Raw genomic sequence first — 57,047 nt, forward strand, 5'->3', positions numbered from 1 at the left:
GCCACGCCGCCGTATTCGGTGAACAGCACGCCCGCGAAAAACTTGCCGAACTTCAGGGTCCATTCGAGACGTGTCTTGAGATCGGGTGCGTGGGTGACTTCGAGCGTGCGTTGCTGCTTGAGGAAATTCTCGGGCGTGATGATTAGCGTTGCCTTGCCGAGCAACGGCGCACCGGCTTGCGCCGACTCGCGAACCTCCGCGTAGAGCGTGTTGGTCTGCTCCCACAGATTGATCGGCGAAGTGCGCGTGATGATCTTCTTGCCGCTCAGGAAGTACGTCTTGCCTTCAGTGGCATTGAGCGTCATGCGGTAGTTCATGTTGCGCTCGTCGACGTCCGACTCGTTGACCACGAACAGATTGAAGGTGCCGTCGGAGATCGTCATGGGCTGCGCGGAGAGCGCGGGGCAGGTCAGCGTGCCGGCCGTTTGCGCCAGATGCTGCGGATTGCTGAGCATGTCGGCGAGATCTTCCGATTCGACGGTCAGCGTGAACTCCATCGGGCTTGTGGCCGCTTCGCCTGCCACGTTCGGCGTGTAGGTGCCGACCATCGTTTCGGTGAAGTGCAGGCCGATCTTCTGCGGCGAGGACGGCGTCAGGGACGACGACGCGGCCTGCGGCGTCGGCGCGGGCGGCAAGCTCGGCGTGGCGGGCGCGCCCTCGGCCGGCGCGGCGTTCAGCGGATGCGTGGCCAGCAGCAGTTCGCAATTGCGTTCGGCCAGCGCGGAAATCGTCAGGAGCGGATTGACGCCGAGCGACATCGGCATGACGGCGCCGTCCATCACATACAGGCCGTCGTGCACCGCGTTGCCCGTGGCGCCACTGAACACGCGGCCCATGTGGTCGACCACGCCGTGCCCGGCGTCCTCGCCCATGCCGCAGCCGCCGAGTGGATGCACGGTGACGGTGCGGTTGCCGAGAATATCGGTGGAAATGGGATTGCGCATGTATTTGCCGCCGAGCGGCACGGTCGCCTGCTTGAGCACCTCTTCGACCGCCTGGAAAATCGGCTGCTTGCCGGCGTTCTCCCACACGATGCGCGGCTGGCCTTTGTCGTCCACGTCGATCTCGCCGTTTTCGTCGTCATGCGCCATCACGAGGTAGCTTTGCGTGTGATGGAGCGCGCCGTGATAGGGGCCGCGCAGAAAACTGGTGGCCACGCGCGCGTCGTAAGCGAGCTGTTCCGCGACGGAGCGCGGCGCGACATCCACGCCTTCGAGCGGCGCGGCGGCGCCGAGCAGGCCGACCAGCGCCGCGCCCACCGGGCCGGCGAGCGAGCCTTCTTCGATCACATAGCCGTCTCTGACGTTGGGGGTGCCGCGATGGTCGATGAGGCCGGTAATGGTCGGCCCGACCGGAGGAATCTCGCCCTTCTCGTGCGCGCCCCAGCCGACGCCGTTGATCACCGGCTCGGTGTTGTAGGCGAAGGCGAGCACGTCGCCATTGCCGGTGAAGTGCTTGCCGAGCATGCCGGAGACGCTCAGCCCCTGCTTGCGCGAGCGCAACAGCAACGCGGTCGAGCCGATCGTGCCGGCCGACACGATGACGATATCGGCGCTCACGAACAGATCGGGCGCGCCAAAGCTTTCGCGCCCGAGGCTCACCAACTGGTAACCCACGATCCATTTCCCGGTGGCCGCGTCGCGCAGCACCGAATGGACGGCGGTACCCGTGAAAATCTGCGCGCCGTGCGCGACGGCGTCGGGCAGATAGTTCATGTGCGTCGAATTCTTCGCGTCGTAATTGCAGCCGGAATTGCAGTCGCCGCAGCCGACGCAAGCCTTCTGCTCGACGCCTGCGGCATTCGTGCGGTCCTTGAAGGTGACGGTGATGTCCGGGCGCGAGAACTCGGCTTTCATACCGAGCGCCTGCGCCGACAGTTCGAGCGCTTGCAGTTTCGGCAGTGTCGGATAGCTGTCGGGCACCGGCGACGGTTGCAGCATCTCACGGGCGAGCGCATAGCCTTTGTCGCGGCCCGCCTTGTCGGCGCGCAACGCGGCCGGCCAGCGTGGGTCGTCCCACAGGCGCGGGTCGGCTTCGAGCGCGACGTTTGCGTTGATCAGCGAGGTGCCGCCGAGACCGCAGCCGACCACCGCGTTCACATCGTCGTTCACATGCACTTCGAGCAACGCCAGCGGTGAGCCGATATGCGCCAGCGCAGTGTTGTATTGCACCTCCTCGGTGCCCTGAAACGGCGTGCGGGGAAATTCCCCGGCCATGAATTCGCGCCCGCGTTCGAGCACGCACACCCGGCGCCCGGCGCGCGCCATGCGGGACGCTGCAATCGCGCCGCCGTAGCCGGAACCCACCACAACCACGTCGTAATGCGATTGGATTGCAGTTACGACACTCGATAAGCGGTTCATCACGACCACCTCGTCTGGAATGGAATGCGGGGAGAGACAACCGGGACTTCGGAAGCAAGACGGCGTGCGGCGACGGCTTTTTTATCCTAGGCGGTGCGCGCGCACAAAAAAAGGCGCATCGTATGTGGCGCGCGGGCCTGCTGTGCCGCGTGCGCGGCGTCGCGAGGCGGCGCGAGCGGCGGGCGCTGGCCCGGCCACGTGCTATTACGCGGCCGCTTCATTCATTTCGCTGTCGCTCGATTCGGCGGCGAGCAGGTTCAGCGCGAGCAGAATGGCCGGGCGATTGTCGACGTCGATCTCGATGCCGAGCACGTCCGTGAGCCAGCGGCCGATCTTGGTATTGGAAAAATCTTCGGCGCCGGCCGTCTTCTTCATGGTGACGCCGAGCTTGACGGCGCGATAGTGATACGAGGGCACACGATGCTGCGCTGCGACTGCCGACAGACCGCCTTTACCTTCCGAGCACCAGCCGAGGCTGCCGGCCAGCACGATCCGCTCCGGTTCGTCGAGGCTTTCGATAAAGGCGCGCGCCGAGTACCGTACGCGCTGTTCGTCGAGGCCGTATTGCAGCAGCACGCTTTCCACCGGATCTTCCAGCGCTTGCGCGTGCAGATCGATTTCCTGCGCCATGCCGTCGTTTTCCATCGATACGTTGCGCTGATGGCCGGCGCTGCGCAGGCAGTCGATCAGGTAGCGGCGGAAATACGCGCACAATGCGTAGCCGTTGGACGGCGCGCTGTCGGCGCAGGCATGGGTTTCCGTATGGCCGGGCGCGAGGCGCAGCACTTTCGCGTAGATGAACTGGGCGACCAGTTCTTCCTTGTCCTCGCCGAGCGCCTGCAGCTCGAGCGGGTGATAGGTCCGCAAGGCCCGCTTGACCAGTTCGACCATCGACACCATTTCGTCGCCGGACAACCGGGTACGCCGGCGCCACAAATCCGGCAGGATCGCATCGTCGAGATTGCGGACGAACTCGTGGCTCGGAACTGCGCCCATGAAAACCTCCATAAGGGGAAAGGCCAGGGAGCGCGGTGAGCCTGAACTGCAGGCGGGATGTGGATGTTGAAGCGGTGAGGCCGCGCTGGAATGTGAAGCCAGTATGGTTTCCAACGGCGGCTTCGCCTATATGGATTAAGTGGTAGCTGATGGGTAAACTGCCGGGTAAACCATCCGACAAAGTGCATCTTATTCGTCTGAAGAGAAACGGATGCATTGGACCATTGCATCGCACTGCGGCTACGCAGTTGCATCGCAGACGTAGAGCCACGCCGTATCCGAAGTGTCCGATGCGGTTCACGCCGCTTGCGTCGCCGCGCTTCCGATCCACATAACCGAATTTGCCGTGCAATGCGCGGTGCATGGGACCGGAGTAAGTGCTCTGCATGTGATCGGAGTAACGCGCTAACGCGCGAACCCGATCGACAGCTCAGGCGCTAACTCCGATCGACAAAAGGAGACCGCGCGATGCGGGCCGACCCGATCCAGCGTGCCATCGACGAAGACCTGGTGCGCGTGTTGTACGCGCAGGATCCGATTGCGTTCTTTTCGCACTGGTTTTCGATCGCGGTGCTGGTGGCGATTTACTGGCCGAAAATCCCGTCGCCGCCGCTGTTCATCGCGTGCTTCGGTTTCTATGCCGCGGCCAACTGCGCCGGCCTCGCGCTGTGGGTCTGCAATCGCCGTTACCCGAAACTCGTCTCGCCGCGCGGCTGGATCATTCTGCACGCGGTGCGCGGCATGCTGCTTTACAGCGGGCCGGGCATCGCCGTGTGGTTCGCGTTCCAGAGCCCGCAGTCCGACTTGCCGCTGCTGCACACGGTCATGCTCGTCACGCTGGCCGCCGGCGTGTTCATGTCGAATGGCTTCGACCTGCTGAATTTCTCGACCTCGATTCCGTTTCTGCTGTTTCCGTCGATCGTCATGCATTTCGGCACGCATACGTTCGACCGCACGATTCTCGCCATCGTCCTCGCGTTTTTCTTTTGCGCGATCAACGTCTACGCGTTGAGTTATCGCAAGCTGTTCCAGCAGGTCGTGCAGGCGCGCGTCGATCAGCAGTATCTGGCGGAGTCGCTGGCCGCGCAAAAACGCGTGGCCGAAGAGGCGAGCCTCGCCAAGACGCGCTTTTTCGCGGCCGCCAGTCACGACTTGCGCCAGCCGCTCCATGCGATCGGCCTGCTCGCGGCCTCGCTCAACGACACGGCGGCGACGCCCGTGCAGCACGCGAAGACCGCCGAGCACATCGTCTACAACGTCGAGGCGTTGAACCAGTTGTTCAACCAGGTGCTCGATCTGGCGCGGCTCGAAAGCGGCGTGACCCAGGTGATCCGGCTGCATTTCCGGCTGTCCGAACTGTTCGAGCGGGTCGGCAGCCAGTATCGTCCGCAGGCGGCCGCCAAAGGGCTGGCGCTGCGCATCGCGCCGACCACGATGGTCGTGCACGACGATCCGGTGCTGCTCGAACGCGTGCTGAGCAATCTGCTGTCGAACGCCGTGCGTTATACCGAAGACGGCGCGATCTGGCTGGGCCTGCGCCGCGCCGGGCGGCAGACGGGCGGCTTTATCGAAGTGCGCGACTCGGGCATCGGCATTCCCGTGGAGGAGCACGCGCGCATCTTCGAGGAGTTCTATCAGGTCGCCAATCCGCAACGCGACGCGCGCCAGGGTCACGGCCTCGGCTTGCCGACGGTGAAGCGGCTGGTCAGCATGCTCGGCGGCGAGTTGCAACTGCGCTCGGCGCCGGGCCGCGGGTCGGTGTTCCGCTTTCCGGTGCAGGCGGGCGATCCCGGCGGCATCGTCGCGAGCCTGAACGAAGCGGTGGCCGGCGGTCCGTCGGCGCAAGGGCGGCGCGTGCTGTGCATCGACGACGACCCGTCGATTCTCGAAGGCCTCGTCAGTCTGCTGGGCCGTTGGGGTTGCAGCGTGCTCGGCGCGCGCGACGAAGTCGATGCGCTCGCCGCGCTCGAAGGCGGCTTCGTGCCCGATGCCGTGCTATGCGACTACCAGTTGGCGAATCACCGCACCGGCGCGCAGGCGCTCACCGCCGTGCGCAATGTGCTCGCGCGCGCGGGGCACGACAACGTGGTGACGCTGCTGATCACGGGCGACATGGCGTCGGCGGAACTGGCGGCGCTCGCCTTGCAGGGGATTCCGGTGCTCCATAAACCGGTCACGCCGGCGCGCTTGCGGCGCACGCTGGAGATGCTGTGGCAGCAGGCCGAACAGGACAAGGGGCGGGCGGCCGCCGCGCTGGAATTGCGCGTGGACCAAACGGGACATGAAGTGGATGGCCGGCCGGCCAGTGGGGTGACGCGGGTTGCTGAGATCGTGCCGCAAGGCGAAGCGAGAGTCGGAGTGCAGAGCCAGACCCAAAGCACCCAGTCGCAGAGCGCACCGCAAAAGTAGAGGCGAACGGGCGGCGTGAACGCCGCCTGTCATCGATCGCGTGCTACAGGGTTTTCCCGGCTTCCAGCCAGCCGTTGATCACGGCGATCGCCGTCGACCGGTTATGCACACCGAGCGCCCGGAAGATCACCGACAGATGCACCTTCACCGTGCCTTCCGCGACACCCAGGTCGCGCGCGATCATCTTGTTGGTCCAGCCGCGATGCACGAGCCGCATGATGTCCTGCTGACGCGGCGACAGATTCTCCAGCAGATGCTGCTGGTGCGGCTGCAATGCCTGGATCTGCGTGAGCGGTTCCGTGAGCGTGGCGCCGCCCTGGCTTGGCGCGTGCGCGCCGACCGGAGCCGCATGTTGCTGCGACGGATCAGCGAGCGCTTCGGCACGAGCGGGCACGGGCGCGGCCTGCGCATCGCGCGAACCCAGCAGACTGAGCGCTTCCATTGGCACATAAGCGCCGCCGGAAAGCACCAGTTCGATCGCTTTGAGCATGACGCTGGCGGGCTGGCGCTTCGGCACGAAGCCGAGCGCGCCGGCGGCCAGCACCGCGCGCATTTCGTCGGGCGATTCTTCGGCGGAGAGGACGACAAGCGGCAGCGCGGGGTTCGCCTTCAACAGCACTTCGAGCGACGAAGCGCCGCTCATGCCCGGCATATGCAGATCGACGATGGCAAGATCGTGATCGGCGTCGGGACGCGCGAGCAGGGCAAGCGTCTCCCAGTTGTCGGCTTCGTCGAACTGGGCGTCGGGATCGAGGCCGCGCAGCATGCCTTTGACGCCTTGACGAATCAGTTCATGGTCGTCGGCTACAAGAAACTTCATGATGTCTCCGCGAGTCGGGCCTGCCCGATGTGGGCTACCGCCGTTATAGGGTCTCGTTTTACTTCTAGCCTCGTGAATCGCATCATTGCCGCCCACCCCGCGATCATATGCCTGATCGGTGGCGCGGCGCACCTTCCGGCGAACCGCTTGTGTGACCGTTTATTTGTTAAATCGCCGTCTGCTCCGATGCACCGCATGATGTCCAAGGCAGGTCTCTCGCGCATAGTTTACGGCTTGCTTGGTAGACGAGCCGAACGGTCCTTTTTTAAAGGCGTCCCCGCAGGATTCCGAAGGTTATGCGCGCCGGATCGAAGCGCGCTGAAGCAGTCTCTATTTGACTGCAAATAACGTCGCATTCATCAGAAGCTTGAATGCGAATCCGAGCGACATCGCCGAGCCCACGCCGAAGCACCACAGCGCGATGAACCAGAGCCAGCCCGGCACTTTGCGCGCCGGCGCGCTCGATGCGCCGTGCGTTGCGTCCGGGCTCGTCTGCTTAGTGATAGTGATGTTGGTCGCCATGACGCACCTTGCCGCGAAATACCCAATAACCCATCGTCGTGTAGGCGATGATGATCGGCAGAATCACCGCTGCGCCGGCCAGCGTGAACATCTGGCTCGAGCGCGGCGCGGCCGCTTCCCAGAGCGTCATGCTCGACGGAATCGCATACGGCCACAGGCTCACCAGCAAGCCCGCGTAGCCGAGCAGCACCAGCAGCAGCGCGAGCGCGAACGGCGTGTTGTGATGCCGCTCACGCACCGCGCGATGCATGAAGAACGCCGCGACCGCCACGAGGAAGGGCACCGGCAGCAGACGATAGAAGAGGCCGTCGTGGAACCAGCGTTGCGCGATATTCGGATCCTGCAGCGGCGTCCACAGGCTGACCATCGCGACGAAGCCGAGCAGCACGATCGTCAGCGGCCAGACCACGCGATGCAGGCGGCGTTGCAGATCGCCTTCGGTCTTCGCCACCAGCCAGCAGCAGCCGAGCAGCGCATAAGTGACCACGAGTCCGAGGCCCGTGAGCAGGCTGAACGGCGTGAGCCAGCCGAAGGCGTCGCCGGCATACGCGCCGTCGATCACGGGGATGCCTTGCAGGAATGCACCCAGCGCGATGCCCTGAAAGAACGCCGCGCCCGCTGAACCGCCGATGAACGCGAGGTCCCACAGATGCTTCGTGCGATTGGCCTTGGCGCGAATCTCGAACGACACGCCGCGAAAGATCAGACACACGAGCATGAAGATCAGCGGCAGATACAGCGCGGACAGCACGGTCGAGTAGACCGCGGGGAACACTGCGAACAGTCCCGCGCCGCCGAGCACCAGCCAGGTTTCGTTGCCGTCCCACACCGGCGCGACGGTGTTCATCATCAGGTCGCGTTCTTTCTCATCGGGGAAGAACGGGAAAACGATGCCGATGCCTAGGTCGAAGCCGTCCAGCACCACATACATGAAAAGGCCCAGCGCGATGATCGCGGCCCACACTACGGTTACGTCCATGTTCTTTCTCTATCGCAAGTAGCTGGTGAAGAAGGGCAGGTTCAGGCCGCGTCGATCATGTGATCGGCGGCGGAAAGCGGGCGGCGCGCGGTGTGGTTCGGCAGGCGCTCCGGCGCTTCGTGCGGCGTGTGTCCCGGCAGCGCCGGACCCGCGCGCATCAGCTTGAGCATGTAGTAGACGCCGGTGCCGAACACGAGGAAGTACACGACCACGAAGGTCATCAGCGAGATGCCGACCTGCTGCGTGCTGAGCGGCGACACGGCCTGCGAAGTGCGCATCACGCCGTACACGACCCACGGCTGACGACCCGCTTCAGTGGTGACCCAGCCGGCCAGCAGCGTGATGAAACCCGTCGGCCCCATCGCCACGGCGACGCGCTGGAACCACTTCGATTCGAACAGGCGTCCACGGCGGCGCAGCACCCACGCAGCCACCGACATCAGGATCATCAGCACGCCGAGGCCGGCCATGATGCGAAAGCTCCAGAACACCACCGTCGAGTTCGGCCGGTCTTGCGGCGGAAATTCCTTGAGACCGCGAATTTCGCCGTCCCAGCTATGCGTGAGGATCAGGCTGCCCAGGTGCGGAATCGACACGGCGTAGCGCGTGGTTTCCGCCTGCATGTCGGGAATGCCGAACAGGTTCAGCGCGGTGCCGCCTTTTTCGGTGTCCCACAGACCCTCGATCGCCGCGATCTTGGCGGGCTGATATTCGCGCGTGTTCAAACCATGCTGATCGCCGACGAACGCCTGGACCGGCGTGAGGATCAAGAGGAGCCAGAGCGCCATCGAGAACATCTTCTTGACGGCCGGATCGCGCCGTCCGCGCAGCAGATGCCACGCGCCCACTGCCGACACCACCAGCGCCGCGACGATGAACGCCGCGAGCGCCATATGCGCGAGCCGGTATGGGAACGACGGATTGAACACGATCTTGAACCAGTCGAGCGGCACGACGCGGCCGTTCACGACTTCGAAGCCTTGCGGCGTTTGCATCCAGCTATTGGAGGCGAGAATCCAGAAGGTCGAAATCAGCGTGCCGATCGCCACCATCAGCGTGGCGCCGAAGTGCGCGCGCGGACTCACGCGCTGCCAGCCGAACAGCATGATGCCGAGGAAGCCCGCTTCGAGGAAGAACGCGGTCATCACTTCGTACATCAACAGGGGGCCGGTGACGGGGCCGGCGAAACTGGAGAAGCCCGACCAGTTGGTGCCGAACTGATAGCTCATCACCACGCCGGAAACCACGCCCATGCCGAAGGCCACTGCGAAGATCTTCGACCAGAACAGGCAAAGGTCTTTGTAGTACGCCTTGCGGGTTTTCAGCCAGCGCCATTCGAGCACGGCGATGAAGCTGGCGAGGCCGATGCTGAGCGCCGGAAAAACGATGTGGAACGAGACGGTGAACGCAAACTGGATGCGGGCGAGATCGAAGGCCGAGAGAGCGGAGTTCATGAGCGTGAAGTGCGTGATGGCCGCGAGGGCGGACTACGCGCGTCGACCGTTGTCGGTGCGCACTGCGCTGGGCAGATGGCGCAAGAGTAGGGGATGAGGAAATTTTTTGCTGCGACGCGACGTGCGTCAAAAAACCACGTTGTTTTGCGGCGATTTTTTATTTTGAGACGGCAAGTCGTTGATGGATATCAAGTTTTCCTGATCGCCTTGCTGGGCGCGCCGGGCACGGTTTCGGTGCGCCGACGGCGCGACTGCGGCAATCGACCGCGCTGCAGCATTGTCGCGCGGGTGGATTCGAACGCCTTTGAGCCGGGCTCGGCATCGGTCTGGAGCACATTAAGGCCGCCGCCCGCAGATTCGATCCGCAAGGCGATGTTCGGCAATTGGGATCGGCTTGTCATCAACCGACAATCACTCCGTCAGAACGGACTTTCCATGCGCCCGGCGGCTAGCCAACGGGCTCGATTGCCCATACCATGCAGGCAGCCAAACGGCAGCATTTTTCAAATGAGCGCATGCTACTCACGCATGCACGCCGTATAGCCAGTCCAGTATTTTTTCCCGTTATTCGCTTCGAATAGTCATCGCCGACGCACCGGCCGAATCGCCTGGGCGCGTCGCGAATCCGTCATCAACGTGTGGTGCGAGGCATGCCGTGCCTCGAATGGGCGTCGTGTCGCGTGCCGCGCGAATGGTTCAGGAGAACACGCTTCATCCACCTGCCGGCGACGGCAGACTTCAACTAACAGGAGTCAGCAGATGAGCACGATCAAGACGAAAGACGGTACGACCATTTTCTATAAGGACTGGGGCAAGGGTCGCCCGGTCGTCTTCTCGCACGGTTGGCCGTTGAGCGCGGACGCCTGGGACGCGCAGATGATGTTCCTCGGCAACAAAGGCTTTCGCGTGATCGCCCATGACCGGCGCGGGCATGGCCGGTCGGAGCAGACGTGGGACGGCAATGACATGGACACCTACGCCGACGATCTCGCCGCGCTGATCGAACAACTCGATCTGAAGGACGCCACGCTCGTCGGCCATTCGACGGGCGGCGGGGAAGTCGCGCATTACATCGGCCGGCATGGCACGCAACGCGTCGCGAAGGCCGTGCTGATCGGCGCGGTGCCGCCGTTGATGCTGAAGACGGAGAGCAATCCGAACGGCACGCCGATCGACGTGTTCGACGGCATCCGCAAAGGCGTGGAAGACGACCGCTCGCAGTTCTTCAAGGATCTGGCGCTGCCGTTTTACGGCTACAACCGTCCGGGCGCGAAGGTGTCGCAAGGCGTGATCGATTCGTTCTGGGTCCAGGGCATGGCTGGCTCGATCAAGGGACTGTATGACTGCATCAAGCAGTTCTCCGAAGTCGACTACACGGAAGACCTGAAGAAGATCGACGTGCCGACGCTAGTGCTGCACGGCGACGACGACCAGATCGTGCCGATCGATGCGGCCGGCCGTCTGACCGCGAAGATCGTGAAGAACGCCACGCTCAAGGTCTATCCGGGTGGCCAGCACGGCATGTGCACCGTCGAGGCTGCCAAGGTGAACGGCGATCTGCTGGAGTTCATCGGGTCGTAATGCGGTGACGTGTTGATGCGTCGATGTCGCGAGTGCGGTGGGCTGCGGGTAAGCAAGCACGCCCAGTTGCACTTGAACCCGAACCGCGGGCCGTGATCGTTCACGCGCCCGCGTGTCGAACCGCTCAGGCGGTCGGCCAGCCGATGCGCGCCGCTCGCCGCAATGACGAGCGCACCACCATCCGGTGGAACGGCGCGATGGCGAGAATATAAAAACGGCCGAGTCGATTGTGGCAATGCACGACGGTGGACAGGATCAGATAGCGCGAGCGTCCTTCCTGTGTGCCGCGAGTTTGCTGCAGCACTGAAACCCGGAAGTCGAGATGGCGGTCGTTTTCGCCGAGGATGATCTCGTGCGCGCTACGCGTGTAGATCCTGAAGATGTCGAGGCGCTCCCTTGCGGCGGCGGGATCCTTGATGCTGCGTAACTGCGCCGCGGTCTTCAGGCCGAAACGGGCGACGATCGCATCGCGCAAGCCCATCAACCTCGCGACCCATCCCGCCTGATGCGCGAACACGAAGCGCGCCAGCAACTCCGGATCGTCGATGGCGTTCTCGGGCAGGCGGACCGCATAGGCGTCGGCCAGATCCGGCGCGTCGTACAAACGCGCGACGCTCGATTCAGCCGGAAGGGCAACGGACTGCACGGAACAGTGGACAGTGAGCATGGTGGCGTGCGGCGCTAAAAATCAATCGAAGAGGGGCGCTGCGCCGGATTATGGCGGCAGTCCGGCTTGCGCGTGAGCGCATCAAGTCTACGCGCTTGTGTGCGTCTGCGCGGAGCCGGCCGACGAGGTCCTTCCCATCCCGGATTCTGGAGCGAAAACGCGCCTCTAGTTATACGATGTCACATAAATAGTGTCCGCCTATTCGCTTGTTTATTAAGAGAAACATCACTGGAGGCTCATCGAGATAGGGTAAGTGCCTAATTGAAATCCGGTCTGGCATCGTTGATAGTACGTTATCGTACAACTATCGCTGAATCGGCAGACACTGCCGGCATGACAGAAGCGACGGCTGTACCCAAGTTCGATCGCGCGCGGCGCAGGAAAGGAACCTTATGAAGAAGATTGCTCTGAGTGGAGCCGGTGGCCAGCTTGGCTCGGTGGTACGCGCTGCGTTGCTCGCACGCGGCACGCCGTTGCGTTCGGCCGCGGGCTCGAAGGCCCTCGTGCCGCTCGTGGAAGGCGAGGACGTGATGCACGGCGATCTGCGCGACCCCGCGATCGTGGATCGTCTGCTGGAAGGCGTGGACGTCCTGATCCATTTCGCGGGTACGAGCGTGGAGCGTCCGCTGCCCGAGATCATCGAAAACAATCTGCGCGGGCTGGTCGAAGTGTACGAAGGCGCGCGCCGGCAGGGCGTGAAGCGCATCGTGTTCGCGAGCTCCAATCATGCGATCGGCATGTATCCGGTCACCGAGCATCTCAGCCTCGACTGCGAACTGCGCCCGGACGGCTTCTACGGCCTGAGCAAGGTGTGGGGCGAAGCGCTCGCCAGAATGTACTGGGACAAGCACGGCATCGAGAGCGTTTGCGTGCGCATCGGCAGTTGCCTCGAGCGGCCGACCGAGCCCCGGCACCTGAGCACCTGGTTCGGTCATCGCGATCTGCTGCACTTCCTCGACCGCTGTGTCGAAGCGGAGAACGTGGGCTTCCTGACCATCTGGGGCGTGTCGGCCAACACACGCAGCTGGTGGGACAACAGCGGCGCCGAACGTCTGGGCTATCAGCCGACGCAGGATGCCGAGGTCTACGCCGAGGAAATCCTCGCGCGGCCGAATCCGCTCGACGCGCTCGGCCAGCGCTTCCAGGGCGGCAGCTTTGTGGGTATCGATTATTCGCGCGATGACGCCGCGCCGGACGGCTCGGCCGCTTCCACTACGCGGCCTGTTTGAGCCGTTCAGGATTACGAGGAGACGCAGCAATGAAAATCAAGGGCATCCGCTGGTGGATGGTCAGTCTGGTCGCGGCCGGGCTCATTATCAATTACCTCGCGCGCAATACGCTGTCAGTCGCGGCGCCGACGTTGATGAAGGACCTCCACATCACCACGGAGCAGTATTCGCACGTGGTCGTGGCGTGGCAGCTTTGCTATGCATTCATGCAGCCGGTCGCCGGCTACCTGCTCGACACTGTCGGCACCAAGATCGGCTTTGCGGCGTTCGCGCTGGCATGGTCGCTGGCTTGCGCCGCGGCGGCGTGGTCGACGGGCTGGCGCAGCCTCGCGTTCTTCCGCGGCCTGCTCGGCATTGCCGAGGCGGCCGGCATTCCGGCCGGCGTCAAGGCGACGAGCGAGTGGTTCCCCGCCAAGGAGCGTTCGGTGGCGATCGGCTGGTTCAACATCGGCTCGTCGATCGGCGCGTTGCTGGCGCCGCCGCTGGTGGTGTGGGCGTTGTTGCGCGGCGAGTGGCAGTTGGCCTTCGTGATCGTCGGCGTGGCTGGGATTATCTGGAGCGTGCTGTGGATGGTGCTCTACAAGCACCCGCGCAACCAGAAGCTGTTGAGCGACGCTGAACGCGACTACATTCTCAGTGGCCAGGAAGCGAAGCACAGCGACGCCGGCGCCGCCAAGCGCAGCTGGCTCGCCATGCTCGGCAGCCGCGATTTCTGGGCGATCGGCATTCCGCGCATGCTCTCCGAGCCGGCATGGCAGACCTTCAACGCGTGGATTCCGCTGTACATGATGACCGAGCGTCACATGAACCTGAAGGAAGTCGCGCTGTATGCTTGGATGCCGTTTCTGGCCGCCGACATCGGCTGCGTGCTCGGCGGCTATCTCAGTCCGCTGTTTCACAAGTACGCGAAGGTGTCGCTCTTCACGTCGCGCAAGATGGTGTTCGTGGTCGGCGCGCTGTTCATGATCGGACCGGCTTGCGTCGGCTTGGTGGCGAGTCCTTATGTGGCGGTGGCGCTGCTGTGCGTCGGCGGTTTTGCGCATCAGACCTTGTCGGGTGCGCTGTACGCGATTACGTCCGATATGTTCGGCAAGAACGAAGTCGCTACCGCGACCGGCATGGGCGGTATGGCAGGCTACCTGGGCGCGGCTGCGTTCACGGCGCTGTTCGGCGTGCTGGTCACGCAGATCGGCTACAGCCCACTGTTCGTGGTGCTGGCGGTGTTCGACATCATCGCGGCCGCTGTGGTGTGTCTGCTGGCGAAGAGCGCCGACAAGACGCCCGAGCCGCGCTGGACACCGGCGAGCGCGGTGCTCAAGTGAGTCAGGCCAGGTCGCGATGAATTCCGGACGCTGATCAGTCGAGCCGGAAATGAAAATGGCGGCGCTTTCGGGCGCCGCCATTTTTGTTTTTGTTCCCTGCGTTTCTTGAATCTCCACGGCTGAACGAAGCTCGCACTTCGCTCAGCCGTTCAACCGCTAACGGCTTAACGCTTATCGACGACCGTCGTGTTGTAAGTCGTCGCGCCGATCACCACATTGTTCAACGTAATGCCGTTGACGTTGTACGCGTAGATCGGTCCAGGTGTAGTCGCGCTCGCGGGTCCGGCCGAGACTGCCGTGCCCAGATTGCAGTTCGAGATCGTCACGCCGCTGATCGGCGGAATGGTCGGCGTCGGGGCCGCGCCGTTGTAGTCGAACGCGACGGGCCCTTGAGCGACGATCGCCTGAAAGCACGAGCCGGTCACGCCATTAAGCGTCACGTTGCTCGCCGTCACGTTCGAAATGTTCACGTTCTGGACGACCGCCGGACGGATTCGAATGGCGTCGTTCGCCGGTTGATAGTCGCAGTCGAACGTGATCAGGCCGCCCTGCGCCGCCGACGGATTGGCTGCGCTCGCCGTCACGACGCCAAGCGGCACCGTGGCGTTGATCGGGCTGCCGCTCAGCAACGCGCTGCCGTAACCCCCGCCTTTCAGGGCGACGCCGTTGGGCAGCGTGACTTTATCGACATAGAAGTTCTTCACGAAGCCGCCGCGATTCATATTCGTCTTGATGCGAATCGCGATGTTCAGCGGATTGGTCGCCCAGTTCTGATTCAGCATCTGCAGATTGCGCGCATAGATGTTCTGCACGCCGCCGCCCATTTCGCTGCCGAGCGTGATGCCGCCGTGACCGCTGTTCATGATGCAGTTCTGGATCACGTGATTCTGCGCGGGACCGTATTGCGTATCCAGATCCTTGCCCGACTTGATCGCGATGCAATCGTCGCCGGTGTTGAACGTGACGCTGTCGCACAGCACGTTGTTGCACGCGTCCGGATCGAAGCCGTCGTTATTCGGGCCGATGCTGTTGGTCGTCACGCCGCGAATCACGACGTTCTTGCAATCGGTCGGATGATGCTGCCAGAACGGCGTGTTGTTGGTGCTGTAGTTCTCCATCAACACATTCGTGCAGCCGATGAACTCGACCATGCACGGACGCAGATAGTGGCCAACACCGAAGACGCGCTGCGCAATCGGCACACCGGCTTCGGAGAGAGCGGGCAGGTAGTTCTGGTCTTCCTGCCACGGTGTCGTGGGACTGGTCAGTTGCGCGTAGAGCGCATCGGAAATGCCGGGTGCGGCGGTTTTCAGATCGACGTTCTTCGGATTCAGGTACGCCTGCGACGGCGTCGATGAATTTACGCAGCCGTATGCGCCATTCGATCCCTTGAAAGTCCACCAGCACGTGGCGGTGTTGCCGCTGCCGGCGAACGGCGTCATGGCTTGACCGTTGAGCACCGAGGTCGCGTCTTCGCCGGTCAGCGCGATGTTGGTCTGGTTGCGCGCGTAGACCGGTGAGCCGTAGTTCAGGCAATCGTTCGCCTGCCAGCGACTATAGAACAGATTACCATTGGCGCCGCAGGCGACCGGGCCGTCCTTCGCGTAGTCGGCGGGGTTCGGGCTGAAATAGATCGTGCAATTCGCGCTGAGGTGAAAGTTCACGTTGCTCAGCAGGACGATCGGGCCAGCGCAGTACCACGTGCCGGCCGGCACGACCACGCGTCCGCCGCCTGCGGCATTGCAGGCCTGGATGGCGGCGAGAAACGCGGGGCGCGAGTCGAACGAGGCAGCGGCGTTGGTCAGGTTGGAACCGGGACTCGCGACCGATGCCGAGCCCGTGTACGGATTGGTCGCGGCAACGACGGCGCACGGTGTGGCGCCGTATTGCGTGACCAGGAAGTCGCGTGTGGGAAACATCGACTGGGTGATGCCTTGCAAGGAAGCGATGATCTGCGTCGCGGCGCCCGAGGTGCCCCAGATCGGATCCTGTACCACGGGCGGCGTGGATGGGCCGCCGTTGACGGAGCCGCCGCAGGCGGACAAGCCGCCTAGCAGCGTCGCGCCGGCTGACGTACCCGCCAGCACGATAAAGGCGCGGCGAGCGGGCGAATTCGGCTCAGCCTGGCCGGGCGTTTTCGATGTTGCCCGCTTGCCGTTGGTTTTATCTATGGTTGCCACGGATGTCTCCTTGCCCTTTGCGGGCGTTGTCAATAATCGTTGCTACTTTGGGGAATGCAGCTCGTCGAACCTGTTTACTTAACGTAAGGTATCCTTAATGTTTGTAAAAAAACTTTAGCGGTGGAAGTGACACGACTTCCGTCAACTCGCTGCGAAGCCGGCGAACGCACGTATGCGCCGCTCCGTCCTGCCTATCTGCATAAGGCAAGCGGAGCGGCGCATTTAAAAGCGGCGTGCGGCTTAAGCGGTTTTCTGGCCAATCTCGTGATCGGCGAGGAATTCGAGCGCGCGCACCATCGCCGAGTGGTCCCACGCCTTGCCGCCGTGCGCGACGCAGGCGTTGAACAGCGCCTGGCAGGTGGCCGTATTCGGCAGGGAGACGCCGAGCGATTGCGCGGTGGAGAGCGCGAGGTTCAGATCCTTCTGGTGCAACTCGATGCGGAAGCCCGGATCGAAGGTGCGTTTGGTCATGCGTTCGCCGTGCACTTCGAGAATGCGCGAGGACGCGAACCCGCCCATCAGCGCTTCCCGCACGCGCGCCGGATCGACGCCGGCCTTGGAGGCGAGCAGCAGCGCCTCGCCGACTGCCTCGATCGTCGCGGCGACGATCACCTGGTTGGCCACCTTGCACACCTGGCCGGCGCCGACGCCACCGATCAGCGTGACGTTCTTGCCCATCATGTCGAACAGCGGCTTGACGGCATCGAAGGTCGCGGTTTCGCCGCCCACCATGATGGTCAGCGAGCCGGCCTTGGCGCCGACTTCGCCGCCGGAAACCGGCGCATCCAGATAGTCCGCGCCGGTCTCGCGCACGCGGGCCGCGAACTCGCGGGTGGCCATCGGCGAAATCGAGCTCATGTCGACGACAGTTTGTCCCGCGCGCAACGATCCGGCGAGACCTTGTTCGCCGAACAGCACGCGCTCGACGTCGGGCGTATCCGGCACCATGATGAAAATCACGTCGGCCTGCGCGGCCACGGCGGCGGGGCTGTCGCACGCGAGAGCGCCCGCCTGGATGAGATCGTCGGGCACGCCGCTGCGTGTGAACGCTGCCAGCGCGACGCCGTTCTTGAGAAGGTTGGCGGCCATGGGCTTGCCCATGATGCCGAGTCCGATAAAGCCTGCTTTTTGCATGGAATGCTCCGGAGATGTCATGGCGGCCGGGTTATTGCTGGCCCGCCTGTTTCTGCATGAAGTGTTTTTGAACCGTCTGCGCGGCCGCTTTCAGCAGCCCCATATCCGCGCAGACCGCGACGACGCGGCAGCCCATGGAGATGTAGCGCTCCGCGTCGGCCTGCACCGGCGCGAGAATGCCGCTCGGCTTGCCCGCGGCTTGCGCGCGTTCGAACACGCGCGCGATCGCCGCCTGCACGTCGGGATGATTCGGATTGCCGAGATGGCCGTATGCGGCCGCGAGGTCGGACGGCCCGACGAACACGGCGTCGATGCCGTCAACGGCGAGAATTTCGTCGATCGCGTCGACGGCCTTGCGGCTTTCAATCTGCACGATGACGCAGACGTTGTCGTTGGCGACGTCGAAGTAGTCGGGCACCGTCGCGTAACGATTGCCGCGATGGCTCACCGAGACGCCGCGAATGCCCTGCGGCGGGTAACGCGTGGCGGCGACGGCGCGCGCCGCGTCGTCGGCGCTTTCCACGAACGGCACCAGGAAATTCGAAAAGCCGGTGTCGAGGAGCCGCTTGATGAACACGCTGTCGTTAGCGGGCGGCCGTACGACCGGCGCGCTGCCGCTGTCCTTGAGCGCCATCAACTGCGGGATCAGCGTAAGGACGTCGTTCGGCGCGTGCTCGGCGTCCAGCAGCATCCAGTCGAAGCCGATAATGCCGAGCAGTTCGGTGACGATCGGGCTGGCGAGCGACGCCCAGCAGCCGATCAGGGTTTCACCGCCGCACACTGCTCGGCGGAAACTGTTGGGTAAGGGCTGGTAAGGCGTGACGGCTGGCATCGGCTGTTTTCCTCGAACGGTAATGGATCGGGCAAGTTCCGACGACGGCTCAACACGAGTTATAGGTCGTCGTATGTCTTGATTGCAGATTAGCACCGGCCTCGCCGGTTGTAACGGTCACGTTAACCCGAATTCCTCGCCAGGCAAGCGTTTCAGGTTGCGCGCATACCTCGTAATGTTGTAGGATGACCTATATCTTAGGCCTTCACTCAAGGAAAGCAAATGTCTCTTACCGGCGAAATGCTGATCGGCCGCCAAGCGGTGCGCGGCGAGGAAAAACCATTGCATGCGTTCAATCCTGCCACGGGATCCGATATCGCGGAGCCGGTTTTCGGTAGCGGCTCGGTGGCCGTCGTGGGGCAGGCGTGTGAGCTGGCGCAGCAAGCGTTCGATCCGTACCGGCAACTGCCGCTCACGGTGCGCGCCGAGTTTCTCGAGCGTATCGCCGACGGCATCACGGCATTGGGCGACGCGCTGATCGAACGGGCGCACCAGGAATCGGGTCTGCCGAAGGCGCGTCTCGAAGGCGAACGCGGCCGCACCACCGGCCAGCTCAAGCTGTTCGCGCAAGTCGTGCGCGCCGGCCAGTGGCTCGCCGCCACGCTCGATTCGCCGCTGCCGGAGCGCAAGCCGCTGCCGCGCTCTGACCTGCGCATGCAAAAGATTCCGCTCGGCCCGGTCGCGGTGTTCGGCGCCAGCAATTTCCCGCTCGCGTTTTCGGTGGCGGGCGGCGACACGGCGGCAGCGCTCGCGGCCGGCTGCCCGGTCGTGGTGAAGGCGCACCGCGCGCACCTCGGCACGTCCGAGATGGTCGGCCGCGTGATCCAGCGCGTCGCGCAAGAGATGGACTTGCCGGAAGGCGTGTTCTCGATGATCGTCGGCGCGGGGAATTCCGTCGGCGAGGCGCTGGTCGCGCATCCGGCGATCAAGGCGGTTGGTTTCACCGGTTCGCGCGCGGGCGGCACGTCGCTGATGCGCGTCGCGGCGGCGCGTGCCGAGCCGATTCCGGTCTACGCGGAAATGAGCAGCATCAATCCCGTGTTCCTCCTGTCGAATGCGCTGGCTGCGCGCGGCGAGAGCATCGCGCGCGGTTTCGTCGATTCGCTGGTGCTTGGCGCCGGCCAGTTCTGTACCAATCCGGGTCTCGCGATTGCCGTCGACAGCGACGCGCTCAAGACTTTCGTCGCCACGGCGTCGGACGCGCTGAGCGGCAAGCCCGCGCAGACCATGCTGACGTCCGGCATCTGCGCTGCTTATGAAGAAGGCGAGGGCAAGCTGGCGGCGATCAAGGGCGTCGAGGCAGTAGCGCGCGGTGTCGATACAACCGGCCCGACGCAGGCGCGCGCGGCGTTGTTCGTGACCGACGCACAGACGTTCCTCGCCACGCCGGCACTGGAAGACGAGGTGTTCGGCCCGGCGTCGACCATCGTCCGTTGCAAGGACGAGCGGGAACTGCTCGCGGTCGCCGAGCACTTTGCCGGTCAGTTGACCGCCACGGTGCAGATGGACAGCGCCGACCTGGCAGCGGCGAAGAAACTGGTGCCGATTCTCGAACGCAAGGCCGGCCGGATTCTGGTGAACGGTTTCCCGACGGGCGTCGAGGTGTCGCACGCGATGGTGCACGGCGGCCCGTTTCCGGCGACGTCCGATAGCCGCGCGACATCGGTCGGCACGACGTCGATCGAGCGTTTTCTGCGTCCGGTGTGCTACCAGGATTTCCCGGCCGATCTGCTGCCGCAAGCGCTGACCGACGGCAACCCGCTGGACCTGTGGCGTCGTCGCGATGGCGAGATCACGCGCAGTTAAGGGGCGGGTGATCGAGTGAGATAAAAGAATGGCCGGGATATCCCGGCCATTTTTCTATTGCGTCCGCCTTAGCGAACCCGAATCAGAAGCGAGCCGAATCAGCTATTCGCCTCGGCGGCTTCGTTAGCGCGCCGCAGACGCTCGCGGCTGTTGGACAGATGCATGCGCATGGCCGCGCGCGCGCCTTCCGCGTCGTGCCGCGTGATTGCTTCGAGAATGCTTTCGTGCTCGAGGTTGACGAGCGACAGATACGCGTCCGGTTCCGCGCGCGCAATGCCCGCCGAATCGAGCCGGTTCCGCGGAATCAGCGCGCTGCCCATTTGCGTGAGGATGTCGACGAAATAGCGGTTGCCCGTGGCGCGCGCCACCGAGATATGAAACTGCAGATCGGCGTCGACGCTGTCCAGCCCGTTATGGCGCGTGGCTTCGATTGCGTCGAGCGCGCCGCGCATGCGCGCGAGGTCGTCCGGCTTGGCGCGCTGGGCCGCGAGACCCGCGCATTCCGTTTCGAGACTGATGCGCAGTTCCAGGATCGACAGCACGTCGCGCAGAGTGGTGGCGGGCACCATGTCGATGCCCAGCTTTTCGCGCTGCGGCTCGAGCACGAAGCTGCCGATGCCGTGCCGCGTCTCGATGATCTTGCCCGCCTGCAAACGCGAAATCGCCTCGCGAATGACGGTGCGGCTCACGCTCAGCGTGACCATGAGTTGCGATTCGGTCGGCAGTTTGTCGCCGGGCTTCAGCGCGCCGGACGCGATTTGCTCGGTGACGTAGCTGACGACGAACTCGGCAAGATTACGAGCGCGTCGTGGCGGTGCCGCGGATGCCAGTGGTGTAGCCATCGAAAACGCCCCTTGAATCAGATAGTTGCAGACACTTCATGCGTTTCATTATACCGTCGTCTGACGACTGATTATAACCACGCCATATCATTTTGCGGGCCGGCGCCCGATGCGACGCCGGGGTCCCTTTCTAGCCTGCGTTTCACGCGGCGACGGCGCTCATTTCGCCGTCCGCAGAGAAGTACGATAACCGCCGCGCGATCAGCGCGGGCGCAACTCGACCCGCTTGATGTCTTTCACGATCACGAGATAGCTGAACACCGTGAGCAGGGCATTGATGCCCACGAACACCAGCGCGCCGTTGAACGAGCCGGTCTTCGCCACGAGATAGCCGATCACGATCGGCGTCACGATGCCGGCCACGTTGCCGAACATATTGAAGATCGCGCCGGAGAGACCGAGCGCTTCCTTCGGCGACGTATCGGCGACGACAGCCCAGCCGAGCGCGCCGATGCCTTTGCCGAAGAACGCGAGCGACATGAGCGCGACGACGACCCAGTCGGTCGACACATAGTTGCAGCCGATGATGCACACCGACAGCAGCATGCCGCCGACGATCGGCACCTTGCGCGCGATCGTGAGCGAATGGCCGCGACGGATCAGTCCGTCGGACAAGATGCCGCCGAGCACGCCGCCCGAGAATCCGCAAATCGCCGGCAGCGAAGCGACCAGACCCGCTTGCAGAATCGTCATGCCACGCGCCTGCACGAGGTAGATCGGAAACCACGTCAGGAAGAAGTAGGTCAGCACGTTGATGCAGTACTGCGCGAGATAGACGCCGACCAGCATGCGGTTGCTGAGCAGTTGGCGAACCAGGGACCAGCCGCCGGTACTTTCGATCTTGTCGGCGGATCGGGCTTGCTTCTGCCCGCTGATCACGCCGCCGCCCTGTTCGATGTACTCCAACTCGGCGCGCGAAACACGCGGATGATCCGCGGGGTTCTTCATCACCTTCAGCCAGGTGAGCGCGAGCAGGAGCCCCATCATGCCCATCACGACATAGACCATGTGCCAGCCGAACGCGTGGGTAAGCCACGCCATTAACGGCGTGAACACGACCGCCGCGAAGTATTGCGCCGAATTGAAAATGGCCGACGCCGTGCCGCGTTCGTTGGTCGGGAACCAGCTCGCCACGACCTTCGCATTGGCCGGAAATGCCGGCGATTCGGCCGCGCCCATCGCAAAGCGCAGCACGAACAGCGCGGTGACGGCGGCCGCCGCGCTGCCCAGCAAGCCGATCGAGCTTTGCAGCAGCGTGAAGAGCGACCAGAAGAAAATGCTCGCCGCGTAGACGCGCCGCGCGCCGAAGCGGTCCAGCAGCCAGCCGGCCGGCAGTTGCGACAGCACATAGGCCCAACTGAACGCGGAGAAGATGTAGCCCATGCGGATCGCGTCGAAGCCGAACTCGGCGCGCATGGCCGAGCCGGTCACCGACAGCGTGGCGCGGTCCGCATAGTTGAAGGTCGTGATCAGAAAGATCAGCAGCAGGATCCCGTAGCGGACTCGGGTGCGCTTTGCGACGTGGGCGGCACTGACGGTGCGGCTCATTTCCATGGTCATCTCCTGAATTTCTTTTGCGCGGGAGGAGTGGGCTCCCGAGGCGTCGTGGCGCAAAAAGCGGCTACGACGCCTCGTCGGTACATTCGTGCGGCACAAAAACGCCCGGCGACGTTGCCGTCCCGGGCGCTCTTTGCGGTGCCGTCTACGCGGCCATCGTTCGCACGGCCGGCGGGTGTCAATTGCTACTAATAGGCCAGCCGGATTACTGCGGACCGAGCGTCTTGATGAGCGCGTCCAGCTTGCTCATTTCTTCTTCCGTCAGATCGGTCAGCGGCGCGCGGACCGGACCGGCGCTGTGGCCGACCAGCTTCGCGCCCGCCTTGACGATGCTGACCGCGTAGCCGGCGCGGCGGTTGCGGATCGCCAGATACGGCAGGAAGAATTCGTCGATCAGCTTGCCGACGGTCGCGTGGTCGTCCGCGGCGATGGCGCGATAGAAGTCCATCGCGGTCTTCGGAATGAAGTTGAACACCGCTGACGAATACACCGGCACGCCCAGCGCCTTGTACGCCGCGGCATAGACTTCCGCGGTCGGCAAGCCGCCGAGATAGGAGAAGCGGTCGCCGAGGCGGCGGCGGATCGACACCATGTTCTCGATCTCGCCCACGCCGTCCTTGAAGCCGATCAGGTTCGGGCAGCGCTCGGCCAGCCCTTCGAGCATATCGGCGTTAAGCTTGGAGTTCGCACGGTTGTAGATGATCACGCCCATGTTCGGCACGGACTTGCAGACTTCTTCAGCGTGCGCGGCGATACCTTCCTGGCAGGCTTCCGTCAGATAGTGCGGCATCAGCAGAATGCCGTTCGCGCCGTGGCGCTCGGCTTCCTGTGCGTAAGCGATCGCGACGCGCGTCGGGCCGCCCGCGCCGGCGAGAATCGGCACCTTGCCTTTGCAGACTTCGGCGGCCGTCTTCACGACGTTCGAATAGTCGTTGTGCGTGAGCGAGAAGAATTCGCCCGTGCCGCCGGCGACGAACAGCGCCGACGCGCCGTAAGGAGCGAGCCATTCGAGGCGCTCAGCATAGGTGTCGGCGCGGAAATCGCCTTGTTCGTCAAAGTCGGTAACGGGGAAGGACAGGAGGCCTTCGGAAACGATCTGCTTCAGTTCCTGCGGTGTCGTCATGATGAGTATCCAGAGCGTCGGAATGGTTCGCGGGTGGTTCGTTCAGATAGAAATTGAGATTTCTTATACGTCATCGTACAACAACAAAACGGCTAACTCAACGGGCATTTCACGGCATAATGCTTCTCCTAGGGTAAATACGGAACGTCTGTGCAATCTTCTGTGTTGTAGGATGACGTATGAATAGCTGGCGCAGCAGGCGTACATCGCCATAAGGATCGATGCAATGGAACAATCTCCGCTCTACATTCGCGTTCACCCCAATGACAATGTCGCGATCGTCGTCAACGACGGCGGCCTGGGTGAGGGCGCGGTATTTCCCGATGGCCTGGCGCTGCGCGAGCGCGTACCGCAAGGGCACAAGGTCGCGCTGGCGGATCTGGCCGAGGGCAACGAGGTCATCCGCTACAACGTGGTGATCGGCTATGCGCTCAAGGCGCTGCCCAAGGGCAGCTGGATCAACGAACATGTGATCCGCATGCCGAGCCCGCCGGGACTCGAGGATCTGCCGATCGCCACGATCAAGGCGCCGGAGATGCCGCCGCTCGAGGGCTACACGTTCGAGGGCTACCGCAACGCGGACGGCTCGGTTGGCTCGCGCAACATTCTCGCCATCACGACCACGGTGCAATGCGTCGCCGATGTGGTCCAGCACGCGGTCACCCGCATCAAGGCCGAACTGCTGCCTAACTATCCGAACGTCGACGACGTGGTGAGCCTCGGCCACACCTACGGTTGCGGCGTCGCGATCGACGCACCCGACGCGATGGTGCCGATCCGCACCGTGCGCAATATCAGCCTGAATCCGAATTTCGGCGGCGAGGTGATGATGGTCAGCCTCGGTTGCGAGAAGCTGCAGCCTGAGCGCCTGATGCCGCCCGGCACGATTCCGATCGCCGCGGCCGCGAATGTGGCCGAAGTCGCGGACATCGGCGATATCGAGGCCGATCTGAACGGCGACGTCGTCGTACTGCAAGACGAAGCGCACGTCGGCTTCCAGTCGATGATCGAGTCGATCATGCGAATGGCCGATGGTCATCTGAAGCGTTTGAACAATCGCCGTCGCGAGACGTGCCCCGCGTCCGATCTCGTGATCGGCGTGCAATGCGGCGGCAGCGACGCGTTCTCCGGCCTCACCGCGAACCCCGCGGTGGGCTACGCGACCGACTTGCTGGTGCGTGCCGGCGCCACGGTCATGTTCTCCGAAGTCACCGAAGTGCGCGACGGCGTCGATCAATTGACGGCGCGCGCGGCCAACCCGGAGGTCGCCGCGGCGATCATCCGCGAGATGCAGTGGTACGACGATTATCTGAAGCGTGGCGGCGCCGATCGCAGCGCCAACACCACGCCTGGCAACAAGAAGGGCGGCTTGTCGAACATCGTCGAAAAGGCGATGGGGTCGATCATCAAGTCGGGCAATTCGGCGATTTCCGGCGTGTTGTCGCCTGGCGAGAAGGTTCGCCAGAAAGGCCTGATTTACGCGGCCACGCCGGCTAGCGACTTCATCTGCGGTACGCTGCAAGTCGCGGCGGGTATCAATCTGCACGTTTTCACCACCGGCCGCGGCACGCCATATAGCCTCGCCGAAGTGCCCGTCATCAAGGTCGCGACGCGCTCGGATCTGGCGCGCCGCTGGCACGACCTGATGGACATCAACGCCGGCACCATCGCGACCGGCGCGGCGACCATCGAAGAGGTGGGCTGGGAACTGTTCCGTCTGATGCTCGACGTCGCCAGCGGGCGCAAGGAGACCTGCGCTGAAAAGCTCAAGCTCCACAATGCGTTGACGCTGTTCAATCCGGCGCCCGTGACCTGATGGGCCGGCTGGCTGCCTTGCCTGATCTGATCGCACTCACACCACTATAGAAACATGACTGACTCGAACCTTGACCGCGGCGCGGCACAGAAACCCTTTCGCCGCCTGCTGCTCACCGGCGCGGCCGGCAACCTCGGCAAGCAGTTGCGCGGCGTGCTCGCCGCGTGGGCCGATATCGTGCGCGTCACGGATATCGCTCCGCTTGGCGACGTGGCGGCGCATGAGGAAGCTTCGACCGTCGACCTCGCGGACGAAGCCGCGGTCCACGCGCTGCTCGAAGGCGTGGACGCGGTGATTCACCTCGGCGGCATTTCCGTCGAGGCGCCGTTCGAAGATCTGATCGAAGCGAATATCCGTGGCCTGTACAACCTCTATTCGGCTGCGCAGAAGCAGGGCGTGAAGCGCATTGTGTATGCGAGCTCGAATCATGCGGTGGGTTTTCATCCGGTGACGGAGGTGGTCGATATCGATGCGCCGCTGCGTCCCGACAGCTTGTACGGCGTGACGAAATGCTTTGGGGAATCGTTGTCGCGTTACTACTTCGATCGCTTCGGTCTGGAGACCGTGTGTCTGCGGATCGGTTCGTCGTTCGAGCAGCCGAAGAATCCGCGCATGCTCGTGACCTTTCTGAGCTATCGCGACTTCATCGAGCTGGTGCGCTGCTCGCTGTTCACCAACCGCGTGGGTCACGCGATCGTCTACGGCGTCTCGGATAACCGGACCAAGTGGGTGGACAACACGAAGGCCGCGTTCCTTGGTTTTCGTCCGCAAGACAGTTCGGTCGAATTCGAGCATCTCTTTCCGGTCACGGCACCGACCGCCGAACTCGACGATCCGACGCAGCGTTTCCAGGGCGGCCCATTTGTGCTCGCCGGTCCGATGGAGCCGAAACGGTGAGCGCCGCGGCGAACCCGCGAGTGGAGCGAGTCGAGGCAGCGGGGCAGGCGCCGGCCTCAGTCGGTGAAAGTCCGGTGTGGCGCGTCGCGGAGCAAGCCCTGTATTGGGTGGATATTCCGGCGCGGAAGATCGTGCGCTTGCGGATCGATTCGGGCGAGCGCTCTGAATGGTTGCTGCCGGAGAAAGTCGCATGCATCGCGTTCGATCATCGCGGCACGGTGCTGGCCGGCTGCGAGACCGGGCTCTTTGCGGTCACGCTGACCGCGCCCTCGGCGAACAGCGAACCCGTGCAGGTGACAGGGCGCAAGCTCGCCGCCCCGGATTTCGCTTGCGACGACATGCGTTTCAACGACGGCCGCTGCGACCGGCAAGGACGCTTCTGGGCCGGCACGATGGTGCAGGACATGGCGGCGGCCAAGCCGGCCGGTGCGCTCTATCGTTTCGATGCGCGCGGCGTGCTGTCCGCGCCGGTCGTCGACGCGCTCATTACGCAGAACGGCCTCGCGTGGTCGCCGGACGGCACGACCATGTATCTGTCGGACTCGCATCCGTTGCGCAGGCAGATCTGGGCCTTCGATTACGACGTCGAGACTGGCGAGCCGCGCAACCGTCGCGTGTTCGCTGATCTGAACCACCATGCGGGCCGTCCGGACGGCGCCGCGGTGGACGCCGACGGCTGCTACTGGATCTGCGCGAACGACGCAGGCCTGTTGCTGCGCTTCACGCCCGAAGGCAAGCTGGACCGGCAGATCGCCGTGCCGGCCATCAAGCCGGCCATGTGTGCCTTCGGTGGACGCGATCTGGACACGCTGTTCGTCACGTCGATTCGTCCCGCAGCGAACGCGAGCGAGCACGACGGCCATCTGTTCGCCGTGCGTCCTGGCGTGACCGGACTGCCCGAGCCGGAGTTCGCCGGCGAGCTGTAAGCGAAGCCCGCATGAGAAGGGCGCCGGGCATGTCGTCATGCTCCGGCGCCCTTTGTTTGTCTGCTCGATATTCATAGGTCGTCGTACAACATTGTGGTGTAAAGACTACGGTCTCGTCACATTTCGCTACGAAAAACCGCGTCTCCGGGGCATGCCGGTTTTACCCCGGGAGCGCCGCGCCAGTTGGCGTAGGGACTCGCCGTGCGATGCATCGGCCATCCGTGCCGGATGCCTTCGCGGTGCGGGTAAATACCGTCTGTACAACTCAAACTTCGTTTTATAGACTTCATATGTCGTCGTACAACGTATAAGCCCAAACGAATTCCTTTCTGTGAATTTTCAAGTTTTCGGTATGAACGAGGCGGCGTCGACGCGCGCGACTACTCGCACGCGCGACGCAAGCCGATGCAGTTGAAGCAAAAGTAAAAGAGTCGAGTTGTCTGACAGGAGTGCTGAGCATCTGCGCCGGGGACGTTGCACAGACCAGCATGGCAAAGCGCTCGTGACCGCAAGCGGTGGCGAGCGTCGAGCCGGGAGACGCAGCAAACCATGTCGCATCCGCGGGCGGCCACCGCAAGCGGGCCCTCCGCAATCGATTGGATGGTCAATTTTTCAAGGAATTTCACGATGAATAAGAAGTTTGCCTCTTCCCGTGTTTCGATGATCGTCGCAGCCTCGCTGCTGGCCTTCAGCACCGTGTCGGCACAAGCGCGTGTGTTCCGCGTGTCCGACGTGCATGGCGACACCTATCCGACCAACATGGCCGTGAAATACATGGGGGAACAGATCAACAAGGCAACCGGCGGCAAGGATTCCGTGAAGGTCTTCGGCAATAGCGCGCTGGGTTCCGAAAACGACACGATCGATCAGGTGCGCATCGGCGCATTGGACATGGCGCGCGCCAACGGTGCCGCTTTCAACGAGATCGTGCCCGAATCGATGATCCCGTCGCTGCCGTTCCTGTTCCGCGACATCGACCATTTCCGCAAAGTGATGTACGGCCCGGAAGGCCAGAAGATTCTCGACGCATTCAAGGCGAAGGGCATGATCGCGCTGACGTTCTACGAGAGCGGCGCGCGTTCCATCTACACCAAGAAGCCGATTCACACGCCGGCTGACATGAAGGGCCTCAAGGTTCGCGTGCAGCCGTCCGATCTGATGGTCGACGAAATCCGCGCAATGGGCGGCACGCCCACGCCGATGCCGTTCGCCGAGGTCTACACGGGCCTGAAGACGGGTCTGGTGGATGCCGCTGAGAACAACCTGCCGTCGTACGAAGAGACCAAGCACTTCGAAGTCGCGCCGGTCTACTCCGAAACCCAGCATTCGATGACGCCGGAAGTGCTGGTGTTCTCGAAGAAAGTGTGGGACACGCTGACGCCGCAAGAGCAGGACATCATCAAGAAGGCTGCCGCCGACTCGGTGCCGTACTACCAGAAGCTGTGGACGGCGCGTGAAGCCGACGCGGGCAAGACGGTCACGAAGGGCGGCGCGACCATCGTCGCCTCGACGCAGATCGATCGCGCCGCGTTCGTCAAGGCCATGCAGCCGGTCTGGGCGAAGTACGAAAAGACCCCGCAAATGAAGCAGCTCGTCGACGAGATTCAGGCAGTCAAATAAGGTTCGCCTGAACGGAGGCACAGTTGCGGCGTACAGAGCCTGCGAGAAGATTCGCGGGCTCTGCCGCTGCGTGCTTCCTGAATCGATAAGTCGAACAGGATTGCTGACTATTAAAGAAAGGTCGGTCGTATGCAAGGATGGGTTCAATGAGATTCATGAAACGCCCAAATGATTTTCTGTTCCGCGCGCTGGTTATCCTGGCGTCGGTGAGTCTCGCCGTGCTGAGTCTGCTGGTGATCTACAGCGTCGTGATGCGCTACGTTTTCAGCGATGCGCCGGATTTCGTCGAACCCATCGCGCTTTTGCTGGTGATCGTGATCGCCATGTTCGGCGCCGCGCTCAAGGTGCGTGAGGGCGGTCATATCGGGCTCGATTCGCTCGTCAAGAAATTGCCGCCGAAAGGGCAACTCATCGCCACGGCGTTTCAGCATATTTGCCTGATCGCGTTTGCGGTGATGGTTTTCTTCGGGTGTCTGCAGATGGTGGAGGCCACCGCCGAAGACCGGATTCCAATTATCGGCTTGCCTGAATCGTTGCGTTACTGCATTCCGGTTATTGCCAGCGTCTGCATTGCAATGTTCTCGATTGAGAACCTGCTCGCGCTTTTCGCACAGAAACAAAACTAGAGCAATCATGGAACTTGCCATCCTCTCCGTTAGTTTTCTTGTTTTTCTCCTTCTCGGCGTTCCTGTTTCCTTCGGGCTCGGGCTCTCGTGTGTCCTGACTTATCTGTACGAAGGCTTGCCGGCGGCCACCGCCATGCAGTCGATGATTTCGGGCATCAACGGCTTCTCGTTTCTCGCGGTGCCGTTCTTCATTCTGTCCGGTGAGCTGATGCTGCACGGTGGCATCGCGGACCGCATTCTGCGTTTCGCGCAAGCCACGGTCGGCCATTTCCGCGGCGGCCTCGGTATGGCCAACGTGGTCGCCTGCACGCTGTTCGGCGGGGTCTCCGGTTCGCCCTCGGCGGATACGTCGGCCATGGGCGGCGTGGTCATTCCGTTGATGAAGCGTGAAGGTTATAGCGCGGCCTATGCGGTCAACGTGACGACGCACTCGTCGCTGGCGGGCGCGCTGATGCCGACGTCGACCAATATGATCATTTATGCATTCGCGGCACAGGGCATCACGGGCACGTTGAACGGACACCCAATGAGCGGTGTGTCGATCGGCGATCTGTTGTTTTCCGGTCTGCTGCCGGTGTTGTGGGTAATGGGTTTCGTGCTGATCGCCGCATACTGGCAAGCGGTCAAGTACGGTTATCCGCGTCGTGCCGATGGGTCGACGGAACTGCAAAAATTCCCGGGTTGGTACGCCGTGGCGCGCACGTTCCTTGGCGCGTTGCCAGGCTTGATGGTGATTGCGATCATTCTGGTTTGCGTGGCAAAAGGCATTGCCACGGCGACGGAAGCCGCCGCTATCGCAGTGTTTTATTCGCTGGTGCTGACGATCGTCGTGTATCGCTCGATGACGATGAAGAAGCTGTTCCACGCATTGTCCAAGGCGGCCAAAACCACCGGCGTGGTGCTGCTGCTGATCGGCGTGTCGAACATGCTGCGTTACCAGATGGCCTATCTGGAGATTCCGGATGCGATCGAACACATGCTCGACGGCGCGACCAGCCTGCCGTGGCTGATGCTGCTGTACATCAACCTGATCCAGATTTTCCTCGGCACGTTCGTCGATATGGCGGCGCACATCCTGATCACCACGCCGCTGTTCCTGCCGATGGCGATGCACGCCGGCGTCGGTCCCGTGCAGTTCGGGATCATGATCCTGCTGAATTGCGCATTGGGTCTGGTGCACCCGCCAATCGGCTCGGTGCAGTTTATCGGGTGCGCGATCGGCAATGTGTCGATTGGTGAAACTACCAAGGTGGCGTGGCCTTATTACCTGGCTATCTTCAGCGCGATCAACATCGTGACTTACGTACCGATGTTCTCGACATGGTTGCCTAGCCTGATCAATGGTCATCCGGTATTTTGAAATCCTTAATTAATGCCGGAGCATTCGAAAATTATCCACACTCCGCGGCCCTCGAAGGGTGCCGCGATCAAAGAATAATCTTTTAAAGAGGAGCAGAAATGAAAAAGGCATTGGCAACTTCGGCGCTTGGCTTGGTCGCCCTCGGCGCGCACGCTCAGAGCAGCGTGACGCTGTACGGGATCGTCGATACGGGGATCGGCTATCAGAGTAGCCAAACTTCGCTCGGTTCGACCAGCGGCGGCCGTTCGGTCGTGAAGATGGTCAACGGCATCTGGGCCGGCAGCCGTTTCGGCCTGAAAGGCGCCGAGGACCTGGGTGGCGGCACGAAGGCGATCTTCCAGTTGGAAGAGGGCTTTAACAGCGCAACTGGCGCGCAGTCGGTTTCCGGTCTCGCGTTCAACCGCCAGGCTTACGTCGGTGTGGCGAATGCCAGCTACGGTACGTTCACCGCAGGCCGCCAATATACGTCGTACTACACGCTGCTCTCGCCGTACAGCCCGACCACCTGGCTGACGGGCGCATACGGCGCACACCCGGGCGATATCGACTCTCTGGATACGCTGTACCGCGTCAATAACTCGCTGGTGTACACGTCGCCGAACTTCTATGGGCTGACGGCTAGCGGCTCGTATGCGCTGGGCGGCGTGCCGGGCAGCTTCAACGCCGGTTCGACGTGGAGCGCGGCCTTGCAGTACCTGAATGGTCCGTTCGGCATTGCGGCGGGCTTCCAGCGCATCAACAACTCGACGCCTGGCGGCGGCGCATGGGGCGCTGACTCCACGACGTCGAACAACGGCGCCCAGGCGGGTGTGTCGGGCATCAACAACGGCTATCAGCGCGCCCAGGCACAGCAGCGCGTGGCGGTAACGGGCGGCTATGCGTTCACTCCGCAGTGGGACGTGTCGTTCTCGTACTCGAACGTGCAGTACGTTCCGGGTATCAACTCGCCGTTCCACACCACCGCGATCTTCAACACGGGCGGTGCCGTGCTGCACTTCAAGCCTTTGACGGCACTGGACCTGGCTGCGGGCTACAGCTATACGCGTGCTACCAAAGCGAACGGCATCACGAGCTCGGCTAGCTACCAGCAGTTCAACCTCTCGCAGTACTACAGCCTCTCCAAGCGCACCGGTCTGTATGCGCTCGAGGCGTATCAACGCGCAGGCGGTCAGACCCTGGGCACGAACGGCGTGAGCATCATCAACGCGACGGCCGATATCGGCGACGGCCAGAACAGCGCGCCGTCCTCGTCACGCAGCCAGTTTGCTGCCGGTGTGGGCATCATCCACAAGTTCTGATGGCGTAACTTCGTGGCGGTGTGTTGTTACGCCGCCACGGCGATGCGTTGTAAATACGCTTCGCTGAGCATCACAAGCTGCGCGCGCAACGCGCGCAGCTCAAGGTGAGAACCCTTGGCGACGCGGGTTTGAAGCGCCAGTGCACGGCAAGCGTCGTCAAGCATGCCGCACGCTTCACCCTCAGGCGTCGGACCACAAACGCCCGGCCGTTGCCCAGTTTTCGCGTTTCACGTCGGTCAGAATGATATCCACAGAATTCGGTTCGACGCCGAGCGATTCGCAAGTCGCCTTGGTAATGGCTTCGACGAACTGGCGTTTCTGTTCCACCGAGCGGCCTTCGAAGAGTTCGATATGAAACGTGGGCATGGTGTGACTCCGTTAAGAACGAGATTGGAATTGAATTGAACGTGGCGCGAATTCAATCGCGATAGCTGGCGTCGAGGCGGTCGAGTTTGCGCAGCAAGGCAGGCCATTCGAGCACGCCTTCAATGGCGCCGCCATCGTACAGTTGTTCCGCCGTGCGTGCGGCGACTGCATCGCTCGGCACGACGAGTTCCGCGCCGCATGCTTGCGCGTGCAACTGGATCTCGCAGGCCTTGAGCAGCGTTGCCATCAGCACGTAGGCTTCGGCGACCGTGCGGCCGGTGGTCAGTGTGCCGTGATTGCGCAACAGCATGGCGGGCTTGTCGCCGAGATGCGCGACGAGTCGCTCGCCTTCCGCTGGCGTGAACGCGAGGCCTTCGTAATCGTGGTACGCGAGTTGGCCGTAAAAGCGCAGCGCGTGTTGCGAGGCGGGTAGCAAGCCGGCCGGTTGCGCGGAAACCGCCACGCCCGCCGTATTGTGCAGATGCATCACGCAGAAGGCATCGGCGCGTGCGGAGTGGACCGCTGCGTGCAGTGCGAAGCCGGTCGCATTCACCGCATGTTCGCTCGCGCCGACGATGTTGCCCGCAATATCGATTTTCACGAGATTCGCTGCGCGCACTTCATCGAAGGCGAGGCCGAATGGGTTGATCAGGAAGTGGCCGGGTTCGTCCGGAACGCTCGCCGAGATATGCGTGTAGATCAGATCGTCCCAGCCGTTGAGCGCCGCGAGCCGGTAGGCCGCGGCCAGGTCGACGCGGGTCTGCCGCTCGGCATCGGACAATGGCCCCGCCTCGGCGACGCGGCCGGCAGGGCTGTGAGTGAACGACATGTCTGTCTCCTGAAGTTGCATGATCGCCGAAACGTGTGGCGCGAGCTTGTGACGAAACCCGGCGGCGTAACTAGCTCGCGCGGCTGGCCTGGACCGGCGTCGTCGCGCCGCGTGCGGCGTCCACAGGTTGCGCGGGTTCGGGGGCGGCCGCGCTCACGCCGTGGGCCAAGCGTTGCTTGAGCCACTGCACGCTCCACGTCGCGAGGACGAAGGGCGCCGTCATAACCGGCCAGCCAAAGTGCGCCGCCGGCGCTTGCAGCACGACCGACACGGCAACGCCGCCGAGCATCGTGACGAGGCCGCAGTCGGCCAGCGCAAGCGCGGTCAGCGCGCCGTTGAATCCTAACAGGCCCGCGTCGAACGAGGTTATCGTTGCGCCAAGCAGCAGATGCGCAGCGCTGGCGAATCCGGCGCCGATCAGCGCCCACAGCGCATGCCTGCGCGACACCGCCGCAATCCCGACCAACACCAGCAATCCGGGCAACGCGTCCGATGCAAAGCCGGTTTGCGCGAAGCCGGCGAGCAGTCCGCTGCCCACTTGCGTCGCGCTCAGCGCGTGCGCCGGGGGCACGCTGGCGAATGGGACATTGACCGTGACCATCGGCAGCCAAAGCCACGTGACGATCAGGCACGGGCTCGAAAAGAAGCCGAGTCCGCGCGCCCGCAGCCAGCGCGACCACGGCTCCACGAACCACGCCGTGCACGTGGCGGCGAGAATCGCCACCGCGCCCGCTGTCGCATTGTCGGCGATGAAGTTGAAGGCGGCGAGTCCCGCCAACGCGCCGTTGAAACCGTGCAATCCGGCGCGCGTATCGTCCTCGCGATAACCGGCCAATACCGCGCTCACATTGGCCGCGACCGCGCCCATCAGCGCCGCGCAGGCGAGGCGCGGGTCGTAGAGCAGCCAGGCGGCGAGCAGGCACGCGCCGGTGAAGGCGTTCGGTTGCAGCACGATCTGGCCGAGGCTGCGCAGCAGCGTGCGCAAGGCGGCGGACTGAGCTTCGGTCGCGGCGGCGTGCATGATGGGAAGGCCGGGTGATTTCGATGATGCGCAATTCCGCCGCGCGAGCGTCGGGCGCGCGCCGGTCGGATGCCTGCGAACCGCGAGCATAGGCCAGCCAGGCCGCGCCGGGCATCGCTGCGCGTTGATAGTGGCTATTTGCGACACGCGCCCGCGATGTCCAGGAGTCGGCGAGTCGAAAGCATTCGCGCTACGATATGAGCCCGGCGGAACCTGGCAGAACCCGGCTGCGCCGCCTCACGAGGAGACAGGCACATGCGTGAATTACGGTGGGCATCGGAAGAGGGCGAAGGCATCGAACATCTGGCGTTCGACGCGCACGAGGACGGCTTTGCGGTGGAAAGCGTCGTGGTCGGGCAGCGCTACGGCAAGCCGTATGGGCTGCACTACAAGGTGCGCTGCGACGCGCAATGGCGCACGCGCTATGCGTGGCTGAAGATCGTCGGCGGCGGCGAGCTGGAGTTGCATGGCGACGGCGCCGGCCATTGGCACGATGGGCACGGCCTCGCGCTGAGCGCGATCGAAGGCTGCATCGACATCGATATCGCCGCCACGCCGTTCACCAACACGCTGCCGATCCGCCGCTTGCAACTGGCCGAAGGCGAGCGTCAGCCGATTTCGGTGGCGTATATTTCGACGCCTGATTTGCAGGTCACGCGCGTCGAACAGGCGTATTCGTGCATCGAGTTGCATCGCGAGTATCGCTACGAGGGCATCTTCCGCAACTTCGCGGCGGACATGAAGGTCGACGAAGACGGTCTCGTGATCGACTATCCGACGCTGTTCACACGCCTGCCCCGCGAGCGTTGAGCGTTGGCGCTGCGCAGCCGCCGCAATCCGTGCGGTGCCGCTCTACGAAGCGTTCGATGCTCGCCGCGATCCGGTCGGCTTCGCGCAACACGACCCAGTGGCCCGCATCGATCTCGGTGCGCTCATATGCGCCGAGCCAGCACTCCAGTCCGAGCGAGAGCGGCGGCCCGACGTAGCGGTCACGCAGCGGCACGATGAATTGCACCGGCGCGTGCGCATGACGCGCGCGTGGGCGCAGCAGCTTGTCGATGAAATTGGCGCGGTAGAGGTTCAGACCATTGATCGCGTTGCGCATCTGCGCCGGATCGGGCGCGGGGCGCACGCGTTCCGTCACACGCAGCCACAGCGGCCACAGGCGTGCCCCGCCCGTGCGCCACATCAGTTCAGGCAGCCACGGCAGATGAAAGAAGAAGATGTACCAGGACTTGAGCGTTTGCCGAACGCTACTGCCGAATGGGGGCTTCGTTATGGGATGTGCGGTTTGAGTGTCGTCGTCGCCGTCACCCTCGCTCTCGCCGCGCAAGCCGAAAGACGCGTGATCCAGGCACGGCCCCGAAATCGACGTGTACGAAACAATGCGGCCTTTGAACGCCGGGTCGGTCACCGCTTCCCAGCTTTGAATCGAACCCCAGTCGTGCCCGACCAGATGAAACGGCCGCGCGCCGCAGGCCGCGGTCCTGATAGGCGCGCACGTTGCGCACGGTGGTGTCGGTGACGCGCGCGAGTTCGTCGACGGTGTATTCGTTGCGCGGCGTGATACCGGCCGGGTCGTGCGAGTCGGCGGCCAAGGGCGGGACAGGAGGCGGCGTGTTGGGCATGGGAGGGATTCTAACGAGGCGGCGCGCGCGGCTACCAGCGCGTCGCCCGATGCAGGCCCAAGATGGAAATTTGCATGTGGATTCGCTTGTATTTCCGGTCTCGCGCTTGGGCTACTCACTGTCTGCATATGGCAACCGAATCGCACTACGTCAGCGCGGCGGTTGCCGTTTGCATGTGCCCTCGAAGGACTGGCCGGTCACCTACACCGCAGTGCTGCGCAACTCACGCTGAGTCGAATATAAGACACGGCGCTTCAGTCGCGCCCTGACGTCACGTCGTCCGGCATGCTCGAGTCACCTTTGCCGAGCGTTCGCTGCATCAACGTCGTGTCGAGCCAGCGGCCGTGTTTGAAGCCCACCGCCTTCAAGGTGCCTGTCAATTCGAATCCCAATTGCGTATGCAGTGACAATGAACCGCCGCTGCCGCCATCCGCGATCACGGCGACCATCTGGCGCCACGATCCGGTTTCGCAGCGTTCGATCAGCGCCTGGAGCAGCACGCGCCCGAGGCCTCGGCCGCGATAGGCGTCGTTCACATAGATCGAATCTTCGATGGTGTTGCGATACGCGGCGCGCGGCCGGTAAGGCGTGGCGTAGCAATAGCCGGCGACTTCGCCGTCGATCTCGGCCACCATGTACGGCAGCCCGTGGCTGCGTACCGACGCGAGCCGCGTGCGCAGGTCATCGACGGAGGGAGGTATCTCTTCGAACGAGGCGACGCCGGTCAGCACGTGGTGCGCGTAGATCGCCTGAATCGCGGGAAGATCGGCTTCGATGGCGTCGCGGATCAGCGGGGCGGTTGCGTTCGCTGATCCGGAGGTGCCGGGCGCGGGATGGGTGGTGCTCATACAGGTTCCTGTCGTGGCGAAAAATCGGCGGATACGTTTTACTATGCCCGCCGCGCGCGCGAATTTGAAGCGAGTCAAAAATCACCACGACGTATGGCGGGTATTTCGCTTTAGCCCATGCGCGCGTCAGCAAGCTTTAGCGAAGACGACGCACGCTCACGGTCACCCGCCTGGCACCGCTCAGCTATGCGAGTACGTATCCGGCTGCGTCACATGCCCACGATGATGCCGATGATACTTCGCCTTATGTTTCGGCTTGGCCTCGGATGTCGGCGCATGCTGTTCGGCGGATTGCTGCGAAGCCGGCGCCTGTTGGGCCTGCGCGCGAGGCGCGGGAGCGGGCTGCGCATGACCGGACGGCAGCGAGCTTTGGCCTTCGCCGAAACGGAAGGTTTGCGAGGTCTGGGCGTACGCACCGACAGATAGCGTCAGGGCGGCAACCGCCAGGCAAATTGAAAACTTCATGGATCCTCCTTCTGAACGAGCCGGTGAGGATACCCGTTTTCCTGGCAGTCGATCGATCACATCAGGCGCAGCGGCCCGCTTGCGCTGTTGTCGATCAACGGCAACGCGCGCGAACCCGGCAACTCGTAGTGCCACCATTCGCTCTTGATGTGCGTGAAGCCCGCGCCATGCATCACACCCAGCAACAGCATGCGATTGCGTTGCACCTCTAGCCGCCAGCCCGGATGAAAGTGCTCCGATTCGATCGTCATCGCGTCGAAGCCGGTGCCCATGTCGAGTTCCTCGCCGTGTGCGTCGAGCAATGTCAGGTCGAGCGCTGTCCCGCGGCTATGGTTCGAGCCGCGCGTCAGGTCCGCCACGTAAGTCGGGTCGGGCAGAAAATCCCACAGTACTTGCTGCGCTTGCGGCGGCCGGTACGCATCGAAAATGCGCAACGTCGTGCCGATCTGACTCGCCAGTTCGACCGCACGGCGCAATGCCGCTTCTGCCGGTTCGAGCAGCAGACAATGCGCCGTCTTGTAGATCGGTTTGCCAGTGAGATTGCGCGCGGTGGCGTAGACGAGGTCGATGTCGACGCCATGTGTGGCGGACGTGATTTCGATGAGTCGATGGTCGGTCATGAGGCGAAGGACGTGGCGTGCATCAGAGGTCGTCGAACTGATCGAATTCGCTTTGCAGTTCCCGGTTGCGCGCGACACGTTCGTCGATACGCGGCCCGAGTCTTTCGACGATCGCCGAAATCAGCAGATTGAAGAGACACGTAAGCGGCGCGAGCGAATCCCAGAATTGGCCGACGTCGGTTTTCACCTGCAGCAGATCGCCGTCGAATTCGCGCGCCCACGGACAATAGATGTCGGTGATGAGCGCGAAGGGCAGGCTGCGGCGCGTCGCGGCTTCGCAATAGCGGCGCGCGACCTTCGAGTAAGCGCGCGTGTCGGTGACGATCAGATAAGGCGATTCGAATCCAGAGTTCAGCGAATCGACGTACGAGCCCGACATGCCGTCGGAATAGAACACGCGTGGGCGGATGTATTCGAGGTAGCTGTAAAACGCGTTGCTGATGCCGCGCGTGGACTGAATGCCGAGAATGTAGACGGCGTCCGCGTTCGAGATGCGCTCGGCCACGCGCGCGAACACAGGCGACTGCGCGAGTTGATAGACATGCTGGATCGCGCTGGTTTCGAGTTCGAGCGAACGGGCGAGCGCGGGGTTGGGCTCGGCAGGCGAACTCGCGTCCGGCGTGGTTTCGTCGTGTTGGCCGGCAGCGCGGCGGAACGCGTCGAGCCGGTCCGTGATCAGCCACGGACGCTCCTGAGCGCCGCGCAGTTCGCGCTTCAGGTCGTCGAGATTCTGGTAGCCGACGCTGCGCAGGAACCGGCCGACCGAAATGCCGCTCGTGCCGGCTTGCTGGGCAATCTGATCGGCGGTTTCGAGGCCGAGCCGGTCGAGGTTGGCCAGCATGTAGCTGGCGACGCGCTTGGAGGTGGGCGTGAGTTCGGCAAAGCGGGCTTCGACGGTTTGAGCAAAAGCGGTCGGCATCGTAGTCGCGGCGCTGGGCAGTGGTTAGTCGATCATGGGAATGATGACATATTCAACTGGCCATCCGCGCCGCGCGGGCTCGAATGTCGATGAGACGCATGCTAGTCGGATACCAACCGAAAGCAAGACGAAAGCTTAATGCGAGCCAGCCGCAGTCGAGACGCGCCTCAGATGGCCGGTCGCGCCGACGCCGGTGCCCGCGAGAAGTGCCGCGCACCCGCCACGCAGCCCACCACGACCACGGAGACCACAATCATCGCCAGCGGCACCTGTTCGTGCAGCAGCAGCCCCGCAAGCAGCAGGCCGAAGAACGGCTGCAGCAACTGCAACTGCCCGACGCCCGCGATGCCGCCGAGCGCGAGGCCGCGATACCAGAACACAAAGCCGATCAGCATGCTGAAGAGCGACACATAGGCGAGGCCCCAGAGCGACGCGTGACTGACACCGTCGAATGATGCCGGCCGCGTCCACACCGCGAGCGGCAGCATGAGCGGCAGCGACAGCACGAGTGCCCACGAAATCACCTGCCAGCCGCCGAGGTGGCGCGACAGTCGCGCGCCTTCGGCATAACCCAGCCCGCATGCGACGATGGCGGCCAGCATCAGCGCGTCGCCGATCGGTGAGGCATCGAGCCCGTGACGCAAGGCAAACGCCACCACCGCGCCGCTACCGAGCGCCGAGAACAGCCAGAACGCCGGTTGCGGACGCTCGCCGCCACGCAGCACGCCGAAGATCGCCGTGGCGAGCGGCAGCAGGCCGACGAACACGATGGCATGCGCCGCGCTCACGTGGCGCAGCGCCAGCGCCGTCAGCAGCGGAAAGCCGACCACCACGCCAAGTGCGACGATCAGCAGTGGAATCAGCTCGCGGCGTGACGGCCGCGCCTGGCGAAATACGAGCAGGAGCAGCAGACCGAGCGTACCGGCAATCGTCGCGCGGGCGACCGTGACGAATAGCGGGTCGAGGCCTTGCACGGCGACGCGCGTGGCCGGCAGCGAGCCGCTGAAGATCAACACCCCGATGAAGCCGCTCAGCCAGCCGTTTGTCGTTTTGTCCATTGAGAAGGTCCGCGCGCGTGGGGAAAGAGACTCATAGCATCCGCTATCTGGGCATGGACGGTAAGGTACGGATCGGTGCAAATCGTCCAAACTGTACCGAGGAATGGGGCGGTACAGCGGTCACATGGCTGGCGATGTGTTGGTCACAGCAACCGGCTCGTGGCAACGCCAAACAGGCCCACGCCTAAAGTCCCGCCAGGAATCCAACCTGGTAAGAGCCTGTTTCGAATGCTATAACTCAGCGAGTTTGTCCACATGAAGCATCAGGGAAAGGACAAGACACATGCTGAAAACGCTTGGAACGAGGCTTGGTTTTGCCGTGCTGCTGTACCGGGCGTTTGCTCCGTCTGCAGTGGCGTCATGCACCGGTACTGCCCCGCCCAGCGGGACAACTGTGGCATGTACGGGAGCCGGCATCCCTGCAGTGGCTGCCCAGACGGGCAGCACGGGCGTAACGATCAATGTCGACTCGACCGCCGTCGGCAATTTTGCGCGGGCTGCGCAGCCGGTGGCGCTGAGCGTCGACACCGGCAGCGCGATCACGAGCAGCGGCAATCTTTCGCTCACCGGTGGCGGTGGTAGTGGGGGCGCGCGCGGGGCGGTGCTGCTCGGCGTGAGCAGCGCAAACCTGCTCACCAATGCGTCAGCGGGCGTGATCAGCACAACCGGCGCGTTCAACGACGGCATGGCCGCGAACGGCAGCAACAACACGCTGACCAACAACGGTTCGATTAGCACCAGCGGCCCCAACGCCTATGGCATGTCCGCGGCGTGGGGGCAGACCAATCTCGGACAGGCCGGCAACATGATCGTGAATACCGGCACGGTGTCCACCTCCGGCAGCAATGCCCGGGCTGCATCGATACTCGGCGGAAGCGGCACCGTCAACAACAGCGGCCAGTTGTCCACGACCGGCGCGGCGGGGCAGACCGTCTACATGCAAGGGAACGCCGATCACCTGATCAACACGGGGACGATTACCGCGAGCGGCGTGACGGCCGGCGGTACTTCGGCTGACGCGGTGTTCTCCAACACCGCAGGCTCGAATTTCACGGCGCTGATCGAGAACCGCGCGGGCGGCCAGATCATCAGTCAGAACGGCTCCGGTATCCGCACGCTGAACGGCAATTCGACGATCATCAACGCGGGGCTCGTGCAAAGCGGTATCGGCACGGCCATTACGATGGGCAATGGCAACGACTCGCTGATCCTGCAAAGCGGCTCGGTCATCAACGGCAGTGCGAACGGCGGCGCCGGCTCCAATACGGTGACCTTGCAAGGGAGCGGGACGGCATCGAACGCATTCACGAACTTCCAGACCTTGCTCATGCAGGGCACGCTGTGGAACTGGACCGGCACCGGCACTTTCACGCTCGCTCACGTGCAGACCGGCACACTGAACCTCACCGGGACACTCGGCACATCGGCGGCGGCGCTCGTCGATGCCGGCTCGACGCTGCAAGCCAATGCGCAGACCCTGCCGCAGAACGTCACGGACAATGGACTCGTCCGCTTTACGCAAGACAGCGCGGGCACTTATGGCGGTCTGATGTCGGGCACCGGCTCGGTCGAAAAGGCCGGGGCAGGAACATTGACGCTTGCGCCGGCCGCAGCGAGCGGCAACAGCTATTCGGGCGGCACCGTGCTGACTGAAGGGACGCTGTCGGCGTCGGCAGACAACGCGCTTGGCGCGGCGAGCGGCGGCGTGGCATTCAACGGCGGCACGCTGCAATTCGGCAGCAGCTTCAACCTCGCCGCGACGCGGGCCATCACGATTGCGGCCGGCGGCGGCACCATCGACACGCAAGACTTCCAGTCGACGATCACGCAGAACATTTCAGGAGCGGGCGCGTTGAACAAGGTCGGCACCGGCATGCTGATTCTCGACGGCGCGAACTCGTACGCCGGTGGCACGACCGTCAGCGCGGGCACGTTGGTAGTAGGCGATGCCGTGAACGCGGGCGCCGCGCTCGGCGGCGGCGGCGCGACGACGGTCGCGTCCGGTGCGACGCTCGGCGGCTACGGCAGCGTAACCGGCGACGTCACGAACAATGGCACGATCAGCGTCGCCAACGCGCTCGCACAGTTCGACGGTCAGCCTAACGGCGCGTTCACCATCAATGGCCAGTTGGTGAACGCCGGTCTCGCGCAAATCGGCAACGCCCGAAGCGTCGGCAACACGCTGACGGTCAGCAACTACGTCGGCCAGAACGGCACGATTTCGCTGGGCGCCATGCTTGCCGGTGACAACTCGGCATCCGACAAACTTGTTGTCAACGGCGGCAAGGCAACGGGTTCGTCGACGTTGCAGGTCACTAATGCCGGAGGCGCAGGCGCGCCGACGCTCGCTGACGGCATTCAGGTCGTGCAGGCAGCGAACGGCGCGACGACGGACCTATCCGCGTTCAGACTGTCCGGCGGCGTGGTCGCGGCCGGTGCGTATGACTATTACCTCGCTAAAGGCGGCGTCACGAACGGCACGTCGGAGAGCTGGTATTTGCGCAATACGGTGCCGCCCGCGCCGAGTACGACGACGGGAACGCCAACGGGAACGCCCCCGACCGGAACACCCCCGACCGGAACACCAGGCGGAACGCCGACGGACACGCCAACCGGCACGCCGCCAACCGGTACGCCGCCAGGGACACCAGCAAGCATCCAACCGAACCTTCCAATCGCCGCGGCCGGCACGCCGCCGCTTCCAAGCCTGTCGCCGAGCGCCGCACCCATGCCCCTGTACCGCCCCGAGGTCGTGATCTATGCCGAGGTCCCAAGTGTCGCGCGTCAGCTCGGCATTCTGCAGGTCGACAACTTTCACGACCGCCAGGGCGAGCAGTCGTTGCTCTCCGAAAACGGCACGTTGCCCGCTGCATGGGGCCGCGTGTGGGGCGGCCATAGCACGCTGAGTCAAAGCGGCGATGTGAATCCTGAATTCGACGGCTCCGTGGTCGGCGTGCAGGCCGGCCACGACATTTACGCCGACACCACGGCAAGCGGCCAACGCAACCATTTCGGCTTCTTTATCGGCTTCGCGCGCGCAACGGGCGACGTCAGCGGTCTGGCTGACGCCACGCCGAACGCCGACGTCGGGCATCTCGCGATCAACGCATACAGCCTCGGCGGATACTGGACGCACGTCGGCGCCGGCGGCTGGTACACCGACGCGGTCGTGATGGGCAGCTCGCTGGTGGTCGATCCCTCGTCACGCAACGGCATCGCGACGACGACGCACGGCAATGCGGTGACCGGCTCGCTCGAAGGCGGCCTGCCAATCGCCATCGGCTACGGCCTGACGCTCGAACCGCAGGCGCAACTGATCTGGCAGCATCTGTCGATCAACGATCTGAACGACGGCATCTCGACGGTGACGTTCAACAACGGCAATACCTTCGTCGGCCGTTTCGGCGTGCGGCTCGCGGGTCACTACGATGTCGAGCACACGACTTTGCAACCCTACTTGCGCCTGAGCGTATTGCGTTCGTTCGGCAGCGACGACAAGGCGACCTTCGCCGGCGTGACGCCGATCGTGACGACGGTGGGCCAAACCGCCGGGCAGATCGGCGCGGGAGTCGTGGCGAAGCTTACGAAGCAGGGCAGTGCGTTCGCCACCGTCAGTTACGTCACGAATCTTGGTGGCGAACATCAACGGACGATCATCGGCAACGCGGGCGTTCGTTGGGCGTGGTGAGGTCCCGCTTTGCGTAGGATCAGAGTAAGCGCTAAAGCGCTGACTCTGATCGACCGCTTTGCGTGGGACCAGAGTAAGCGCTAAAGCGCTAACTCTGATCGACCGCTTTGCGTGGGACCAGAGTAAGCGCTAAAGCGCTAACTCTGATCGACCGCTTTGCGTGGGACCAGAGTAAGCGCTAAAGCGCTAACTCTGATCGACACAGGAGACGAACATGAGCAAACTGACCGCCAAGATCAAGCACGAATTTATGGAGATGCTTCCGCCGACTATCTATTTCTTCGTCATCCTGCATATTGTCGCGATCATGCGCGCGCTGATCAACCGAGGCTACGACGTCACGCTGCCAACGTCGGTCTCCGTGACCATCGCCGCGTTGATTCTCGGCAAGTCGGTGTTGATCGCCAACATGCTGCCGTTCATCAACCGTTTTCCCCGGAAACCGTTGATCTGGAATATCGGCTGGAAGACGGCGATTTATACGCTGGTGGCCTTGATCGTGCACTACCTGGAGCATCTCTATGAATACTGGAAGGAGGCGCCGAGTCTCGCCGCCGCCAACCAGAAGCTGCTCGCCGATCTGAACTGGCCGCATTTCTGGGCCATCCAGATCTTGCTGGTGACGCTGGTCGCCAGCTATTGCGTGGTCGCCGAACTGGTCCGCGTGATCGGCCGTGACAAGTTCATGGCGATGTTCTTCGGCCCAATGCCGCCGAAGCCGGCAGGTCAGGCTGCCGGCTAGTTCAGTCGTTGCCGATGGCGCGCCTGAACATTCGCTTGCCAATGCGCCGAACTTACTTGCACAGCAGAAGCAAGCGTTCCTGATCCGTACACGTCGGACGTGGTTTCGGCGCGGCCTGCTGGACCGCCGTGGCGTTCATCGCGGCGCTCTTGTTCACGAGACACGCGCGCAGATGCTTCTCGACCGGTGAGTAGTATTTCCACCCGCGCACGAGAGGCGGCAACTCCAGCTTCACCTGCTTCCATTTCGGATGCCCGTGCTCCTGAAGATTGTCGAAGTTGGCGCATAGCGAATCGGCAAAGCGATTCAGATTGCCGACGGTATCGCGCAGGCCATAGTCGTACGTGACGAGAAACGCCTTGACGGTCAGCGCGGGCACGTCTTCCTTCAGCCAGGTCGGATAACTGGCCGCGCGAATCGTCGTCGGGAAATAGGTTTGTTTGGCGCGGGTGGTTTCGGGTGCGGCCGGATCGGCCCTTAGAAGGCGGATTTGCTGCAACAGGTCGGGGTTCATGTCGTTGAACAGTTTCGCCGGCTGTCCGACCACGATGATCGCGACGTCCACTTTCTTGACGATCAACGCGGCCAGCGCGTCTTCGTTGCTGAGATGCTGGATGTTCTGCTCAGGAATTGCCTGACCGAACATCAAGTGATAGAGCGTCGTGGCCGACTGCGCGGTGCCGCTGCCGATCAGGCCGACACTGATACTTTTGTCCTTGATATCGGCGAGGGTTTTCAGCGGCGAGTCCGCGCGCACCACGACGTTGATTTCCTCGTCGTAGAGCGGCATGATGAGCCGCAGCGGCCGGATTGCCGTGCCGGCATCGGCATTGCCGGCGTTGGCCATGTCGATGTAAGCCTGGTACACGTCGGATTGCACGAGCGCCAGTTTCACGCCCGGCTCGAAGCGCATGCGTTGCACGTTTTCAGCGGAGCCCTTCGAGGCCATCACTTCCAGGTCGATGCCCGCTGGTTGCGCAACCCATTTCGACAGATCCTGGCCGATCTGAATATACGTACCCCGTTCCGGACCGGTGACGATCTTGTAGTGCGCCGGCTCCGCACAGGCCAGTGAAGATGCGACCATCAGCGCCAGCCCCAGCCATCCCGCCAGAAGTCTCTTCAGCATGGTCTATCTACCTATCGGTCAGGTTCGTACGACTTCGCGCGTCGACTCGCGTGAAGCACCAGTGAGCCGGATTGCCATGTCATGTTCTATGTGCCGCGCCCGCCACGTCCGTCTGTTACCTCTCAAACGATACGCGCTGACGTGCGCGATTTTCGGGCGGATTGTTTATACGATTCGGTATCCAGATTATCTGTCACTGGCTCGGTGAACCACCCGCGGAGGGCTTCGCGGCATTCGTCGCCGGACGTTTCCAGCCGGAGTCCTTGATGGCGCGTTCGCGTGCCTCGACGCTGTTGCCCTCCGGCGTCGCGGCGGCGGAACGCGGGGCGCCCACCACGACTTCGCTGTTCGGGGGCGTGCCTTTGGGCAACGGCGTCTGTAGCTGAACCGCCTGCTGCGACGAGGCTGCGGCTTGCGCTTGCGCCGACGCTTTGGCTTGTGGCGGCGTGCCTGCCGCGGCGCGCGGGTTGAGCGGCGCCCAGCCGGTCTCGCGAATCACGCGTTCAAGAATGGACTTCGCCGTGTCGTTGCCGGTATCGATCGCGAGCGCTTCGTTGGCGTGTTGACGTGCGCAAGGCCACGACTGCTGCGCGGCGCAAGTTTGCGCTGCTTGCAACGCGGCGTCGCGGCGGGCGGCCAGCGACTTCAATTCTGCCGCGAGGTCTTGTGCGTCGGAACTGCCCGGTTGGATCGTTTGCGCGGCGCCGAGCGCGGCTTGTGCCGCGGAGAGATCGTTGGCGCGGAAAGCGAGGCGCGCCACCTGCAAAGCTTGCGCGGCATCGCGGAACTGTGGCGCGGGTTTGGCGGGCGCAGCGGCCACCGGTGGCGCGATGGGCGTCGCCGGCATCGCCTGTACCGGCCTGGCGGGATTGACGGGAACGGCGGGTTTGCCCGCGGTGGCAGCCTGGTTGGTGGACTGAGCCGGCGAATACAGTGCGATCGTGCCGGTCGTCGTTCTGGCGTCCTGAGTAGTTTCGGTTTCAGCCGACTGGTCGCTACTGCCGCTCAATGAATCGCGATCGCTGAATAGCGCATATCCGACATACGCCAGGCCGATTACGACAACTGCGCCGACGGCATAGAGCACCTTGCGAAGCGGGATTGCGCCGTGAGCCGCCGCATTGGGCAGCGCGTGAAGATGCGGAATCGGCGCGTCCGGTGAAACGAGTGCGGACGCAGGCATCACAGCCTCGCCACGAGCGGGTTCGCTCGCGAACGTGGCACGCGTCGTGGGGTCGGTCTCATCGGCTGTCGCCGCATCGAGGCTGTTCTCGAGGCTGTTCTTTTGCGCAGATTTGTTCATGGCGCTGGCGCGGCTGCCGGGAATCACTGTGCGCTTGTGCGGACCCGCGTCGAGTGGATGGACCGCGCCGCAATACGGGCAATAGTCGACTTGCCGGTACAGTGCGCCGCCACACCGCTTGCAAGGCGTCGGAAAACTATGTCCGAGTAGTGTCTGGGTGGACATGCTGTGGACCCACCTTTGGAAAACGATGCCATTACGGCATGTTCCGGATCATGTTGAAGCGGGAGCAATGTCCGCGGAAATCACGATCCACATGCGCCGGAGAGTCATTGCGGCAAGGCCACGCTTGCGATGCCGCTGGTTGCAATATGTGGCGTTTCAGTGAGAACGTCAATCGCCGTTGCTACCTATGTTATGTGCGCCAGCGCACATTTGCAGGTACGACGAAATACCCCCTGTATCGGCAGGACGAACGGGCGTGAAGGTTTTTTCACACCATTCGAAGGGCGCTGAAAATAGAACGAGGTCGGCGCGCACGGCGTCCGACCTCGTCATTAAGCACTTGCATCAAGCGCCTGAGAAAGGCGCGAAAAATAGTCAGTGCTTGCGCAGCGGATGATCCTTCAGCAGCCATGCGAGCGCGAACGCCAGCACCACCACGCACGCAGCCGAAAGGTACACCGTGTGCAACGCGCCCGCGAATGCTTGCAGATAATCGTCGCGCAACGCTTGCGGCAACTCGTGGATCGCGGCAGGTCCGAGCGCGTGCGGCAATTCGGTGTCGGGCGGGATCAGCTTTTCGAGGCGCGCGGCGAGACCGTTGGAGAACACGGCGCCGAAGCTCGCCACGCCAATCGAACCACCGATCGAGCGGAACAGCGTCGCGCCCGAAGTCGCCACGCCCATATGCTTGAACTCCACGGTGTTCTGCACCGCGAGAATCAGCACCTGCATCACCATGCCGAGCCCGCAGCCGAGAATGCCCATGTCGAGATACATCACATGAATCGGCGTGCTGATCTGCAGACGTGCGAGCAGCAGCATTGCGACCGCCACGAGAAACGTGCCCGCGATCGGGAACATGCGGTACTTGCCGATCTTGCTGATCACCCGGCCGGTCACCATCGACATCAGGAACAGGCCGCCCATCATCGGCAGCATCTGCATGCCGGCTTCCGATGGCGTCGAGCCTTTGACCACCTGCAAATACAGCGGCAGGAACGTCACCGAGCCGAACAGCGATACGCCGATGATGAAGCCGATCAGGCTGCTCAGCAAAAACGTGCGCTGTTTGAAGAGTTCGAGCGGCATGATCGGTTCGACCGCGCTGCGTTCTTCGTGAATGAAACCCCAGATCGCCACGAGGCCCATGCCCAGCGTGAACCAGAGTTGCGGCGACGACCACGGCAGGATCGTGCCGCCCTGGCTCGTGAACAGGATGATGCAGGTGAGGGCGCCGGCGAGAAACGCGGCGCCCATGTAGTCGATGGTGTGCTTCACTTGGCGAACGTGCGGCCTGAAGACCGCGCCGATCACGACGAGCGAAATGATGCCGAGCGGCAGATTGATGTAGAAGATCCATCGCCACGTCAGGTGCTCGACGAGAAAGCCGCCGAGCAGCGGACCGATCACGGTCGCAAGACCGAACACACCGCCGAACACGCCCTGATAGCGGCCGCGTTCAGCCGGCGGAATCACGTCGGCGATGGCGGCCATCGTCACCACCAGCAAACCGCCGCCGCCGAGACCTTGCAGCGCGCGCAGCACGATGAGCTGCGTCATGTCCTGCGCGACGCCGCACAGCGCGGAGCCGACCAGGAACACGATGATCGCTGTCTGCAGCACGATCTTGCGGCCGAACAGGTCGCCGAACTTGCCGTACAGCGGCACGACGATGGTCGAGCTGAGCAGATAGGCGGTCACCACCCATGACAGATTATTGAGCCCGCCCAGTTCGCCGACGATGGTCGGCAGCGCCGTCGAGACGATCGTCTGATCGAGCGCGGCGAGCAGCATGACCAGCAGCAGTGCCGGAAACAGCAGGCGGATCGGCGGGTGATCGGCTGCCTGCGCGCTCGCCTGCGCGTGGGCCTGCGTCAGCTCGGCGGGTTGTGTCGTGGTCGATTGGTTCATGGCATCACGGGTTGAAATTAATTAATTCAGAGATTAATATATGCGACATCGCGTCACCAGTCAATTTGAAGGCAATGGCAAGGATTCCGTCCGATGGTCGAAGGATGAAAAACACGGTGCCTGACACGGCTGCCGTGAAGGTTCGCAAGGCGCGCTCCGCGCCGAGCCACGCCGTTGAAACCCACGCAGGCGCGCTGTCGGTAAAACCGGAGGCGGCCGCCGCACCCGCACGGCGGCCAGGCAGGCCTTCAGGCGCCGCGCGCGGACCGGAGCAGCGCAACCGCTTGCTCGATGCCGCGCTCGTGCTGTTCGCGCGGCAGGGCATCGTCGACACCACGCTTGGGGAGATCGCCCGCGAGGCCGGTTTCACGCCGGCGATGATGCATTACTACTTCAAGACGCGCGATCAACTGCTCGACGTGCTGATCGACGAACGTTTCGCGCCGCTGCGCGCGGGGCTCGGCGTGCCGTTCCAGGAAAATCCCGACGATCCGGTCGCGGCGATCACGCAACTCGCGCAGCGACTGGTGCAGGTGGCGGCCGACCACCCGTGGTTTCCGTCGCTGTGGGTGCGCGAAGTGATCAGCGACGGCGGTCTGTTGCGTCAGCGCATGCACGAGCGCTTCGGCAACGCGCATCAGAAGGCGTCGCTGTCAGCCATTGCCCGCTGGCAGAAAGAAGGGCGCTTGAACGCCGGACTGGAACCCGCGCTCGTATTCGTCACGCTGCTGGGGCTGACGATCTTGCCGCTGGCCACATCGAAGCTGTGGTGCAACGATCCCGTGCGTCGCAATATCGGCGGCGAGGAAATCGCGCGGCATGCCGTGGCCTTGCTGCTGCAGGGCATTGGTCCGAAGAAAGCCGATTGATAGCCGATTGATGGCCGCTGCTCGCTGAGCCGCGCCGGCGTCACACGGAACGCGATCACCCCGCCTTACGCTTTGCGTTTTTCCTTCCACGCCTCATAAGCGGCTTTGGTCGTTTCGTTCGGCGGGTAAGTACCGGGCAAGGCGGCGCCGTCACGAATCCGCTCGGTGAGAAACGCTTCGAGTTGCTCCTGTTCGGCAGCGGCTTGCGCAACCTCTACCGCCATTTTCAAAGGAATCACCACCACACCGTCCGCATCGCCGACGATCACGTCGCCAGGAAACACCGCGACGCCGCCGCAGCCGATCGGCACATTGATATCCACCGCGTGATGGCGAATCAGATTGGGCGGCGCGCTCGCGCCCGCGCAGAACACGGGGATGCCGAGCGCCGCGATCGTCGTGCTGTCTCGCACCGGGCCGTCGGACACCATGCCCGCCACGCCGCGAACCTGCAAGCGTTGCGTCAGGATCGAACCGAACGACGCGCTGCCACGCTCACCGCGGCAATCCTGCACGAGCACATGGCCGGCCGGAATCGTCTCGACACATTTGCGCTGGGCATACTCGGGATCGGCGAAGAGTTCGAGCACGTCGATGTCTTCCCGCGACGGAATGTTGCGCAGCGTAAACGCCGGCCCGACCAGATTTGCGCCGTTGTGCGCGGCGAGCGGCGCGACGCCCTGCATGAACGTATTGCGCAGGCCGCGCTTGAACAATTGAGTCGTCAGCGTGGCGGTGCTGACCTGGCGAAGGGCTTCGAGCGTGGCGGAGTCGAGATCGGACATGGTGTCGGGCGGCCTCAAGGTGGGAAGCGGAAAACGGGACATGGCAAGAGCATGACGCGCGGCGCCGCAGCGGGGCAATCCCCGATGCGGTGCGCCCACGATGATAGCGCCCCCCGCAGCCAGTTCAGCAAGGCCCGGCGCCGCGCCGCATTCGTCCGACGCCGAAGCCGGCGAGGCACGCAACGTGCTACTGATCGGTTGGATGTAAATGCAGGCGGCATCAACACAGGTCGCCGGCTTTGCAAAAGAACAGGAATGTGAAAAGAGGCGCCAGGCGGGAAGGGCCGTGCCAATGGGGTTTGCACGAGCCGCCGCGGCGAATCGGGAGTCGGCATCGGTCAGCCATGACTGTGGCGGCGAGGGCCGGTTTTTCATTGGCGTGCAATTTTGGCGCGTTACTGTGCGCGCGTTGGTGCTCGGGCCATGTTTTACAATCTTGGGCCCTGTGTGCAACTCGGCGTACGAAATCGAGTCGGAACCATGAACAGCAATATCGCAGTCGCGCAAATCGGCGGCAAGCAGCAGGGCGAAACGTTGGCCAAGTCGGACGGCCTAACCGGTTTTTTAGAGCAACAACGGAAAATGAGCGGAGCATTGAGACTCGATCAGGCCACGATCGTGCTCGTAGAAGACGACCCGGACAGCCGGGAATCGTTGACCCTATTACTCGAAGCGGAAGGCGCGCATGTCGTCGCTGTGGCGGATGCGGAAGAGGGCGTGGAGGCGGCACTGCGGTTATTGCCCGACGCCGTCGTGTGCGATCTGGAACTGCCCGCCATGGACGGTTTCTACCTGATCCAGCGCCTGCGCGACCACGAGATTCGTGGCGACCACCCGCCGTCGGTGGCGGTGGCGCTCACCGGCCACACTGACGACGCCTACCGATTACGCAGCATCGGTGAAGGCTTCCAGCATTTCATGACCAAGCCGGCTTTGCCCGATGACCTCGTGACGCTGCTGCACGACGCAATTCACGCTCGCGCGGCGGGCTGAATCAGGGCTTCGAGGTAAACCCACGGATTCGCGGCACGGCTTGACAGCCGCGCCGTGACACGCCTGCATCCTCAGATGCCTGGCTTGATGGCAAAGTAGGGGGCGAGTGCGGTTTTGCGCACGTTGCCGTTCGTTGCCGCTATTTGACGGCGGCGACAGGCGTTCCCGAATCCTTGCTCGACGCCGCCGCTTCCAACGCCTGGCAGGCAGAACACAATCCCTTCAATTCGATTTCATCGCTCGCGAGACGGTAGCCTGAGTCTTCGATTTGTGCGACGAGTGCCTGGCGCAGTTTCGGCTGATGCAATTCGGTGACGTTGCCGCATTGCTGGCACACCACCAGGATGCCGTGCTGGCATTGCGTCAGATCGTGGCAGACGGTGAACGCATTGATCGATTCGATCCGATGCACGAGCCCCGCCGAGAGCAGAAAGTCCAGCGCCCGGTACACCGTGGGCGGCGCCGAGCCGGGATGGATCTGGCGCATCTCGTCGAGCAGTGAATACGCTTTGGTGGCGCGCCCGGAATTCAGCAGCAATTCGAGCACTTTGCGACGGATCGGCGTGAGTTTTTCGCCGCGTTCGCGGCAATATTCTTCCGCGAGTGTCAGTGCGGCTTCCTGCGAAACACCGTGCGTGTGCCCCGGTTCATCGGAATGAGCGGAGGCGGCGGAGGTGGCTTTGTCGGCGGTCGCGGCGGGCTTGGCGGTCTTCATGCGTCGATTATAAAGGCCATCGCGTCTTGCCGTGCCGGCGCGCGAAGCGCGGGGCCGCCGCCTTGGCTATGCGCGGCATGATCGAGCGGTAGCGTGCGTGGCCAGAGCACGGGCCGCGCGCGGCCCGATGGCTCAAGTCAGCGGGAAGTCGACGTACTTCTTGAACCCCGTGCGCGTCGCAATGCGCGAATACCAGCGCTCCAGATTCGGCAGCGGCGGCCGCGCCACGCCGTCCAGCCCGAACCAGCGTTTGGCGTAAGCGCCGATCACGATGTCGGCCAGCGTGAACTTCTCGCCTTCAAGGAAGAAACGTCCTTGCAGATGCGTGTCCAGCATGCGCCACAGCGCGGTGACGGCGTCGAAGTCGGTGGCGAGTCTGGCGGCGTCGCGCTCGGCGGCCGGCGTGCGCACGAGCGCCCAGAATACCGGTCGTTCGGCGGGTTGCAGCGTGGACAGCGACCAGTCCAGCCAGCGGTCGACGCTGGCGCGCGATGCCGGCTCCGACGGATACAACAGACTGCCTTCGCCGTACTGCGTCACGAGATAACGCAGGATCGAGTTCGATTCCCACAGCACGAAGTCGTCGTCGACCAGCGTCGGGATCTTGCCGGTCGGGTTCATCGCGAGATAGTCGGCTTCGTTGTTACGGCCGAATTGCAGGCCGGCGTCGATACGGTCATACGGCAGCACCAGCTCATCGCAGCACCATAACACTTTCTGGACGTTGACCGAATTGGCGCGTCCCCAGATCGTAATCATCCGGTAAATCCTTTTCTTTACGTTGGTAAGCCGCGCCGGTCGCGCGGCGTTCAGCCAGTAACGATACACGATGCGGGTGATTTTGCGCGCCGCCGGGCGGCAGCCGGCCGGGCCGAAGATGGCGGGAAGCGCGTCTGAAAGCGACGCCCCGGCAGGCATTCGGCAATGCGCGCGCGTTGCGTACAATGAGCCCCACCCGAATCCGACGAGGCACGCATGGCCCGCATTGTTCCCGACGACTGGAAGAGCCTCGCCGCCACCGGCGCGGCGGCCCGCGAACGCGAAACGCTGGCGTTGCTCGAAGAGGCGCTGCCTGATGGCTACACCGTCTATCACGGCGTGCACTGGACGCGCCTGAACCAGAACTTCTCGGTGTTCGGCGAAGCCGACTTCGTGATCGTCAGCCCGGCTGGGCGCGTGATGATCGTCGAACAGAAAACCGGCTTTCTGCGCGAAACGCCGAAAGGGCTCGTCAAGGTCTATCTGCAGACCGAGCGCAATGTGGCGATCGCGCTCGCGCACACCATCGAAAGTCTGCATCGGCGCTTTACCGCGGCGTTTGGCGCGGGCACGTATTTCGTCGAGGAACTGCTGTACTGTCCGGACCACATCGTCAAGGACGCGGCGATCGCCGGCGTGAATCCCGCGCGGATCGTGGATGCAACGCGGAAAGACCGGCTCGCGGCGATCATCCGCGAAGCCTTGCCGGCCGACGAACCGCACCTTGTCTGCGCGCCGAAAATCCACCACTTTCTCGCCGACGAACTGGCGCTCACGCCCGACGCGAGCGCGCTGGTCGGGCAAGCAGGCACGCTCGTCACGCGGCTCGCGGGCGGTCTTGCGACATGGGCGCGGCGGCTCGAGTTCGCGCCGTTCCGGCTGCGCGTGATCGGCACGGCCGGCTCCGGCAAGACGCAACTCGCGGTGCAGGTCATGAAGGACGCGGTGGCGCGCGGCCAGCGTCCGCTATACGTGTGCTTCAACCGGCCGCTGGCGGATCACATCGCACGGGTCGCGCCGCCTGAGGCGAAGGTAGCGAACTATCACCAGCTGTGCGACTGGATCGCGCGCGACGCGGGCCGCGAACCCGATTTCCAGGCGGGCGATGTGTTCGACCAGCTCGAAACGACTTTCGCCGATACGCCGATCGATCCGCGCTGGCAATTCGACGTGCTGATCGTCGACGAAGGCCAGGACTTCCAGCAGCCGTGGGTCGCTGCGCTCGAACGTCTGTTGCGCCCCGGCGCCGCGTGGTGGTGGCTCGAAGACCCGCTGCAGAATCTGTACATGCGTGAACCCGTCGCGCTACCCGGCTGGACCACGCTGAAGGAAACCACCAACTATCGCAGCCCGCGCGACATCCTCGATTACGTGCGCGACGTGGTCGGCGCCTCGGTGCCGGTCGCCGCGGCGCTCGCGTCCGGCAGTCCGTTCGACGGCTCCGATATCTCGCTCTCGGTCTACGACGAAGCGAATGCCGCCGAAGGCAGCATCGAGGCCACCAAGCGCGCGATCACGCAGGCGCTCTCGCTCGGCTTTCGCAAGCAGGACATCGTGGTGCTGTCGTTTCGCGGCCGCGAGGGCTCGGCGATGAGCGCGCTGGATCAACTCGGGCCGCATCGGCTGCGCAGTTTCACGGGCAAGTACGATCTGTTCGGCAACCCCGAATACCGCGAAGGCGACGTGCTGTTCGAGTCAATCTACCGCTTCAAGGGACAGGCGGCGCCGTGCGTGATATTCACCGAGGTCGACTTCGAGACTTTCGACGAACGCATCGCGCGCAAGCTGTTCGTCGGCGCCACGCGCGCGACGATGAAGCTGATCGTCGTCGCGTCGCAGCGGGCCGCGCGGCATCTGCACTTGCGCGACGGCAAGGAGATCAAGGAAGCGAAAGAAGTCTAGCGCTCAGGCGCTCAGGTCCACGCGCGAGCACCGACCAGCATGCCGGTTTGCGTGGCCGCGTCCCACCAGATCACCCGCAAGAGCGGCGCTTGCTGCGCGATCAGCAGCGCCTGCACCGGATCGCTCTCGATGAAATGCGTGACGCCGCCGCGCAGTGCGGCCGCGGCCTTGTGCGCGGCGCTGCCGGCGGGACTTTCATCGTGCGTGTCGGGCGTGCGCATCACCAGTTGCAGATGGCCGAAGCCGTGCCGCGCGAGCCACGTTTCGGTGCGCGCGCGATCCACTTCCGGCCGGCCGGTGATGATCGTGCGAACCCGCTGCAAGTCGATCTCCGGCAGCACCTCGAACGGCAGCAGCGCATCGCGTTCGGCGAGCGCGGCGGCCAGGTCCTCGTCGTAACGCGCGAGCGGCACGTCGGGCAGCAGAATGCCGTCGAGGTCGATCGCGTAGGTGGCGTATTCGTGATCGTCGGCCATCGCGGGCGCGGCGCCTGATTCGACGCGCGCCCAGTCGTCGCGATAACGCTCGGTGTACGCCTGGCGCTCCCACGGAAACAGTGCGAAGTAGCCGCGCGCGTCGATTGCATAGTCGGGTTGCGTGCGGCTCAGGTCGTCGACGGCGCCGGTCAGCGTCCTGACCACGAGACCGTGCTGCTGAAGAAACGCGATGCAATCGGTCAGCGTAAATCCGCGCCCGGCGATGTCCTCGCACAGCAGCACGGTCGAACCCGCGGGCGGCATCGGCAGCGTCGAATCCCAGGCCACCGTGCGCGCCTGGCGGTCGTAGCGCAGAAAGGCGACCGGCGTTCCGACGGCATGCGAGACCATCAGCGCGAGCGGCGCGCCGCCGCGCAGAATGCCGATCGCCATCGTGAAGCGCTCCGCCAGCAAGGCAGGCTGCAGCGATTCGATCCAGTGATCGAGTTGTTCGTACGTCAGGGGCAAAACCGGCTTGTTCATGACTCGTGGGGCGTCGCGTGGCGCGGGTGGGGCGGGCGTCTCTGGCGCGGCCGAGGGACCTCGTTTTTGAGACAAAGAATTTTGGCGATATTATGCATGCGGTTCAAAGATCGCGCGTCGGGGTGACGCGCGGCACCCCGACGCGCGAAGCGAGACCGCGGCCGGGGCGAGGGGCGGCGGGCCGGCACGAGACCGAGCCGGCGACTGTCAGGCCGCCCGCAAGAAAATAGATAACGGAATAAAAAAGCAGATGACCAACTCGACCACCAGGGTGAATGACCGAAAACGCGCCGTCACGGGCGCACGCTGGGCTGCGGGCCTCGTCCTCGCGCTGGCCGCGTGGAGTGCGCAGGCTCAGTCGGAACAGCCACTTTTAGCGCTCGACGTGCAAGGCAAGATCGGCAAGACCACCGATGCCGCGCACAAGACATACCGCCTCACCGAAGCTCAACTGCTCGCTCTGCCGGTCCATTCGATCACGACCTCGACCACGTGGACGCCGCGCTCCACCTTCACAGGACCGCTGCTGGCGGATATTCTGAAGACCGTCGGCGCATATGGCAGCCAGGTCGAGATCCATACGCTCGACGACTATACCTACACCATTCCGGTGTCGGACTGCGATCGCTATGGCGTGGTCGTTGCGTACAGCATGAACGGCCGGCGTCTGAAGATCAGCGACTTCGGGCCGCTGTTCCTTATCTACCCGCGCGATGCGTTCCCGGATGAACTCACGGGCGCCTCGGGCGATTCGAAATTCGTATGGCAGATCAAGGCCCTCATCGTCAAATAATGCGCCATCCGTGGCGCCGTGCGCTCTACGTGCTGATCTGGCTGACCGCGCTCGCGGCGCCGGTCGGCGCGATCGGCTATCTGTTGTACGCGAATCTGCTCAACCCGCGCGCCACCGAGCAGTTGACCGGCTCGTACGACGGCTTCTACTGGGACGCCGCGCAACTGCAAATCGCTTACGCGCGCTTCGAGAATCAGTTGCTGCTGTATCAGTCGGGTGTC

At 63.5% G+C, this 57,047-nt stretch carries 50 protein-coding genes and 2 pseudogenes (2 of these 52 only partly in view); 20 read left to right on the top strand and 32 right to left on the bottom strand.

Features of this window, described 5'->3' with window-relative positions:
- Positions 1-2,363: the 5' portion of an alpha/beta fold hydrolase gene (locus B0G74_RS40535; protein ID WP_132382813.1), read on the bottom strand. Its footprint begins 1,096 nt before the window's first position; 2,363 of the gene's 3,459 nt are visible here — the first part of the coding sequence; it begins with the start codon at positions 2,361-2,363; its stop codon lies off the left edge, out of view.
- Between the two features lie 204 nt (positions 2,364-2,567).
- Positions 2,568-3,359, bottom strand: coding sequence for a hypothetical protein (locus tag B0G74_RS40540; protein ID WP_132382814.1), 792 nt, complete (start codon positions 3,357-3,359; stop codon positions 2,568-2,570).
- A gap of 468 nt (positions 3,360-3,827) precedes the next feature.
- Here B0G74_RS40540 and B0G74_RS40545 point away from each other — a divergent pair, with 468 nt between their 5' ends.
- On the top strand, positions 3,828-5,768 hold the full coding sequence (locus B0G74_RS40545) for a hybrid sensor histidine kinase/response regulator (protein WP_132382816.1): 1,941 nt from the start codon (positions 3,828-3,830) through the stop codon (positions 5,766-5,768).
- A 43-nt stretch (positions 5,769-5,811) separates the two neighbouring features.
- On the opposite strand, the gene B0G74_RS40550 is transcribed toward B0G74_RS40545, so the two are convergent.
- The 5 genes from B0G74_RS40550 to B0G74_RS40570 form a co-directional block, all read right to left on the bottom strand.
- Entirely contained in the window at positions 5,812-6,588 is a 777-nt protein-coding gene (locus B0G74_RS40550; protein WP_132382818.1) for a response regulator transcription factor, read from the bottom strand.
- A 330-nt stretch (positions 6,589-6,918) separates the two neighbouring features.
- The gene (locus tag B0G74_RS40555) at positions 6,919-7,110 is read right to left on the bottom strand and encodes a hypothetical protein (RefSeq protein ID WP_132382820.1); all 192 of its coding nucleotides are present in this window, start codon (positions 7,108-7,110) and stop codon (positions 6,919-6,921) included.
- Positions 7,085-8,089, bottom strand: a complete 1,005-nt coding sequence (gene cydB / locus B0G74_RS40560; protein WP_132382822.1) for a cytochrome d ubiquinol oxidase subunit II — start codon at positions 8,087-8,089, stop codon at positions 7,085-7,087. Before cydB ends, B0G74_RS40555 begins: the two co-directional genes overlap by 26 nt.
- A gap of 41 nt (positions 8,090-8,130) precedes the next feature.
- A complete protein-coding gene (locus tag B0G74_RS40565; RefSeq protein WP_132382824.1) occupies positions 8,131-9,543 on the bottom strand; it encodes a cytochrome ubiquinol oxidase subunit I in 1,413 nt (470 codons plus the stop codon).
- Between the two features lie 188 nt (positions 9,544-9,731).
- Positions 9,732-9,926 (bottom strand): hypothetical protein, encoded by a 195-nt coding sequence (locus tag B0G74_RS40570; RefSeq protein WP_132382826.1) that lies wholly within the window; start codon positions 9,924-9,926, stop codon positions 9,732-9,734.
- Between the two features lie 376 nt (positions 9,927-10,302).
- Between B0G74_RS40570 and B0G74_RS40575 the strand changes: the two genes are divergently transcribed.
- On the top strand, positions 10,303-11,124 hold the full coding sequence (locus tag B0G74_RS40575; RefSeq protein ID WP_132382828.1) for an alpha/beta hydrolase: 822 nt from the start codon (positions 10,303-10,305) through the stop codon (positions 11,122-11,124).
- A gap of 124 nt (positions 11,125-11,248) precedes the next feature.
- Here the strand turns inward: B0G74_RS40575 and B0G74_RS40580 are convergent, their stop codons facing one another.
- A complete protein-coding gene (locus tag B0G74_RS40580; protein WP_132382830.1) occupies positions 11,249-11,791 on the bottom strand; it encodes a DUF2867 domain-containing protein in 543 nt (180 codons plus the stop codon).
- Between the two features lie 392 nt (positions 11,792-12,183).
- Here B0G74_RS40580 and B0G74_RS40585 point away from each other — a divergent pair, with 392 nt between their 5' ends.
- Both B0G74_RS40585 and B0G74_RS40590 read left to right on the top strand, forming a co-directional pair.
- On the top strand, positions 12,184-13,020 hold the full coding sequence (locus tag B0G74_RS40585) for an NAD(P)-dependent oxidoreductase (protein ID WP_132382832.1): 837 nt from the start codon (positions 12,184-12,186) through the stop codon (positions 13,018-13,020).
- A gap of 29 nt (positions 13,021-13,049) precedes the next feature.
- A complete protein-coding gene (locus B0G74_RS40590) occupies positions 13,050-14,342 on the top strand; it encodes an MFS transporter (RefSeq protein ID WP_132382834.1) in 1,293 nt (430 codons plus the stop codon).
- Between the two features lie 164 nt (positions 14,343-14,506).
- On the opposite strand, the gene B0G74_RS40595 is transcribed toward B0G74_RS40590, so the two are convergent.
- The 3 genes from B0G74_RS40595 to garL all read right to left on the bottom strand — a co-directional run bounded on the left by B0G74_RS40595 (position 14,507) and on the right by garL (position 18,488).
- A complete protein-coding gene (locus tag B0G74_RS40595) occupies positions 14,507-16,522 on the bottom strand; it encodes a glycoside hydrolase family 28 protein (protein WP_132382836.1) in 2,016 nt (671 codons plus the stop codon).
- Positions 16,523-16,762: 240 nt separating this feature from the next.
- Positions 16,763-17,656, bottom strand: coding sequence for a 2-hydroxy-3-oxopropionate reductase (locus B0G74_RS40600; RefSeq protein WP_243658543.1), 894 nt, complete (start codon positions 17,654-17,656; stop codon positions 16,763-16,765).
- Between the two features lie 31 nt (positions 17,657-17,687).
- On the bottom strand, positions 17,688-18,488 hold the full coding sequence (gene garL / locus B0G74_RS40605) for a 2-dehydro-3-deoxyglucarate aldolase (RefSeq protein WP_132382840.1): 801 nt from the start codon (positions 18,486-18,488) through the stop codon (positions 17,688-17,690).
- 222 nt (positions 18,489-18,710) lie between these two features.
- Between garL and B0G74_RS40610 the strand changes: the two genes are divergently transcribed.
- Entirely contained in the window at positions 18,711-20,294 is a 1,584-nt protein-coding gene (locus B0G74_RS40610; protein ID WP_132382842.1) for an aldehyde dehydrogenase (NADP(+)), read from the top strand.
- A gap of 98 nt (positions 20,295-20,392) precedes the next feature.
- On the opposite strand, the gene B0G74_RS40615 is transcribed toward B0G74_RS40610, so the two are convergent.
- The 3 genes from B0G74_RS40615 to kdgD all read right to left on the bottom strand — a co-directional run bounded on the left by B0G74_RS40615 (position 20,393) and on the right by kdgD (position 23,816).
- Positions 20,393-21,136, bottom strand: coding sequence for a FadR/GntR family transcriptional regulator (locus B0G74_RS40615; RefSeq protein ID WP_132382844.1), 744 nt, complete (start codon positions 21,134-21,136; stop codon positions 20,393-20,395).
- Positions 21,137-21,337: 201 nt separating this feature from the next.
- Positions 21,338-22,750, bottom strand: a complete 1,413-nt coding sequence (locus tag B0G74_RS40620) for an MFS transporter (RefSeq protein ID WP_279388645.1) — start codon at positions 22,748-22,750, stop codon at positions 21,338-21,340.
- A gap of 148 nt (positions 22,751-22,898) precedes the next feature.
- Entirely contained in the window at positions 22,899-23,816 is a 918-nt protein-coding gene (gene kdgD / locus B0G74_RS40625) for a 5-dehydro-4-deoxyglucarate dehydratase (RefSeq protein ID WP_132382848.1), read from the bottom strand.
- Between the two features lie 226 nt (positions 23,817-24,042).
- On the opposite strand from kdgD, the gene garD reads away from it, so the two are divergent.
- From garD to B0G74_RS40660, 7 genes are all read left to right on the top strand, one after another.
- Positions 24,043-25,632 (top strand): galactarate dehydratase, encoded by a 1,590-nt coding sequence (gene garD / locus B0G74_RS40630; RefSeq protein WP_132382850.1) that lies wholly within the window; start codon positions 24,043-24,045, stop codon positions 25,630-25,632.
- Between the two features lie 54 nt (positions 25,633-25,686).
- Positions 25,687-26,529: an NAD(P)-dependent oxidoreductase gene (locus B0G74_RS40635; protein ID WP_132382852.1), complete on the top strand. Its 843-nt coding sequence runs from the start codon at positions 25,687-25,689 to the stop codon at positions 26,527-26,529.
- Complete coding sequence (locus B0G74_RS40640; protein ID WP_132382854.1) at positions 26,526-27,455, top strand: SMP-30/gluconolactonase/LRE family protein; 930 nt, start codon at positions 26,526-26,528, stop codon at positions 27,453-27,455. The genes B0G74_RS40635 and B0G74_RS40640 overlap by 4 nt, the downstream gene beginning before the upstream one ends.
- 627 nt (positions 27,456-28,082) lie before the next feature.
- Positions 28,083-29,075, top strand: coding sequence for a TRAP transporter substrate-binding protein (locus tag B0G74_RS40645; protein WP_132382856.1), 993 nt, complete (start codon positions 28,083-28,085; stop codon positions 29,073-29,075).
- Positions 29,076-29,221: 146 nt separating this feature from the next.
- On the top strand, positions 29,222-29,701 hold the full coding sequence (locus tag B0G74_RS40650) for a TRAP transporter small permease (RefSeq protein ID WP_132382858.1): 480 nt from the start codon (positions 29,222-29,224) through the stop codon (positions 29,699-29,701).
- A 7-nt stretch (positions 29,702-29,708) separates the two neighbouring features.
- The gene (locus tag B0G74_RS40655; protein WP_095420608.1) at positions 29,709-31,061 is read left to right on the top strand and encodes a TRAP transporter large permease; all 1,353 of its coding nucleotides are present in this window, start codon (positions 29,709-29,711) and stop codon (positions 31,059-31,061) included.
- A 98-nt stretch (positions 31,062-31,159) separates the two neighbouring features.
- Positions 31,160-32,359 carry a porin gene (locus B0G74_RS40660; protein WP_132382860.1) on the top strand — a complete coding sequence of 400 codons (1,200 nt, stop codon included), beginning with the start codon at positions 31,160-31,162 and terminating at the stop codon, positions 32,357-32,359.
- A gap of 26 nt (positions 32,360-32,385) precedes the next feature.
- On the opposite strand, the gene B0G74_RS46080 is transcribed toward B0G74_RS40660, so the two are convergent.
- The 4 genes from B0G74_RS46080 to B0G74_RS40675 form a co-directional block, all read right to left on the bottom strand.
- Positions 32,386-32,523 (bottom strand): hypothetical protein, encoded by a 138-nt coding sequence (locus B0G74_RS46080; RefSeq protein ID WP_165924026.1) that lies wholly within the window; start codon positions 32,521-32,523, stop codon positions 32,386-32,388.
- A 16-nt stretch (positions 32,524-32,539) separates the two neighbouring features.
- Positions 32,540-32,725, bottom strand: coding sequence for a 4-oxalocrotonate tautomerase (locus tag B0G74_RS40665; RefSeq protein WP_106280598.1), 186 nt, complete (start codon positions 32,723-32,725; stop codon positions 32,540-32,542).
- Between the two features lie 52 nt (positions 32,726-32,777).
- Complete coding sequence (locus tag B0G74_RS40670) at positions 32,778-33,554, bottom strand: class II aldolase/adducin family protein (RefSeq protein ID WP_132382862.1); 777 nt, start codon at positions 33,552-33,554, stop codon at positions 32,778-32,780.
- A 70-nt stretch (positions 33,555-33,624) separates the two neighbouring features.
- Positions 33,625-34,575, bottom strand: coding sequence for an urea transporter (locus tag B0G74_RS40675; protein WP_132382864.1), 951 nt, complete (start codon positions 34,573-34,575; stop codon positions 33,625-33,627).
- Between the two features lie 255 nt (positions 34,576-34,830).
- Here B0G74_RS40675 and B0G74_RS40680 point away from each other — a divergent pair, with 255 nt between their 5' ends.
- Entirely contained in the window at positions 34,831-35,385 is a 555-nt protein-coding gene (locus B0G74_RS40680; protein WP_132382866.1) for a putative glycolipid-binding domain-containing protein, read from the top strand.
- Here B0G74_RS40680 and B0G74_RS40685 read toward each other — a convergent pair.
- From B0G74_RS40685 to B0G74_RS40715, 7 genes and pseudogenes are all read right to left on the bottom strand, one after another.
- Positions 35,360-36,052, bottom strand: a pseudogene (locus tag B0G74_RS40685) (alpha/beta hydrolase); the annotation flags it as partial. The gene B0G74_RS40680 and the pseudogene B0G74_RS40685 overlap by 26 nt on opposite strands.
- Positions 36,051-36,203, bottom strand: a pseudogene (locus B0G74_RS47220) (MerR family transcriptional regulator); the annotation flags it as partial. The pseudogenes B0G74_RS40685 and B0G74_RS47220, both read right to left, overlap by 2 nt.
- Before the next feature lie 254 nt (positions 36,204-36,457).
- Positions 36,458-37,051, bottom strand: coding sequence for a GNAT family N-acetyltransferase (locus B0G74_RS40695; RefSeq protein ID WP_132382868.1), 594 nt, complete (start codon positions 37,049-37,051; stop codon positions 36,458-36,460).
- 180 nt (positions 37,052-37,231) lie between these two features.
- Positions 37,232-37,516, bottom strand: coding sequence for a hypothetical protein (locus tag B0G74_RS40700; protein WP_132382870.1), 285 nt, complete (start codon positions 37,514-37,516; stop codon positions 37,232-37,234).
- Between the two features lie 56 nt (positions 37,517-37,572).
- Entirely contained in the window at positions 37,573-38,136 is a 564-nt protein-coding gene (gene ddpX / locus B0G74_RS40705) for a D-alanyl-D-alanine dipeptidase (protein ID WP_132382872.1), read from the bottom strand.
- A 22-nt stretch (positions 38,137-38,158) separates the two neighbouring features.
- Positions 38,159-39,055: a MurR/RpiR family transcriptional regulator gene (locus tag B0G74_RS40710; protein ID WP_132382874.1), complete on the bottom strand. Its 897-nt coding sequence runs from the start codon at positions 39,053-39,055 to the stop codon at positions 38,159-38,161.
- 167 nt (positions 39,056-39,222) lie between these two features.
- On the bottom strand, positions 39,223-40,113 hold the full coding sequence (locus B0G74_RS40715) for a DMT family transporter (RefSeq protein ID WP_132382876.1): 891 nt from the start codon (positions 40,111-40,113) through the stop codon (positions 39,223-39,225).
- Positions 40,114-40,432: 319 nt separating this feature from the next.
- Between B0G74_RS40715 and B0G74_RS40720 the strand changes: the two genes are divergently transcribed.
- Positions 40,433-43,801 (top strand): autotransporter outer membrane beta-barrel domain-containing protein, encoded by a 3,369-nt coding sequence (locus B0G74_RS40720; RefSeq protein WP_243658565.1) that lies wholly within the window; start codon positions 40,433-40,435, stop codon positions 43,799-43,801.
- 214 nt (positions 43,802-44,015) lie between these two features.
- Positions 44,016-44,543, top strand: a complete 528-nt coding sequence (locus tag B0G74_RS40725; protein WP_132382880.1) for a hypothetical protein — start codon at positions 44,016-44,018, stop codon at positions 44,541-44,543.
- A gap of 52 nt (positions 44,544-44,595) precedes the next feature.
- Here the strand turns inward: B0G74_RS40725 and B0G74_RS40730 are convergent, their stop codons facing one another.
- From B0G74_RS40730 to B0G74_RS40740, 3 genes are all read right to left on the bottom strand, one after another.
- Entirely contained in the window at positions 44,596-45,672 is a 1,077-nt protein-coding gene (locus B0G74_RS40730; RefSeq protein ID WP_132382882.1) for a TAXI family TRAP transporter solute-binding subunit, read from the bottom strand.
- Between the two features lie 193 nt (positions 45,673-45,865).
- Entirely contained in the window at positions 45,866-47,140 is a 1,275-nt protein-coding gene (locus tag B0G74_RS40735; protein WP_132382884.1) for a hypothetical protein, read from the bottom strand.
- A 375-nt stretch (positions 47,141-47,515) separates the two neighbouring features.
- Complete coding sequence (locus tag B0G74_RS40740; RefSeq protein ID WP_132382886.1) at positions 47,516-49,051, bottom strand: MDR family MFS transporter; 1,536 nt, start codon at positions 49,049-49,051, stop codon at positions 47,516-47,518.
- Between the two features lie 74 nt (positions 49,052-49,125).
- Here B0G74_RS40740 and B0G74_RS40745 point away from each other — a divergent pair, with 74 nt between their 5' ends.
- A complete protein-coding gene (locus tag B0G74_RS40745) occupies positions 49,126-49,920 on the top strand; it encodes a TetR/AcrR family transcriptional regulator (RefSeq protein ID WP_132382888.1) in 795 nt (264 codons plus the stop codon).
- Positions 49,921-49,985: 65 nt separating this feature from the next.
- Here the strand turns inward: B0G74_RS40745 and B0G74_RS40750 are convergent, their stop codons facing one another.
- A complete protein-coding gene (locus tag B0G74_RS40750; protein ID WP_243658545.1) occupies positions 49,986-50,747 on the bottom strand; it encodes a ribonuclease activity regulator RraA in 762 nt (253 codons plus the stop codon).
- 438 nt (positions 50,748-51,185) lie between these two features.
- Between B0G74_RS40750 and B0G74_RS40755 the strand changes: the two genes are divergently transcribed.
- Positions 51,186-51,698, top strand: a complete 513-nt coding sequence (locus tag B0G74_RS40755) for a response regulator (protein WP_132382890.1) — start codon at positions 51,186-51,188, stop codon at positions 51,696-51,698.
- 139 nt (positions 51,699-51,837) lie between these two features.
- On the opposite strand, the gene B0G74_RS40760 is transcribed toward B0G74_RS40755, so the two are convergent.
- Positions 51,838-52,413, bottom strand: a complete 576-nt coding sequence (locus tag B0G74_RS40760) for a Fur family transcriptional regulator (protein WP_132382892.1) — start codon at positions 52,411-52,413, stop codon at positions 51,838-51,840.
- 132 nt (positions 52,414-52,545) lie between these two features.
- Positions 52,546-53,172, bottom strand: a complete 627-nt coding sequence (locus B0G74_RS40765; RefSeq protein ID WP_132382894.1) for a glutathione S-transferase — start codon at positions 53,170-53,172, stop codon at positions 52,546-52,548.
- A gap of 216 nt (positions 53,173-53,388) precedes the next feature.
- Here B0G74_RS40765 and B0G74_RS40770 point away from each other — a divergent pair, with 216 nt between their 5' ends.
- Positions 53,389-55,074 carry an ATP-binding domain-containing protein gene (locus B0G74_RS40770; RefSeq protein ID WP_132382896.1) on the top strand — a complete coding sequence of 562 codons (1,686 nt, stop codon included), beginning with the start codon at positions 53,389-53,391 and terminating at the stop codon, positions 55,072-55,074.
- Positions 55,075-55,085: 11 nt separating this feature from the next.
- Here B0G74_RS40770 and B0G74_RS40775 read toward each other — a convergent pair whose 3' ends face one another.
- Positions 55,086-56,033 carry a phosphoribosyltransferase gene (locus tag B0G74_RS40775; protein WP_132382898.1) on the bottom strand — a complete coding sequence of 316 codons (948 nt, stop codon included), beginning with the start codon at positions 56,031-56,033 and terminating at the stop codon, positions 55,086-55,088.
- Between the two features lie 250 nt (positions 56,034-56,283).
- Here B0G74_RS40775 and B0G74_RS40780 point away from each other — a divergent pair, with 250 nt between their 5' ends.
- Both B0G74_RS40780 and B0G74_RS40785 read left to right on the top strand, forming a co-directional pair.
- Entirely contained in the window at positions 56,284-56,826 is a 543-nt protein-coding gene (locus tag B0G74_RS40780; protein ID WP_132382900.1) for a molybdopterin-dependent oxidoreductase, read from the top strand.
- Positions 56,796-57,047, top strand: the 5' portion of a protein-coding gene (locus B0G74_RS40785) for an ATP-binding protein (protein ID WP_132382902.1). The gene runs 1,605 nt beyond the window's last position; the window shows 252 of its 1,857 coding nt (coding positions 1-252); the start codon lies at positions 56,796-56,798; the stop codon falls past the right edge of the window. Before B0G74_RS40780 ends, B0G74_RS40785 begins: the two co-directional genes overlap by 31 nt.

The organism is Paraburkholderia sp. BL9I2N2 (assembly GCF_004339745.1).
Lineage (GTDB): Bacteria > Pseudomonadota > Gammaproteobacteria > Burkholderiales > Burkholderiaceae > Paraburkholderia.

Coding starts and splice junctions, on each gene's coding strand:
- B0G74_RS40540 (WP_132382814.1), bottom strand. CDS start 3,359: ATGGGCGCAGTTCCGAGCCACGAGTTCGTCCGCAATCTCGACGATGCG.
- B0G74_RS40545 (WP_132382816.1), top strand. CDS start 3,828: ATGCGGGCCGACCCGATCCAGCGTGCCATCGACGAAGACCTGGTGCGC.
- B0G74_RS40550 (WP_132382818.1), bottom strand. CDS start 6,588: ATGAAGTTTCTTGTAGCCGACGACCATGAACTGATTCGTCAAGGCGTC.
- B0G74_RS40555 (WP_132382820.1), bottom strand. CDS start 7,110: ATGGCGACCAACATCACTATCACTAAGCAGACGAGCCCGGACGCAACG.
- cydB (WP_132382822.1), bottom strand. CDS start 8,089: ATGGACGTAACCGTAGTGTGGGCCGCGATCATCGCGCTGGGCCTTTTC.
- B0G74_RS40565 (WP_132382824.1), bottom strand. CDS start 9,543: ATGAACTCCGCTCTCTCGGCCTTCGATCTCGCCCGCATCCAGTTTGCG.
- B0G74_RS40575 (WP_132382828.1), top strand. CDS start 10,303: ATGAGCACGATCAAGACGAAAGACGGTACGACCATTTTCTATAAGGAC.
- B0G74_RS40580 (WP_132382830.1), bottom strand. CDS start 11,791: ATGCTCACTGTCCACTGTTCCGTGCAGTCCGTTGCCCTTCCGGCTGAA.
- B0G74_RS40585 (WP_132382832.1), top strand. CDS start 12,184: ATGAAGAAGATTGCTCTGAGTGGAGCCGGTGGCCAGCTTGGCTCGGTG.
- B0G74_RS40590 (WP_132382834.1), top strand. CDS start 13,050: ATGAAAATCAAGGGCATCCGCTGGTGGATGGTCAGTCTGGTCGCGGCC.
- B0G74_RS40600 (WP_243658543.1), bottom strand. CDS start 17,656: ATGCAAAAAGCAGGCTTTATCGGACTCGGCATCATGGGCAAGCCCATG.
- garL (WP_132382840.1), bottom strand. CDS start 18,488: ATGCCAGCCGTCACGCCTTACCAGCCCTTACCCAACAGTTTCCGCCGA.
- B0G74_RS40610 (WP_132382842.1), top strand. CDS start 18,711: ATGTCTCTTACCGGCGAAATGCTGATCGGCCGCCAAGCGGTGCGCGGC.
- B0G74_RS40615 (WP_132382844.1), bottom strand. CDS start 21,136: ATGGCTACACCACTGGCATCCGCGGCACCGCCACGACGCGCTCGTAAT.
- kdgD (WP_132382848.1), bottom strand. CDS start 23,816: ATGACGACACCGCAGGAACTGAAGCAGATCGTTTCCGAAGGCCTCCTG.
- garD (WP_132382850.1), top strand. CDS start 24,043: ATGGAACAATCTCCGCTCTACATTCGCGTTCACCCCAATGACAATGTC.
- B0G74_RS40635 (WP_132382852.1), top strand. CDS start 25,687: ATGACTGACTCGAACCTTGACCGCGGCGCGGCACAGAAACCCTTTCGC.
- B0G74_RS40645 (WP_132382856.1), top strand. CDS start 28,083: ATGAATAAGAAGTTTGCCTCTTCCCGTGTTTCGATGATCGTCGCAGCC.
- B0G74_RS40650 (WP_132382858.1), top strand. CDS start 29,222: ATGAGATTCATGAAACGCCCAAATGATTTTCTGTTCCGCGCGCTGGTT.
- B0G74_RS40655 (WP_095420608.1), top strand. CDS start 29,709: ATGGAACTTGCCATCCTCTCCGTTAGTTTTCTTGTTTTTCTCCTTCTC.
- B0G74_RS40660 (WP_132382860.1), top strand. CDS start 31,160: ATGAAAAAGGCATTGGCAACTTCGGCGCTTGGCTTGGTCGCCCTCGGC.
- B0G74_RS46080 (WP_165924026.1), bottom strand. CDS start 32,523: ATGCTTGACGACGCTTGCCGTGCACTGGCGCTTCAAACCCGCGTCGCC.
- B0G74_RS40665 (WP_106280598.1), bottom strand. CDS start 32,725: ATGCCCACGTTTCATATCGAACTCTTCGAAGGCCGCTCGGTGGAACAG.
- B0G74_RS40670 (WP_132382862.1), bottom strand. CDS start 33,554: ATGTCGTTCACTCACAGCCCTGCCGGCCGCGTCGCCGAGGCGGGGCCA.
- B0G74_RS40675 (WP_132382864.1), bottom strand. CDS start 34,575: ATGCACGCCGCCGCGACCGAAGCTCAGTCCGCCGCCTTGCGCACGCTG.
- B0G74_RS40680 (WP_132382866.1), top strand. CDS start 34,831: ATGCGTGAATTACGGTGGGCATCGGAAGAGGGCGAAGGCATCGAACAT.
- B0G74_RS40695 (WP_132382868.1), bottom strand. CDS start 37,051: ATGAGCACCACCCATCCCGCGCCCGGCACCTCCGGATCAGCGAACGCA.
- B0G74_RS40700 (WP_132382870.1), bottom strand. CDS start 37,516: ATGAAGTTTTCAATTTGCCTGGCGGTTGCCGCCCTGACGCTATCTGTC.
- ddpX (WP_132382872.1), bottom strand. CDS start 38,136: ATGACCGACCATCGACTCATCGAAATCACGTCCGCCACACATGGCGTC.
- B0G74_RS40710 (WP_132382874.1), bottom strand. CDS start 39,055: ATGCCGACCGCTTTTGCTCAAACCGTCGAAGCCCGCTTTGCCGAACTC.
- B0G74_RS40715 (WP_132382876.1), bottom strand. CDS start 40,113: ATGGACAAAACGACAAACGGCTGGCTGAGCGGCTTCATCGGGGTGTTG.
- B0G74_RS40725 (WP_132382880.1), top strand. CDS start 44,016: ATGAGCAAACTGACCGCCAAGATCAAGCACGAATTTATGGAGATGCTT.
- B0G74_RS40730 (WP_132382882.1), bottom strand. CDS start 45,672: ATGCTGAAGAGACTTCTGGCGGGATGGCTGGGGCTGGCGCTGATGGTC.
- B0G74_RS40735 (WP_132382884.1), bottom strand. CDS start 47,140: ATGTCCACCCAGACACTACTCGGACATAGTTTTCCGACGCCTTGCAAG.
- B0G74_RS40740 (WP_132382886.1), bottom strand. CDS start 49,051: ATGAACCAATCGACCACGACACAACCCGCCGAGCTGACGCAGGCCCAC.
- B0G74_RS40745 (WP_132382888.1), top strand. CDS start 49,126: ATGGCAAGGATTCCGTCCGATGGTCGAAGGATGAAAAACACGGTGCCT.
- B0G74_RS40750 (WP_243658545.1), bottom strand. CDS start 50,747: ATGTCCCGTTTTCCGCTTCCCACCTTGAGGCCGCCCGACACCATGTCC.
- B0G74_RS40755 (WP_132382890.1), top strand. CDS start 51,186: ATGAACAGCAATATCGCAGTCGCGCAAATCGGCGGCAAGCAGCAGGGC.
- B0G74_RS40760 (WP_132382892.1), bottom strand. CDS start 52,413: ATGAAGACCGCCAAGCCCGCCGCGACCGCCGACAAAGCCACCTCCGCC.
- B0G74_RS40765 (WP_132382894.1), bottom strand. CDS start 53,172: ATGATTACGATCTGGGGACGCGCCAATTCGGTCAACGTCCAGAAAGTG.
- B0G74_RS40770 (WP_132382896.1), top strand. CDS start 53,389: ATGGCCCGCATTGTTCCCGACGACTGGAAGAGCCTCGCCGCCACCGGC.
- B0G74_RS40775 (WP_132382898.1), bottom strand. CDS start 56,033: ATGAACAAGCCGGTTTTGCCCCTGACGTACGAACAACTCGATCACTGG.
- B0G74_RS40780 (WP_132382900.1), top strand. CDS start 56,284: ATGACCAACTCGACCACCAGGGTGAATGACCGAAAACGCGCCGTCACG.